Origin of the sequence: Streptomyces sp. SKN60, assembly GCF_026236535.1 — a bacterium.
In the GTDB taxonomy this organism is placed as follows: Bacteria; Actinomycetota; Actinomycetes; order Streptomycetales; family Streptomycetaceae; genus Streptomyces.
Genome location: NZ_JAHTMW010000023.1, coordinates 56290 through 113282 on the forward strand (window position 1 = coordinate 56290; position 56993 = coordinate 113282).

The following is a 56993-nucleotide window of genomic DNA, read 5'->3' on the forward strand; positions in this document are numbered from 1 at the left end:
AACGCTGGGCCAAGCAGCGCCGTCTCGCGGTGCTCAAGACCCGTCTCGCGCAGGTCGAGGCCCGTATCGAGGCTGGTCGGCCGCGCATCGTCGCGGGTGGCAGGCGGTTGGCCAAGGCGCGGCACAACCTCGCCGACGCCGGGATCACCGAGGTGCAGTGGCGGCAGCGGTGGGAGGCTGCCCGTCTGTTCCTGACCGCTGACGGCGAGTCCGGTGCACCGCACGGCAACTACACGATCACCGTCGCCCCGGACACGGGCGAGGTGTCGCTGGTGCTGCCCGAGCCGCTGCGGCATCTGGCGAACGCCCCCAGAGGCCGCTACCGGCTCACAGGCGCGGTCGGATTCTCGCACCGGCGGGACGAGTGGCTGGACCGGGTCACCGCGAACCGAGCCGTGCGCTACGACATCGTGCACGACCCGGTGCGCGACCGCTGGTACCTCGATGCCTCATGGTCCGCCGAGAAGGCCGTACTACCCGCCCCGGAGGAGATCCGGGCCTTCGGCGAACGCCTCCTCGGCGTCGACCTCAACGCCGACCACCTCGCCGCGTACGTCCTCGACCCGCACGGCAACCCCATCGGCGAACCCATCACCGTACCGATCACCGTCGAAGGACCGACGAGCCGGCGAGACGGGCGCCTTCGCGCCGCGATCAGCCGGCTCCTCGCCATCGCCCATGAACACCACTGCGCGGGCATCGCGATCGAGAACCTCGGCTTCGACGACGCCCGCGCCACCGGCCGCGAGACCATGGGACGCGGCGCGCGCGGAAGGAAGTTCCGCCGCACCGTGGCCGGTATCCCCACCGCCCGCTTCCGGGAACGTCTGCGCTCGATGACCTTCCACGCCGGGCTGGTCGTGATCGCGATCGATCCGGCGTACACGAGCGTCTGGGGCGAGCGGTACTGGAAGACCCCGCTCCAACAGCAGAATCAGCAGACCACGGTCACCCGGCACCACGGTGCCTCGGTGGCCATCGCACGACGCGCCCTGGGGCACCGAGCACGGCGTCGGCCAGGTGTGACCGCCCACGACCAGCGGATCGTGACGCGGAGAGCTACCGGCCAGGCCGTACTCATCCCCAGGGCGCGTGGGACCGCGAACCCACCCAGGACAGCGAGCACGCCAAACGGAGGCGGCAAGACTCGACCGTGCCCAGGTGACCAGCTCGCGCTGTTCCCCGACCTCGAAGACCGTTCGCGAGGTCACGGGCCATAACCGGCCCGGTATGCGACAGTTCGGCCAATGCTGGCCGACAACGCCAAGAACGGTTGTAGACGAGCCGCCACATGATGCCGACGACGACCTCGGGCATCGCCCAGGGAACGATCGCCAGCGCCCTGGCCAGCCAGCGCAGCTTCAGCTCCTGGTTCAGGAGCAGCGCGAGGCCGAGGGAGAGCAGGAACTGGGGGACGGTGACGCCCACCGCCCACAGCAGGCCGATGTGGAAGGACTCCCAGAAGAGGGTGTCGTGCAGCAGGTCCTGGAAGTTGAGGGTGCCGATCCAGCGGGTGGCCTGGGTGCGGCCGGACTGGGCGTCGGTGAAGGCGAGCCCGATGCCGTAGAGCAGCGGGCCGACGCTGAGGACCAGGATCGGCAGCAGGGCCGGCAGGACGAGGAACCAGACCCCGAAGTCACGGCCGGGACCCGGGGGCCGGGCCGGTGCCGTGCGGCGCGCCGCGGACCGCTTCGGCGCGGTCGTCACACTCACCGATCGACCCCCCTGTGCCCGGTTTGTCACTCTAAGACCTGTCTGGGACTCGGTCATCGTCGTGACGGGCCGTCGGTTCGTCAAGGTGACCTGCACGGATGCGAGACTTTGGCGAATTCACGTCTGTGCGGCGCAGCTGCTGTGGGGAGAGAACGATGGACGAGGCGCAGGCCCGGGAGATCCTGGCCGCCGCGGGACTGCGGGCGACCGGCGCGACCCTGCTCGCGCTCGGCGAGAACGCGGTCTTCGCGCTCGGCGACCTGGTGGTGAAGGTCGGCAGGGACGCCGAGCTGCTGCCGCGCGCGGAGCGCGAGCTGGCCCTGGCCGGCTGGCTGGAATCGGCCGGCGTTCCCGCCGTACGGGCCGCGGAGCCCGAGCCGCTGCTCGCCGAGGGCCACCCGGTGACCGTCTGGCACCGGCTGCCGGAGGCCGTGCGGCCCAGCGAGCCCCGCGATCTGGCGCCGCTGCTGCGGGCGGTGCACGCGCTGCCCGAGCCGGCCGGGTTCGACCTGCCGCGGCGCGAGCTGCTCGGCGGGGTGGAGCGCTGGCTGCGGCTCGCGGGCGACGCGATCGACCCGGCCGACGCCGCCTATCTGCGCGAGCGCCGGGACGCCTTCGCCCCGACCGCCGCCGCCCTCGTCCCGCACCTCACGCCCGGTCCGATCCACGGCGACGCGCTGCCCCGCAATGTGCACGTCGGCCCGGACGGTCCGGTCCTGGTGGACCTGGAGACCTTCTCCTCCGACCTGCGCGAGCACGACCTCGTGGTGCTCGCGCTCTCCCGGGACCGCTACGGCCTGGACCCGGCCGCCTACGACGCCTTCACCGCCGCCTACGGCTGGGACGTGCGCGAGTGGGAGGGCTGCGCGGTGCTGCGCGGGGCGCGGGAGACCGCGAGCTGCGCCTGGGTGGCCCAGCACGCGCCGACGAACCCGAAAGCGCTGGCCGAGTTCGAGCGGCGGGTGGCCTCGCTGCGGGACGGCGACCCCGAGGTGCGCTGGTACCCCTTCTGACGTCCCCCTTCGCCTCACCCCTTCTGACATCATGGGCCCTGTCGAACCGACCAGTAACGAACGGGGTGTTGGAATGCGCATGGAACTGTCGGACGTCACGCTCGACGTCGAGGTGAGCGGCGAGGGACCGGCCGTCCTGCTCCTGCACGGCTTCCCCGACTCGCACCACCTGTGGCGCCATCAGATCCCGGCCCTGAACGCGGCCGGGTTCCGGACGATCGCGCCCACCCTGCGCGGCTTCGGCGGCTCGGACCGGCCGGAGGGCGGCCCGGAGGCGTACCACCCGGCGAAGCACGTGGGCGACGTCCTCGAACTGCTCGCCCGGCTCGACGTCGACCGCTTCCACCTGGTCGGCCACGACTGGGGCTCGGGCATCGCCCAGGCCCTCGCCCAGGTCGCGCCGGAGCGGGTGGCGAGCCTGACGATCCTGTCGGTGGGCCACATCGGGGCCGTCCGCGGCGCGGGCTGGGAGCAGAAGCAGCGCTCCTGGTACATGCTCCTCTTCCAGCTCGCGGACGTCGCCGAGACCTGGCTGGCCCACGACGACTACGCGAACCTCCGCGAGATGCTCGCCGAACACCCGGACGCGGAGGCCGTGCTGGAGCCCCTTCGCGAGCCCGGCGGCCTGACGGCCGCGCTGAACATCTACCGCTCGGGCCTGCCGGCCGAGGTGCAGTTCGCCCCGGAACTCCCGCTGTCACCCCTCCCGGAGCAGGTCCCCGTCCTGGGCGTGTGGTCCACCGGTGACCGCTTCCTCACCGAGCGGTCGATGACGGACTCCGCCGAGCACGTCGCCGGCTCCTGGCGCTACGAGCGGATCGAGGACGCGGGCCACTGGCTCCAGCTCGACCAGCCGGAGAAGGTGAACGAACTGCTGCTCTCCTTCCTCAAGGAGAACGGCTGATCCCGGCCTAACCCGCCACCGGCGCCGGCTCCCGCAGCGGCCACACCGGGTTCACCACCGCCTCCGGGTCGCCCTTCCGCCTGAGGAAGGCCTGGAAGTCCTCGGCCCACTCCCGGTACCAGACGATCTGGCGCTCGTGGAGCCGGGCCGGGTCGAGGGCGGCGACCGAGGCGTGCCGCTCGGCTATCGCGATGGCCACCCGGACCGCGGCGAGCGCGTCGGCGGCGGCCTGGTGGGCGGCGGTGAGCTCCACCCCGTACTCCCCGCAGACCGCTTCCAGGGTGCGCTTGCCGCGCCGGTAGCGGTCGACGGCGCGGTCGATGGTGTACGGGTCGAGGACCGGCCCCATGCCCCGGCCGCCGAGCCGCTCGTCGAGCGAGGGCAGTCCGTGCCGGCGCAGCTCGGCCGAGAGCAGGGTCAGGTCGAAGGACGCGTTGTAGGCGACGACCGGGACGCCGCGCCGCCAGTAGTCGGTCAGGGTGTCGGCGATCTCGTCGGCGACCTCACGCACCGGGCGGCCCTCGGCCGCCGCGCGCTCGTTGCTGATGCCGTGGATCGCGGACGCCTGCGCCGGGATGCGGATGCCGGGGTCGGCGAGCCAGTCCTGCCGGCGCACCACCTCGCCCCCGTGGACGCCGACGACCGAGGCCGTGACGATGCGGGCCTCCAGCGGTTCCGTACCGGTCGTCTCCAGGTCGAAGCCGGCCAGCTCTTCCCCGTACCAAGCCATCGGGTCCTCCTTACGTGATCTCCCCCGTGGTGGTGAGAACCTTCGCACGCGCCACTGACAACGCGGCCGCCAGACGTCAGGAGACCGGTCGGGAGTCGAGCCACACCGACTCGAATTCCTCCCGGTATGTCGAGAAAAGTCCGTGTTCGGCGCCGGTGTCGGGGCCCTGCCCGGCCCGGACGACGGTCCGCCCGCCGCCGCGCAGCACGAAGACCGGGGCCTCCATGCCGCGCGCCTTGCGCAGATACGACTGGACGACCGCGACCCCGTCGGGACCGTCCCCGTCGACCAGGTAGGCGGTGAAGCGCGGGGTCTCGTCGAAGACGTGGATCTGGAAGGCGCCGGGGTCGCGCAGCTTGGAGCGCACCCGGCGCATGTGCAGGATGTTCATCTCGACCGAGCGGCTCAGCTCGCCCTTCTTCAGGCCGAGCTCGCGCTCGCGCCGCTTCACGGCGCTGCTCGCCGGGTTGAGGAAGAGCAGCCGTATGCGGCAGCCGGACTCGGCGAGGTGGACCATCCGCCGACCGGAGAAGTTCTGCACGAGGAGGTTCAGGCCTATGCCGGTGGCGTCGAGCCGGCGGGCCCCGCCGAACAGGTCCTCGGCGGGCAGCTGCCGCTGCAGCCGCACCCGGTCGGGGTGCACGGACACCACGTCCGCGTAGCGGTCGCCGACCAGGTCCTCGACGGCGTCGACCGGCAGCCGGTCCGCCGAGGGCACCCCCGCCCCGCTCCCCAGGATCTCCAGGAGCCGGGCGGAGGCCCGTTCGGACTGGGCGAGCACGGTCAGCGACAGGGCCCGGTTGCGGGAGACGACGTTGCGCGTCACCTCCAGCTCGTCCAGGGCGAGTTCGACCTCGCGCCGGTCGTCGAAGTACGGCTCGAAGCAGGGCCAGTGCTGCACCATCAGCTCGCGCAGCTGCGGGAGGGTGAGGAAGCTCAGCACGTTGTCGTCGGCCGGGTCGAGCAGATAGCCCTTGCGGCGGGACACCTCGCGGACGGCGACCGCCCGCTGGACCCACTCCTGGCCGGCCGGCCCGGCCGCGGCCACCACCCACTCCTCGCCGTGCACCGGCTCGTACACCGGACGGAGGACGGCCGCGACCACGGCCCGCAGCCGCTGTTCGACGAGATTCAGCCAGATGTAGGCGCGGCCGGCCCGCTGGGCCCGGGTGCGCACCTCGCTCCACGCCTCCGCGCCCCACTCCAGCTCGGCGCCGATCTCCACCGGCCGGGCGACGGAGACCGCGCCGGGCGGCACCTCGCCGGGGTCGGCCGGTCCCCCGTCGTGACCCGCCTCGCCTGGGGGCAGCTCCAGACCTCCCGAGCTCACCCGCGCACCGCCTTCTGCTCCCGACAACGATCAAGGAAGGGTACTCCGGAAGCGGAAGGCGGTGCAGCAGGATCGCCGGGCCTGTTGCTCAACTGCCCAGATTCGGGGCGCCGTTCTGACCGGCGAGATCGGCCGGAGTGAGCGGATTCATAGCGGTTACGTCCCTGGGCGCGAGCTGGAATCCCTGCCAGTGGACCGGCATCGGCTGCTGGTCCTCGTCCCGGGCGATGTGGTGGAACCCGATGTTGACCCAGACCGCCGGATTGGTGAGAGTCTCCCCATTGACCCATTTGTCCACGCTGGTGGGCGCGTTCCGGCCACAGTCCAGGATGTTGTTGCTGGCGAACTGCTCGCAGGCGCGCGCCTGGGTGAAGTAGACGTCGTGCTTCGTGAACGGGCGGCCCGCGTAGGTGTTGGTGTGGCCCGGCACGATCTCGTACGAGCGGGCGTGACCGTCCTTGTTCTTGCCGTTCTGGCTCACCACCCGCCACCAGCGCATGTTCTTCGCGTCGCCGGCGAGCTCCTTGGTGACGACGGTGCGGGTGGTCTTCACGGTCGGGCTGCCGTCGCGGGCGGGCGGGGTGACCTTGGAGTCGAACTGCTCGACGCGGCCCTTGGCGTTGCCGTCGAGGCCGAAGTCGAGCTTCCAGAAGACGTTGTGGGCGTGGCTGGTGGCGTAGTCGCGGGCGCCCTTGCCGATCGGCCAGCCGCGCCCGTCGGTGGCGTTGTAGTCGACCGGCGAGAGGCTGCCGGTGGCGCCGACGTTGGCCGAGATCATTCCGTCGGAGGAGAACCGCCACTCGCTGATGTACTCGTACCAGCCGACCTTGTTGACGGTGTAGACGAGCAGGTCCTTGCCCTGCGCCTGCCACACCTTCCCGGGGCTGTCGGCGGCCATCCGGTAGGCGTGGCCGCGGGCCCGGGTGGTGGTGCACAGGCCGTTGACCTTGCCGACGTCGGGCACCTTGATCGAGGTGATGGTGCCGCCGGGGCACTCGCCGGGCTTGAGGCCCTGCAGGCCCCAGCCGAAGCCGGCGCCGGTGAGGTCGTCGTACTCGGCGTTGCCGTCGTCGTACGGGACGTGGATCTGGGCGAGCTTGGCGCTGTTGAGGACGCGGATCGGGGCGCGCTCGCCGGGCGGCTGGTAGGTGACCTTGTCCAGGATCAGGCCGGAGTCGGTCGAATAGCGCCAGCACATGCGCCAGACGGTGCCGCCGTCGAGCTTCTGCTCGACGCGGTACGCGGCGGAGCAGTCGGCCGCCGGCGGCGGGGCGGGCGCGGCCGGGGCCGCGCTCGCCGGGGTGGCGGTGGCGGCGCCGAGCAGGGCGCCGGCGGCGAGAACGGCGCCCGTGGTGCGGGCGTGCCGGAGTCGCGAAGAGGACATGCGGACGTACTCCCTCGGTACGGTCATGCGGTGACGTGATGCCGGGCCGGTGGTCGGCCGACCCGGTCCGGGCCGGTGGTCAGCCGACGCGGGTGACGGTGCGGGCGCTGAGGTCGACGATCAGGCCGCGGGTGTCGATCCAGGCGCCGTTCAGCACCTTGGTGACGAGCCGGACGCAGCGGTGTTCGCCGCACTTCCCGAGCTGCGGCGGCACGTCCTTCTCCCGGTAGGTGCGGTAGACGTCGCCGTTGAACCACAGCTGGTCCGGCCCGGTGAGCTCCTTGCCGGTGGCGTCCTTGTAGTCGTCCTTGACGCCCTTGCCGAGCGGGCTGTCGAGGATGAGCCGCAGCGCGGCCTTCAGTTCCTCGGGGTGGGCGGAGGGCTGGACGCCGCGCTGCGCGCCGGAGGCCTCCACCTTCCCGGTGTCGAGGTTCACGGTCTTCGTGACGAGCTCGTCGCGGCCGTAGTCGTAGAGGCGGACCACGGCGCGACGCGGTCCGCCGGTCTCCTCGCCGGGCCGCGGGTCGGCCAGCTCGGTGCCGAGGCGCTGCGGCCCCCGGCCGCCACCCGCGTCACGCTGGGCATCCCGCTGGGCGGAGGCGGCCGGCGGGGTCAGCGCCAGGGCCTCGGCCCGCTTCAGCTCGTCGTCGGTGAGCGGGTCGGTGCCCACTCCCTTCGCCCCCTCGGGCGGTGCCGCGGCGAGCGCGGCGGGCCCGGGTGCCGGGCCGTCGGCGGCCGGTTCCCCCGGCGTGCCCGGGCCGCCGGCGGCGGTCGGGCCCGTGGCGGCGGCCGTGCCGCGCGGTGCCTCGTCGGCTCCCGCGCTCCCCGGCAGGGTGACGGCCACGGCGACCGCGGTGCCGGTCACCGCCATCGCGGCGCCGGCCACCACCTTCCCCAGGTGGCGGCGCACTATCTCGTACACTCTTCCCCCCACTTGCACAAGTCTTCCGCATATCCCCCGATTCGCGGTGTGGTCACCCGTTAGGACGGGCCGAAGTCCTAGGAGGTTGCGCCTCTTTCGGGCAGGATCTGGCCGAGTTGGACCCCTCTTGCCCCCGGACAGAAGTGGAAGAGTTCGTCTATGCAGGTCTGGCCGGGACAGGCGTATCCCCTGGGCGCCACCTATGACGGCGCCGGTACCAATTTCGCGGTCTTCTCGGAGGCCGCGCACCGCATCGAGCTGTGTCTGCTCGACGACGACGGCGGCGAGACGTCCGTGGAGCTGCGCGAGACCGACGCCTTCGTGCGGCACGCCTATCTGCCGGGCGTGATGCCCGGACAGCGCTACGGCTTCCGGGTGCACGGGCCGTACGCGCCGGAGCGCGGGCTCCGCTGCAACCCCGCGAAGCTGCTCCTCGATCCGTACGCGCGGGCGGTCGCGGGCGCGGTGGAGTGGCACGAGGCGGTGTACGGGTACCCCTTCGGGCGGCCCGACGCGCGCAACGACCTGGACTCCGCCCCGCACACGATGACGTCCGTGGTCGTCAACCCGTACTTCGACTGGGGCGACGACCGGCGGCCGCGCACCGAGTACCACCACACGGTGATCTACGAGGCCCATGTGAAGGGCCTGACCATGCTCCACCCGGAGCTGCCGGAGGAGCTGCGCGGGACGTACGCGGGGCTCGCGCACCCGGCGGTCATCAACCACCTCAAGGAACTGGGCGTCACGGCCCTTGAGTTGATGCCAGTGCACCAGTTCGTGAACGACCACCGGCTCGCCGACGCGGGCCTGTCGAACTACTGGGGCTACAACACCATCGGCTTCTTCGCCCCGCACAACGCCTACGCCTCGTGGGGCGACCGGGGCCAGCAGGTCCTGGAGTTCAAGTCGGCGGTGCGGGCCCTGCACCAGGCCGGCATCGAGGTGATCCTCGACGTGGTCTACAACCACACCGCCGAGGGCAACCACCTGGGCCCGACGCTCTCGTTCCGGGGCCTGGACAACCCCTCGTACTACCGGCTCGGCGACGACCCGCGCTACTACACGGACACCACCGGCACCGGGAACTCGCTGCTCATGCGGTCCCCGCACGTGCTGCAGATGATCATGGACAGTCTGCGCTACTGGGTCACCGAGATGCATGTGGACGGCTTCCGCTTCGATCTGGCGGCCACCCTGGCCCGCCAGTTCCACGAGGTGGACCGGCTGTCCTCGTTCTTCGACCTGGTGCAGCAGGACCCGGTGGTCAGCCAGGTGAAGCTGATCGCCGAGCCGTGGGACCTGGGCGAGGGCGGCTACCAGGTGGGCAACTTCCCGCCGCAGTGGGCCGAGTGGAACGGCAAGTACCGGGACTGCGTGCGCGATCTGTGGCGCGGCGAGCCGCGCACCCTCGCCGAGTTCGCCTCCCGGCTGACCGGCTCCTCCGACCTCTACCAGGACGACGGGCGCCGCCCGCTCGCCTCGGTCAACTTCGTGACCTGCCACGACGGTTTCACGCTGCGCGACCTCGTCTCGTACAACGAGAAGCACAACGAGGCCAACGGGGAGGGCAATCGGGACGGCGAGAGCCACAACCGGTCCTGGAACTGCGGCGCCGAGGGCGACACCGACGACATCGGCATCCGCGAGCTGCGCCAGCGCCAGATGCGCAACTTCCTGGCCACCCTGATGCTGTCGCAGGGCGTGCCGATGCTCGCCCACGGCGACGAGTTCGGGCGCACCCAGGGCGGCAACAACAACGCGTACTGCCAGGACAGCGAGGTCTCCTGGGTGCGCTGGCCCAAGCCGGGCACCGAACCGGAGTCCACGCTCCTGGAGTTCACCCGGGCGATGGTGCGGCTGCGCCGCGAGCACCCGGTGTTCCGGCGCCGCCGCTTCTTCCACGGGCGGCCGGTGGAGGGCACCCACGACGAGCTCACCGACATCGCCTGGTTCACGCCGGAGGGCGAGGAGATGACGGCCCGGGACTGGCAGGCCGCGCACGCGCAGGCGCTCACCGTCTTCCTCAACGGCAACGCGATCTCCGAGCCGGGGCCGCAGGGCGAGCGGATCTCCGACGACTCCTTCCTGCTGATGTTCAACGCCTCGTCGCAGGAGCTGGAGTTCGAGGTGCCGGACAGCCACGGCGAGTGCTGGAAGGTGGTCGTGGACACCTCCCACCCGGAGGGCATGCCGCCGCAGGAGGGCCCGCGGATGGCCGCCGGCGAGCGGGTGACCCTCGCCCCGCTCACGCTGACGGTGCTGCGGCGCCCGGCCTGAGCCCGTCCGGCGCGGGCTCCTCGGTCCGGCGGGCGCGCACCGTCCAGGACAGCACCGCGCACCCCACGGCCGCCCCGGCCGCCACTCCGAAGGCGGCCGGGGCGCCGTGCGTCTCGGCCAGCCGGCCGGACAGGGCGAGCGCCACGGCCTGGCCGCCGACCACCCCGCTGGTGAGGAAGGCCATGCACTCGGCGAGCCGGGCCGGCGGCGCGGTGCGCTCGGTCAGCCCGAACACGGTGATCAGGTGCGGGGCGTAGGCGACGCCGAGGACGACGACCGCCGCGTACAGCCATCCCAGGGTGTCGACGAGGACGAGCGGTACGGCGAGCACGACGAGCGCGGCGGTGGCCGCGCGCCAGCGGGTGTGCAGTCCGATCCGGGCGGGCGCGGCGGCCATGGCGAAGCCGGCGGCGGCGCTGGTGACCCCCATCGCCGCGTAGACGAGCCCGGCCTGGTCGGGCACGCCGAGCCGTTCGGTGAGGGCGGTGATCCCGGCCTGCGAGGCCCCGAACATGGCGCCCTGGAGGACCATCGCGCCGCGCAGCGCGTACGTGGACGCGGGGAGCGCGGAGGCCGGGAGGCGCGTCCGTTCGGCGGCACTCGTTCGGGTGGCGCCGGAGCCGGCCCCCGGGGCGAGGGTGGCGGCGCTCGGGTGGAGGGCGAAGGCGGTGCCGCAGCCGGCGAGGAGCGCGGCGGCGGTCAGCAGGGCGGCGGCCGGGTGGGCGACGGTGGCGGCGAGACCGACCAGAGCCGGGCCGAGGACGAAGGACACCTCGTCGAGGGTGCCCTCGAAGGAGAGCACGGTCGCCACCGTCCGGTCGTCGGCCCCGGCCCGGCGGGCCAGGGTCACCGAGCGACTCCTGGCCAGCGGGCCGATCTGCGGGACGGTGGCGCCGGCGAGCGCGCCCAGCGGCATCAGCAGGCCCGTGGCGGCGTGGCCGAGGGCGGCGAGCACCAGGGCGGTGACGGCGGCGGCGTTGGCGAGGGCGGCGGCGAGGACGACGGGCCGCTGCCCGTGCCGGTCGGCGAGCCGTCCGATCAGCGGCCCGGCGACGGTCTGGCCGGCCGCGAGCGCCCCGCCGACCAGGCCGGCGGTGGCGAGCGAGCCGCTGGTCTCGGCGACCAGGAGGAGGCTGCCGAGCTGACACATGGCGGTCGGCAGCCGGCCCAGGAAGGAGACGGCGGGCAGGACCGGACCGAGCAGACGGAGGGTGTCGCGATACATCCGGAGCATCACGCGAACGTAACGCGGCTCACCCGAACGGACGCATGGGGCGATGACACGGAACCCTCCGCGCGGGGTACGTACGTTCGCATGACGTCCTTCTCGCTGCCCTCAGCCCTGGAACGGGCGCTGCCCACCGCGACCTACCGGATCCAGTTGCAGCCGGAGTTCCCGTTCGCCGCCGCCGAGGCGGCCGTGCCACGGCTCGCCGCGCTCGGGGTCTCGCATCTGCATCTGTCGCCGGTCCTGGAGGCGGTGCCCGGTTCCACCCATGGGTACGACGTGACCGATCCGGGCCGGGTACGGGGCGAGCTGGGCGGCGAGGAGGGGCTGCGGGCGCTCGCGGCGACGGCCCGCGCGCACGGCCTGGGCCTGGTCCTCGATCTGGTGCCCAACCACATGGCGGCCTCGCCCCGGCACAACCACGCGCTGCGGGAGGTGCTGCGGGAGGGCCCGGAGTCGCCGTACGCGCGCTGGTTCGACATCGACTGGGCGGCGGGCGACGGCCGGATGCTGTTGCCGGTGCTTCCGGCCCGGCTGTCCGAGGTGCGCGACCGGCTGCGGGTGGCCGACGGGGTGCTCACGCTCGACGGACAGGAGTTCCCGCTGCGGGCGGGCACCGAGGAGCTGCCGCTCGACGAGCTGCTCGACGCCCAGTGGTACCGGCTCGCCTGGTGGCGGCTCGCCCGCACCGAGCTCAACTACCGCCGCTTCTTCACCATTTCGGATCTGATCGGGGTGCGGGTCGAGGACCCGGAGGTGTTCGCCGCGACCCATGCCAAGGTCCTGGAGCTGGTCGCGGACGGCGTCGTCGACGGGCTGCGGATCGACCACCCGGACGGGCTCGCCGACCCGGAGGGCTATCTGGAACGGCTCGCCGAGGCGACCGGCGGACGCTGCTGGACGGTGGTGGAGAAGATCCTCACCGGCACCGAACCGCTGCCCGCCTCCTGGCCGGTGGCCGGCACCACCGGCTACGACGCCCTGCGGTATGTGGACGGGCTCTTCACCGATCCGGTGGGCGCCGACGAACTCGCCGACGTGTACCGGGAGTTCGCCGGTCGGGCCGGGGACCGGGGCGGCTACTGGGCGGCGACCGCGCGCCGTGCCGCGTACAAGGTCGTCACCCATGAACTGGCCTCGGAGACCGCAGCCCTGACCCGGCTCGCCGACCGGATCTGCGCCGCCGACCCCGCGCTGCGCGACCACGCGCCGTGGGCGCTGCACACCGCGATCCGCGAACTCCTCGTCCGCGTCCCGGTGTACCGCACCTACCGCACCGGCGGCGAGCACGTCCTCACCCCGGAGGCGGCGCGCGGCGCCAAGGCGGCGTTCGCGGTGCCGGAGGAGGCGACGGCGGTGGACGTGGTGCGCGACCTCGCGCTCGGCACCGCCCACGGCGACGGGCCCGAACACCGGGCGTTCCGGGCCCGGTTCGCGCAGACCTCGTCCGCGCTGCGTGCCAAGTCCGTGGAGGACACCGCCTTCTACCGCTACACCCCGCTGCTCTCGGCGAACGAGGTGGGCGGCGACCCGGGCCGCCCGGCGGTCACCCCCGACGAGTTCCACGCCTTCTGCGCCCGGCTCGCCCGCGACTGGCCGGGCACCGGCACGGTGCTCACCACCCATGACACCAAGCGCAGCGCGGACGTACGGGCGGGGATCGCGGTCCTGTCGCAGTGCCCGCAGCGCTGGGCGGAGCTCCTGGAGGAGGTCGCCGGGGTGCCCGCGCCCGATCCGCACCTGGCGTGGACGGCCTGGCAGACCGCCTTCGGCCTCGGCGCCCCCGACGCGGCGCGGCTCGGGCCCGCCGTCCTCAAGTCGGTGCGCGAGGCGGGCCTGCACACCAGCTGGACGGAGCCGGATCCGGCGTACGAGCGGGCGGTGACCGATTTCGTGGCGGCCGGCCCGGGCCGGATCCCGCTCCGTACCGCCTCCGAGGCGGCCTTCGGGCTCGAACCCCACATCCGCGCCCAGGTCCTGGGCGCGGCACTGGTGCAGCTGACCATGCCGGGCGTGCCCGAGCTCTACCAGAACACCGAGCGGGAGTACCGGGCGCTCGTCGACCCGGACAACCGGGCGCCGTACGCGCCGGGCCCGGACGACGACAAGACGGCCCTTGTCCGGGCGGCCCTCGGCCTGCGCCGCACCCACCCCGAGTACTTCGGCCCGGCCGGCCACTACACGGCGCTGCCGGCGGCGGGGCCGACGGCCCCGCACTGTCTGGCCTTCACCCGCGCGGACCGGGTCCTGACGGCGGTGACGAGGCTGTCGCTCCGCCTCGCGGAGGCGGGCGGCTGGCAGGACACGGCGCTCGCGCTGCCGGACGGCCGGTGGCTCGATGTCCTCGACGGCGTACGGGAGTTCAGCGGCGGCGCGCAGACCCCGGTGAAGCTGGCGGAGCTGTTCGAGGCGCGGCCGGTGGCGCTGCTGGTGCGCCCGTAGAAAGGCCCCGTGGAAGAGCCCCGTAGAAAAGAAGAGGGGCGAGGAAAGCGAAGGGACTACTGCGTCGATATGGATTCGAGTGAGAAGGAAGCCCCTTCATGGCCTCGCCTTGGAAAGAACTTAACACTCAGGCCGGGATCAGGTCGCGCAGATTTTCCGGCGTGATCACCCGTGAGCCCGGGGCGAGCCCCTCGGGACGCTCCAGACCGATGTAGGTGACCGGCTCCTCGGGCGCCGGGGTGCGGCCGTCCCACAGTTCGGTGCGGGCACCCGCCGCCGTCATCAGGTCGGTGAGGTGCCGGACGGTGAGCGGGGTCCGCTCGACCAGGCCGCGGACGAGGACGGCGAAGGTCACCTTGTTCTCCTCGACCCGGTTCCCGTGCGGCTCGCCCTTGAGGTAGAGGTGCAGCCAGCGGGCGTGCCAGCCGCCCTCGGCGTCGCGCTGGAAGGCGAGCGGCAGGGCGATCCGGCCGGGGCCGCGCAGGTCCGACTTCATGCGCACGGTGCGCGGTTCGAAGGGCCGGCCGCCCTGGTCGGCCTCGCGCAGCATGAAGCCGAAGAACGACTCCTCGACACGGTCGAAGCCCTCGCCGCTGTAGACGTGCACCTGCGGGACGATGAAGTCGCCGCGCACCGCGCCGAGCCGCAGGTCGATGAACTCCGAGGCGCCGTCGGGCGCGTTGGTGACATCGCCGGAGTGGGTGCCTTCGACGGAGGTGAGGGCGGTGTACGAGAGCCAGGTGACGGCGTCGTAGCCGGCGTCCAGGACCAGCGCGGACAGATCGTGGTCGGTGATGGCCTGGGTCTGCTTCCAGTACGTGAAGAAGCGCAGCAACTCGCCCTCGATCCGCGACACGGAGCCGCGCGGCAGCGTGCCGAGGCCGGCCGCGGCGGCCCGGCCGCTCAACGGCAGTGCCACGGACAGGACTTCGGGGTCGACGAGGAGCCGCTCGGGGGCCGTGAGCCGGCGCCGGGTCTCGGCGTCGAGCAGCGCGGTGAGCCGGTCCCGTACGGCCTCGGGCAGCGGCCCGCGGTTGTCCTCGGTGACCCAGGCGCCACCGGACCGGTTCACGAACACCCGGCGCGGGTCGCCCTTTCCGGTCCGGCCCTCCCCCGCGCGGTTCTGCACGTGCTCGCGCAGGGACAGCACGACACGCCCTGACACCCGGGCCGCGGCGCGCTCGGCGGCGGAGAGGACCGCGTCGAGTTCCGGGCCTTCCTGCGCGGTGCGGACGAGCCGGTCGAGCGCGCGGAACAGCGCGCCGGGCGCGGTGGTCGCGAGCAGGTCGGCGGCGCCGGCGACGTCGCCGTCGGCGAGCAGCGCCTCGGCCCGGCCGGCGAGCGAGGGCGCCTTGCGCTCGCCGCGCGCGACGGCGAACACCTCGGCCGCGTGCGGCCACTGCGGGTACTCGTGCGGGTGCAGCCGCTCCCCGAGCCGCTTCCACGCCTCGCGGTGCCGGGGGACGTCGGCGAGCTTGGCGGGCTGCGCGGCGACGACCGCGTCGAGGGCGGCGAGCATCGCGCGGCGGTACGGGCGGGACGGCGCACGGAACCGGGTGGGCTCGCGCAGCCCGACGTCGCCGTCCGACAGGGCGCAGGCGAGCCGCAGCACATCGGTGACGGTGTCGACGAGCAGGGCCGCCCCGGCCTTCAGACGGGCCCGGTTGACCACGGCCCGGACCTCCCGGACCGGGATCTTCTCGGGCTGCGGCCCGTGCGCCTGGTTCCCGGCGAGCACGGCCAGGTCGGCGAGGTGCTCCTCGCCGAGCGGGGTGCGGCTGCCGGCGAGGGCGAGGTAGAGCGCGCTCGCCTCGTCGGGGAGGGTGCCGCCGGGGTGCAGCAGCGTGACCCGGTCGCCGGCCGCCGCGACCAGTTCGCCGTGGGCGGCGAGCAGTTCCTCGTACGCGTGCTGGTACCGCCCGTAGGTGGGCAGGGTCAGCAGGTCGAGCGTCCCGGTGCTGAGCTGTCCGAGCACCAGGGGCCGTGCCGTCTCGTCGCCGAGCGCCTTGACCAGGCACTCGGCCCAGAAGGCGGCGGTGTCGGGGACGCCGGCCGGGAAGCGGAGGAAGTACGGGTTGTGCCGGACGTGGTCCCCGACGAGTTCCCGGACGGTGTCCAGGGTGCGGGCGGCGAGGGCGACGACCGTCTTCTCCTCGCACCCGGACAGGGCGGTGAACAGCTCGCCCGACAGCTTGAATCCGACGGACATCAGCGCGATGTCGAACTGCCGGGCGGCGGCGCCCCCTTGGCCGGTCCCGGAGGGGACGGGGACGCGGAGGGTGTGCCGTACGACCAGGCGTTCGAAGGTGTGGACCATGCGGGCATGGTTCCAGGGCGGGGCGGGCGGGCGCACACGGATTTCGTACGGGAGGCATGGGCGCGCCGCCAGCGGTAAGGCGACTGTCGGGAACAGGTGAAGAAGCGGAGGAGAGCGACATGTCCGAAGCACGGCGACCCGACGACCGGGCGGCGGCCCTCGTGGAACCCTGGCGGACGCGCGGCCGGCGGCAGGTGCACGCGGATCTGGAGATCCCGATCGACGTCACCTTCTCCTACGATCCGGGCGACCCCTGGGCGGTCCGGGTGTCGTTCGCGCATCTCGGCCGGGCGACCGACTGGACCCTCTCCCGCGAACTGCTCCGCACTGGCGTCCGCACCTCGTGCGGCGTCGGCGACGTCCGGCTCTGGCCGGTCCGGCTCGGCGGCCGCGGCGGCCGGCTCCGGATCCGCCTCGGCGGCATCGGTCCCCCGGTCCTCGTGGACGTCGACCGCCGCGAGCTCCGCACCTGGCTGGCCACCACCTTCGAGGCGGTCCCGCCGGGCACGGAGCCGGACCATGTCGACTGGGCGGCGGAGGCACGGAATCTGGGCGCGGGGTCCTGACGCCACGGCTCGGACCACGGCTAGGACCACGGCTACGGCTACGGCGACCAGGGCGCGGAGAGGAGGTCGGCGGCGCTGCGCCGGTCCCGGCCCTCCGGCGGCTCCTCGGCCGCCCTGCCCAGAGCGATCATGGAGATGATCTCCCACCCCGGCAGCGGGCGCAGCTCCTCGGTGAGCCCCTCCAGGTCGAAGGCCCGGAACTGGTGCGAGGCCAGCCCCAACGCCTCGGCCTGCAGCGTCATATGGGCGACGGCCTGACCGAGGTCGTAGTCCGCGAACTCGGAGTACAGCAGCGGCGTGTCGTCCACGTAGCGGCGCGCCGAGGTGACGACGAGCAGCCCCGCGTCCGTCGCCCACCGCGCCGAACTCGCCGCCAGATGCCGCACCAGCCGACCGTGCGCCGGCTCCCCGCGTCGGCTCACGAAGAACCCCCACGGCTGCGAGTTCCCCGCGGACGGCGTCCACCGCGCGGCCTCCAGGAGCAGCCCGAGCGCGCCATCGTCCACGACGGCCTCCGGATCGAACCGCGAGGGACTGAACCGCCCCGCCAGGAGCGGGTGTATGCCCCCGCCGGTCTGCACGGCCGCTTCCGACCCGCCTTGATCACGTCGCATGTCCGGCTGCAACCGGCGGCCGGGGCGGCGTATTCCGCCGGGGCCCGGGCGGGGGCTTCCCGCCGGAGGCGCTAGCCGCCCGGGCGGACGATCAGGGTACGCGGGGCGCGGGTGATGACTCCGGTGCGTTCGGGGCGGCGGAAGCCGTCGGCGAGGCGGAGCCGGGGCATGGCCTGGAAGAGGGCGCGGAGGGCGTATTCGGCCTCCAGGGCGGCGAGGGTGACGGCGGGGCACGGCCCGGGACCGTAGGTGAGCTGGCCGGGGTCGTCGCGGAACAGGTCGAAGCGGTCCGGGTCGCGGAAGCGTTCGGGGTCGCGGCCCGCGGCGCCGAGGAGCAGGGCGACCGGGGCGCCGGCCGGGAGGGTGCCGCCGCTGACCGTGATCTCGCCGCGGGTGCGGCGCATCATGATCTGCACCGGCGGCTCGCGCCGCAGCGACTCGGTCCAGGCGCGGGCGACGAGCCCGGCGGGCGCGTCGCGCAGCGCCTCGACGCGGTCGGCGTCGCTGAGCACGTCCGCGAGGAACCCGGCAAGGGCCTTCTCCCGTACGGCGATCTGCCCGGTGCACTGCCCGGCGAGCGCGGACGCGGCCCGGCCGCGCACGAGCCGCATCATGTCGCGGTACGGCACCCCCACCGCGGCGGCCACGGTCCCGGCGGGCAGCCAGTGGCAGAAGTCCGCCACCAGATCGGCCCGCGGCCGGTCGGCGATCCGGCGGGCGAGCACGAAGGCGGTGCGTTCGGCGACGGCCCGCAGTTCGCCCTCGTCGACGTCCGTGTGCGTCTCGGCGCACGGCGGGTCGCCGGGCCGGTGCCCGTGGGTGAACCGCGGGTCGGTGAGCGCCCCGGCCACGTCCGCGTACCGGCTGAGCACCCAGGCCCGCAGCAGCGGATCGTGGGTGAGCGGGAACTCCTCGCGCAGCACCCGGTACGTCCGGTACGGATCCCGTCCGGCCCCCGGCTCCAGGGGGCTCGGCGCGACCCGGCGCGGGCGGTCCGCCGCCGCTGCGGCGGCCGGCGAACCGGCGGGCGCCATCGGGGGCAGCACGGCCCAGTGCTCGCGCCACCCACCCTGCCTCCGGTGCGGCTCGTGGCTCATCTGACCCCCTCGGTGGTCGGCCGGCCCGCCTGGTGCGGTCCCCTCAGCACACCACCGATCGAGTGACATTGCAGCACGTACACCGCCGAACGGGTGGAATCAGGGAATTTCGGGATTCGGCATGAGTCGGGCGGAGGCGCTCGGTGCCGTGCCCGGTCAGTTCAGCGACAGCCGGAACGACATCTGCCCGAACCCCACCGCGTCCCCCGCCCGCACCACCACCGCGCCGGTGACCCGCCGCCCGTTGACCGTCGTGCCGTTCGTCGAGCCGAGGTCGCGCAGGATCCAGGTGCCGGCCTGGGAGGAGAGCTCCGCGTGGAGCCGGGAGACCGTCTCGTGGCTGAGCCGGAGGCCGTTCACCGGGTCGCGGCCGATGCGCAGCGGATACGGGCCGGGCACGGGCAGCAGGAGCTTCGGGAGGCGCTCGGTGTGCCAGGCGCGGCCGAGGCGGGCCGTGAAGGCGGACATCTTGCCGACGGCGCCCACCACCCGGCGGGTCCAGGTCGACTCGGTGGCCAGGTCCGCCGTCAGCAGGGCGAGTTCGTCGGAGCGGCGGGCGACGAGCGCCCGCTCCATCCGGAAGAGGAACGTGTCGTGCGACAGACGTCCCTGTGCCGCACCCTCGCGGAGCACCGCGAGCGCGCGTTCCCGCTCGGCGTCGGTCAGCCGAGGGGCGTCCGGCGGTCCGGCCGGCAGCTCGTAAGGGGTCGTCACATCGTGATTGTCCGACGCGAGGCACCGGGGTGTCCAGAAGGGCCGTCGGCGGCCCTCGGGCGGGGCGATAACTCACGTGCCGCGCCGCCCGATCGTTGCTACGGTCGGCCGCCGATCGCACGCCGGCCGCACACCGGTCGCCCGCCGATCGGATCACCTCACACCATCTGGGAGAACCCTTATATGCAGCTTGACCCTGCGCTCGTCATCCGTCCGCTCGCCGGACCGCAGGAGCTCGACCTGTTCGACCGCCTCGACTACGTCCTCGACCACGAACTCCCCGACGACCTCGCCACCGGCCGCCGCCTCCCCGAGTGGCTGTGGGTGGCGCTGCGCGGCGACCGGCTCGTCGGCCGGATCGGCTGGTGGACCGGGCGGCCCGGCGCCGCCCCGCAGGCGCTCGACTTCTTCGACCTGGACCCGGAGCTGTCCGCCGAGGACGCCGCGGACATCGGTCTGCGGCTCCTGGAGACGGCGACCGCCGCCGTCGTCCCGGCGGGCGCGCCCCGCCCCGAGTACGGCCGGTTCATGCCGGCGGACTGGCGCGAGGACGACGCGACCCGTACACGGCTGGAACGTCTCTTCGGCGTCCTGGAGGCGTCCGGCGCCCGCCCGCTCGTGGAGCGGCTGCGCCTGGAGTGGCGGGCCGGGACCGCCGTGCCCGCGCCCGCCGGGCGGCTCGCCTTCCGCCCCGTACGGGACCGCGAGGACCTGCTCGCGCTGATGACGCCGGTCATGGAGGGCACCCTCGACGCCCACGGCCAGGCGGACCTCGCCACCGGGCTCTCCCCGCGCGAGGCCGCCGAGCTGCACTACGACGAGGAGCTGGCGCACTACACCACGCCCCGCGACTGGTGGCGGATCGCCGAGCTGCCGGAGACCGGCGAGCCGGTCGGCTTCGTCGTGCCCGCGCGCAACAACTACCACCCGATCATCGCGTACATCGGCGTGCTGCCCGCCCACCGCGGCCGCGGCCACGTCGACGAGATCCTCGCCGAGGGCACCCGGGTGCTCGCCGCCGAGGACGTGCCGAACATCCGGGCGGCGACCGACGTCGGGAACGTGCCGATGGCGAAGTCCTTCGCGCGGGCCGGTTACGTGAACTTCGAGCGCTCGATCAACTTCGTGTGGGACGCGCCGGGCGCGGCGGGCTCCTGACTGCCAGGATGGTCCCCGTAACCGTTGATCACTCGACGGTCGACCAGTCGACGAGGGGACCTTCGCGTGCTGTTCGAGGTGTGGGCGCCGCACGCCCGTGACCGGGTGACGCTGGAGCTGAACGGCGTCCGGCATCCGCTGGAGCGGGACGCCGAGCGGGCCGGCTGGTGGAGCGGCGTCTTCCCGGCCGCCGACGGCGACCGCTACGGCTACGCCCTCGACGCCGGGCCCGTGGTCCCCGACCCGCGTTCCCGCCGCCTCCCGGACGGCCCGGACGGGCTCACGGCGGTCGTCGACCACGACACGTACGCCTGGCGGCACGAGACCCCAAGGCTTCGGCTGCGCAGCGGCGTCGTGTACGAGCTGCACATCGGCACGTACACCCCCGAGGGCACCCTCGACGCGGCGGCCGGCCGGCTCGGGGAGCTCGCGGGGCTCGGCGTCACCCATGTGGAGCTGATGCCGCTGTGCCCGTTCCCGGGGGTGCGCGGCTGGGGGTACGACGGGGTGGCGCCGTGGGCGGTGCACGAGCCGTACGGCGGGCCGGCGGCGCTGAAGCGGTTCGTGGACGCGGCGCACGGGCTCGGGCTCGGCGTGATCCTGGACGTGGTGCACAACCACCTGGGCCCGGACGGCAACCATCTGCCGTCCTTCGGGCCGTACTTCACCGAGACCCACCACACGCCGTGGGGCGCGGCGGTGAACCTGGACGCGCCGGGCTCGGACGAGGTCCGCGCGTACTTCCTGGGCAGCGCCCTCGCCTGGCTGCGGGACTACCGGATCGACGGGCTCCGGCTCGACGCGGTGCACGCGCTGGCCGACACCCGGGCGCTGACCTTCCTGGAGGAGCTGTCGGCGGCCGTCGACGAACTGGCCAGGGAGCAGGGCCGGCAGCACTTCCTGATCGCCGAGTCCGACCTCGCCGACCCGCGCACCACCACGCCCCGCACGGTCGGCGGGCTCGGCGTCCACGCGCAGTGGAACGACGACTTCCACCACGCCCTGCACACGGCGCTGACCGGCGAGTCCCAGGGCTACTACGCGGACTTCGCGCGGGCCCCGATGGCCGCGCTCGCCAAGACCCTCACCCGGGTCTTCTTCCACGACGGCACCTGGTCGTCCTTCCGCGGCCGCCACCACGGGCGCCCGGTCGACCGCGAACGCACCCCCGCGCACCGCTTCCTCGGCTACGCCCAGACCCACGACCAGATCGGCAACCGCGCCACCGGCGACCGCCTCTCGGCCACCTGCTCCCCCGGCCTGCTCGCCTGCGCGGCGGCCCTCGTCCTGACCGGCCCGTCGGTGCCGATGCTCTTCATGGGCGAGGAGTGGGGGGCCACGACCCCCTGGATGTACTTCACCGACCACACCGACCCGGAGCTCGCGGAGGCCGTACGGCGCGGCCGGCGCCGCGAGTTCGCCGCCCACGGCTGGGCCGAGGAGGACGTCCCCGACCCCCAGGAACCGGCCACCCGGGACCGCTCGGTCCTCGACCGCGCCGAACGCGACCGCGACCCCCACAAACGCCTCCTCGCCTGGCACCGCGAACTCATCGCCCTCCGCCGCACCCTCCCCGACCTCACCGACCCGGACCTGGCGGGCGTCAAGGTCGCCTACGACGAGGAGGCCCGCTGGCTCGTCTTCCGCCGCGGCGACATCCGCGTCGCCGTCAACCTCGGCAAGGCCCCCGCCTCGATCGCCCTCGGCTCCAACGGCCGCGACCGCGTCCTCGCCACCTGGGACCCCACCGACGCCCCCGGCCGTGACGGCCTCCTGACCCTGCCGGCGGAGTCGGCGGTCGTCCTGACGGACGGCTGAGCTCCGCCCTTACAAGGCGGAGCTCACTCCACGATCGCCATCTCGTGCGGGGTGTTGTTGAAGCGGCGGCCCGTGCCGTCCTCCGTCAGCGTGACGATGTCCTCGATGCGGACGCCGAAGCGGCCCGGGAGGTAGACGCCGGGCTCGATGGAGAAGCACATGCCGGGGACGATGGGGCGTTCCTCGCCCTCGATCATGTAGGGGGGTTCGTGGGTGGTGACCCCGATGCCGTGGCCGGTGCGGTGGATGAAGTACTCGCCGTAGCCGGCGTCGGTGATGACCTTGCGGGCGGCGCGGTCCACGTCCTGGCAGGCCGCTCCGGTCCGTACGGCCTCGAAGCCGGCCTGCTGGGCCTCGCGGACGAGGTCGTGGACGCGGCGTTCCTCGTCGGTGGGGGCGCCGACGTGGACGGTGCGGGTGGTGTCGGAGCCGTAGCCGTGTTTGAGGCCGCCGAAGTCGAGGACGACCATGTCGCCGGGCTCGATGGTGCGGTCGCCGGCCTCGTGGTGGGGGTTGGCGCCGTTGGGGCCGGAGCCGACGACGGTGAAGTCGACCTGGGAGTGGCCGAAGCGCATGAGGAGCGCGGCGAGGTCGGCGGCGACGTCGGTCTCCTTGCGGCCGGCGAAGCGCACCTTGAGGATCTCGCCGTACGCCCGGTCGGCGGCGGCCCCGGCGGCCTCGACCCGGGCCAGTTCGTGGGCGTCCTTCACGGCGCGGAGCATCGGCAGGGCCTCGGTGAGGGAGACGTACGAGGTGCCGGGCAGGGCCTGTTGGAGGCCGAGCAGGTGCATGGCCCAGGCGTTGTCGCTCACGCCGAAGCGGCCGCTTGCGTCGAGCAGCGGCGCGGTGACGGCGTACGGGTCCTTGCCGTCGGTCCAGTCCCGCAGGGACAGCGCGGCGGCGCCCGCGGCCTTCTCGGCGTCCGGCGCCTCCAGGGTGGGCACCACGAGCACCGGGTCCTGGCCGGGGGCGATGACGAGCACGGTGAGCCGCTCGGTGATCGCGGTGGGCTGGTACCCGGTCAGATAGACCAGATCGGGCCCGGGCGCGACCAGCACCCCGGCGAGCCCCGCCGCGGCGGCGGACTCGGCGGCCCGGGCCATCCGGGCCCGGTAGTCGTCGGCGGTGAAGGGTGCGGGGGCGGTGCCGCCGTCGGACGCGGATTCGGACGCGGATGCGGTGCTCTCGGGCATGGGTGTTCTCCTCCTCGACGTACCCCGACGTACAGCATCCTGCCGGGAGCCGCCGGGTCCGGCTACCCGGCCACTCCGGCCACTCCGGCTACTCCGGCTCGCGGACGATGAGGCGTTCGAGGAGGGCCTGGAAGTCGTCGCCGACGACGATGCGGAGCTGGCCGTCGTCCTCGGCGTGTTCGCTGAGCTGGGTGAGGGTGCCGGCGCGCCACCAGAAGACGTACGGGCTGATGGCGCCCGGCGTGTCCTCGTAGCCGGAGGCGGCGAAGGAGGCCATCGCGCCGAGGGCGGGGACGATGGTGGTGTCGCGGATGGGGTGGAAGGCCAGCTGGTGGCGGAAGGGCATGGCGACCAGCGCACCGTCCTCCGTGAGCGGGCGGCCGGTGACGCGGCGGACGACCGCGTCGAGGTCGAGGACCCGGCTCGCCGTGTAGAAGGAGTCGCCGAGGATGACCTCGAAGCGCATGCCGTCCGCGTCCTTGACGGTCTCGTGGCCCTCGACCGGCAGCCCCCGCAGGTTGTCGATGGCCCGCTCGCGCAGCCGGACGGGGTCGCCGAGGCGTTCCAGGGCTTCGTCCGTGAGGGTCATGACGCTCTCCGGCAGGTCGAGCGCGAGCACCTCGTACAGCCCCGGGGCGACCGTACGGGCGTAGCCGAACGCACCGGGGTCGATGCCCTCGCCGCTGACGACCCGCGGATAGAGCTGGGCGCGGATCTGCTCGGGCGGCAGGGTCTCCAGGGCGGAGGGCCCTTCCAGCGCGCGGACGACGAGCCGGACGTGGCGCTCGATGAGCCGCGGCCAGATGCGGGTGCCGCGCGGGTCCTGGTGGCAGACGGCGGCGAGGTTGCCGAGGCCGAAGCGGCGGCCGGAGTCGTCGGTGACGGAGTCGGCGTACACGGTCACTTCGAGGCCGAGTTCGGCGAAGACCGCCCGCACCTCCCTGCGGAAGAGCGCGGCCTCGCGCTCGGAGAAGTACGTGAACTCCGGGTCCCGCGGCGCGTCGTCGCCGTCCCGCCTGGGCCCCCGCCGGAACCACCCCACGCCGTCCCGCCTTTCGTCGCCTGTTCCCGCCGTCCGTGCACGGCGTTCGTTGCCGCCGTACCCGCCAGATTAGCGAGCGGTCGTCTCCCGGTGGCCGAGACGGCGGAGCAACTCCGCAGCCGGCCCGTCCGGTTCGCCGCCGTGCGGGAGTCCGTGCGGGAGTCCGTGCAGAAGCTCGGTGCGGTGTACGAGGCGGGGTACGGCGAGCGGCACGAGCACCCCACCGGGGGCGGAGGCGGCCGCGGACCGGGGCAGCAGGGCGAGCCCGTGCCCGGCGGCGGCGAGCGCGGCGACCGTACGGACGTCGGTGCCCTCGTACCGCAGCGACGGCCGGAAGCCGTGGCCGCCCGGCGCCCCGTGCGCGGCGCGCAGCCGGTCGAGCGGCAGCCCCGCGTCGGGGGCGTCGAGCCAGCGCGCGTCGACGAGGTCGCCGAGGTCGAGCCCGTCACGCCGCCCGGCGAGCGGATGGCCGGCGGGCAGGACGACGACCAGGGGATCCTCGGCGACCACGAGCGCGGTGAGCGGGGCGACGTCGGGGAGCCGCAGCGGATCGCTGGGCGCGGCGAGGCCGTCGACGAGACCGAGGTCGGCGCCGCCGGTGGCGACGGCCGCGGGCACCTCGTCGCGGGGCAGGGTGCGCAGGGTGACGCCGGTGGCGGGCAGCGCGGCGAGGACCCGCGGGTGCAGGGCGAGCGGGCCGGCGGCCAGCGTGAGGGTGCGGCGGGGCGGGGCCGCGTACCGGGCGAGGTCGGCGCGTGCCGCGTCGAGCCGGAGCAGCAGCGAACCGGCGTGTTCGAGGAGCCGTTCGCCGGCCGGGGTGGGCGCGACCGGCCGCCGGCCGAGCAGCGCCAGGCCGAGGTCGGCCTCCAGGGCGGCGATGTGCTGGGAGACGGCGGACTGGGTGTAGCCGAGTTCCCGGGCCGCCGCCGAGAAGGAGCCGAGCCGGGCGACGGTCACGTACGTACGGAGGAGGTGCGGGTCCATCGGCGGTGCTGCCTGTCCGTGTCTCAGGACGGCCCGGCGGTCTTGAGCAGATCGCGGGCGTAGTACGCGAGGGAGCGGTTGTAGCGCGGCAGCAGCGGGGCCAGCGCGCCGAGCGCGAGCGAGGCGGCTTCGCGCTCGCGGCCGGTGTCGGCGAGCGCGAGGGCGAGGAAGCCGTCGACGGCGGCGGACAGCGCGGTCTCGTCGGCGTCGAGCCGGTCGGCGGGGATCGCGCGCTCCTCGGTGAGGAGTTCGACGCTGAGGTCGGGGCGGCCGAGGTTGCGCAGGCTGCTGGCGAGCTGGATGACGGCACGGCGGCGGCGCAGCCCGGTGAGCCCGCCGGCGAGGGCCCGCCGGTAGAACCGGACGGCCTGCTCGGGCTCGCCCGTCGAGTCGTGGGCGGCGCCCTGCTCGAACAGGGCGACCGGGTCGTCCTCGGGGAGCTCGGCGGCGAGTTCGGCGATCCGGGCGCGGAAACCGGCCGGGTCCTGGTCCTTCTCGTACGCGTCGAGTTCGGCCCAGCGGTCGGCGAGGCGCTGCTCCCAGTCGTTGTTCATGGCGGCACCCTATCCGGCGGGCCGGGCGGAAGGCCCATAAGCATCCGTGATGGAGGGTGCAGGAATCATCGTTGGACGTGAACGGCGGGACGCGGCCAGCATGACGTCCATGAACGCCATGAAGTCCATGAAGTCCATGAACGGCACGAACACCATGAACGCCACGAACGCCACGAACGACCCGTTCGACCTGAGCTCCATGAACGGCATCAACGCCCCGTACGGCGCCGCCCCCGCCCGCACGCCCCGGATCGCCCTGGTCGGCGACCGCTCCCCGCACGTCAAGTCCCATGTCCGCATCCCGCTCCTCCTCGACGCGCTCGCCGAGCAGGACGGCCTCGTCCTCGACGCGTACTGGATCCGCAGCGGCGACGCGGCCGAGCCCGGCGCGGTGGCGGGCTTCGACGCGGTGTGGCTGCTGCCGGGCAGCCCGTACGAGAGCGAGGAGGGCGCGCTGGCCGCGATCCGCACGGCGCGCGAGGAGGGCGTTCCGTTCCTCGGGACCTGCGCGGGCTTCCAGCACGCGCTGATCGAGTACGCGCGGGACGTCTGCGGTCTGACCCGCGCCGCGCACGCCGAGAACGACCCGGAGGCCGACGCCGGCGACCTGCTGATCGCGCCGCTCGCCTGCTCGCTCGTCGGGCACGAGGGCGCGGTACGGGTGACGCCGGGTTCGCTCGCGGAGTCGGTGCTCGGCGCCGAGCGGTCGACCGAGCGCTACCACTGCAACTACGGGCCCGACAGCCGCCATCTGGACACCCTGGAGGCGCACGGGATGCGCTTCACGGGCGTGGACGACGACGGCCAGGTCCGGATCGCGGAACTCCCCGGCCACCCCTTCTTCCTGGCCACCCTGTTCCAGCCGGAGCTGGCCGGCGACGGCTCGCGCCCGCACCCGATCGTCCGTGCCCTGGCGCGGGCGGCCGTCAGTAGGTCTGCGTCTCTTTCGCGGGTGGCGGGCTGAAGTCCACGTCGGCGGCGGCCAGGACGCGTACGGACCGGCCGGGGAAGTCCAGGTGGCGGAAGCTCTCGTTGTGGTGGGCGACGGACGCGTCGGGCGCGGCGTACGGCCCGGAGCCCGGCTCCCGCACCGAGGTGGTGTGGCCGTCGGCGACGAGCACGAGGTCGTAGCGGCGGCTGAGGGCCTGGCCGGCGATGACGGCGACGGTCTCGTCCGCGCGGTGGGCGATCGCGGCGAGGGCGTTCTGCATGTCGATGACGAGGAGCGCCGGGGCGTGGGTCACCCGCCGAGGATAACCAGCTGCGGGGGTAAGGGAGTTCACTCCATCCGTACGACGAGATGGGCGCGGTCCCGGCCACGCGCGACGAGCCGGGCGTTGGCCTCGTCGGACTCGGCGACCCAGCGTTCGGCGTGGGCCGGCTCCTTGCCGAAGCGCACGTGCCGGGCGACCAGGCGCGGCACCCTGCGCCGGTCGTCCAGGTCCAGGTACCAGGCCTCGTCGAGCAGCGGGCGGACCGCGGCCCACGGGCCCTCGTCGTGCAGCAGGTAGTTGCCCTCGGTGATGACGAGGGGGACCTCGGGCGGTACGGGTATCGCTCCCGCGACCGGCTCCTCCAGGCCCCGGTCGAAGGCGGGCGCGTACACGGTGACACCGGGTTCGGCCGCCCGGATCCGGGCGAGCAGCGCCACGTACCCGGCGGCATCGAACGTGTCGGGCGCCCCCTTCCGCCCGGCCCGCCCGAGCCGCTCCAGCTCGGCCTGCGCCAGATGGAACCCGTCCATGGGCACCAGAACGGCCAGCCCGTCGAGCAAGGTGATCAGCCGCCCGGCGAGCGTCGACTTCCCGACCCCCGGCGGCCCGACAATCCCGAGCACCCGCCGCCGCCCGTCCCGGCCCCCGCCCTCGACGAGCCGCCGGGCCCGCCCGGCGAGCCGTTCGAGTTCCCGCGCGTCCATGCGGGGCATTCTCGCACCGGGGGGCGGGGTGGAGGCGGCGAGGCCACCAGGCCGGGCCAGGACCGCCGGAGCGGGCGCCGGGCCGAGGCGAGCGTCACCGCGGGCCGGCTCGACCTGGTCACGTCGCCGCTGATCTCCGCCTGGGGCCGGAAGGCCGCCTGACGCGCGGGCGCGTCCGTTGGCGGAGGCGACGTCATACGTATTACCTTCGCTCACATGGACACCACGCTGCCCGCCCTCGCCCTCGTCACCCTCGTCGTCCGCGACTACGACGAGGCCGTCGACTTCTACACCCGCGCCCTCGGCTTCGAGCTCGCCGAGGACACCGACCGCGGCGACGGCACGCGCTGGGTCGTCGTACGGCCCCGGGGCGCGGGCGCGCACGGCACCGGGCTGCTGCTCGCCCGTGCCAAGGGCGAGGCGCAGGCCGCGGCGGTCGGTGCGCAGACGGGTGGCCGGGTCGGGTTCTTCCTGCACACGGACGACTTCGCCCGCGACCACGCGCGGATGACCGCCGCCGGGGTGCGCTTCCTGGAGGAGCCGCGCCACGAGCCGTACGGCTCGGTCGCCGTCTTCGAGGACCTGTACGGGAACCGCTGGGACCTCCTCCAGCCGGCCGCCTGACACTCCCGGTAGCGCTCGAAACCCGGTGGCCTCCACCGCGCCCGCCCCGATACGGTCACGGCTCCCCCTCCCGTATCGAACCGAGAGCGACACCATGACCAGCCGCCGCGCGACCACCACCCTCTGGCGCCCCACCGGCCCCGAGGAGCTGGATCTCGTGCGCGCCCTCGACTGGAAGGCGTGGCCGCCCCGGCTCCCGGAGCAGCCGATCTTCTACCCCGTCCTCAACGAGGACTACGCGATCCGGATCGCCCGCGACTGGAACGTGAAGCACAGCGGCGTCGGTCACGTGACCCGCTTCGAGGTCGACACCGCCTTCCTGGCCCGCTACCCGGTGCAGCAGGCCGGCGGGCGGACGATCCTGGAGCTGTGGGTGCCGGCGGAGGAGCTGGACGAGTTCAACGCGCACATCGTCGGCGCGATCGAGCTCGTCCACACCTTCCGCTGAGCTGCTGAGGGAAACCCCTGGCTACGCCTTCCTCCGCGCGGCCGCCGCCAGGAAGTCCTCGAACGTCCCCTTCCCCACCGCCCGTTCCGGCGTCAGATGCCAGCCCGCGGCGAACGCCCGGTACGTCTTCCCCGGCAGCCGTACGGGCAGCAGCGCACGCCGCCGCCCGCTCGCCGCCAGGTAGGCGCGGGCCAGGTCGGCGAAGGTGCGCACCTCGGGTCCGCCCATCTCCGGCACCTGGCCGGCAGGCGGGCCGGCGGCCAGTTCGGCGAGGCGGTCGGCGACCTCGGCCACCTCGATCGGCTGGTCGGAGATCCCGGAGAAGTACGGCATGACCGGCGACTTGGCGAAGGCGGCGAGCACCCGGTGGACCAGGTCGTGGAACTGGGTGGTGCGCAGGACCGTCCAGCCGAGCCCGGACTGCTCGATGATCCTCTCGACCGCGAGCTTGGTGCGGTAGTAGGGGAACGGCACGCGGTCGACGCCGACGATCGAGATGTAGACCAGATGGCGGACCCCGGCCCGGCCGGCCGCCGCCACCAGGTTGCGGGCCGCGTCCTCGTCGCCGCCGCGCGGGCTGCTGGCACAGTGCACGACGGTGTCGACGCCGTCCAGGGCGGCGTCAAGACCGGGCCCGCCCTCGCGCAGGTCGACGGCGAAGGGCCGGGAGTGCCGGCTGAGCACCCGTACCTGGTGTCCGGCCGTCCGCAGCCGCTCGGTGACGATCCGGCCCAGGGTGCCGGTACCGCCGGTGACCAGGATGGTGTGCGGCACGTTCCGCGAAACGTTCTGCGACACGTTCTCCGTGCTCATCGCGATGAACCTCTCTGTCTCTCTCTGCATCGTCCGACAGAAAGGGGACGGATCGCGACCGCAGAGATGTGACATCGGGCGCCCTCGTGTCTCTCCGCAGTTCGTAGAGGACGCCTGCCGAACGTCCGGATCTTCGTACTTTCCGCCCGTACGGGCACGGGCCGCGCCTTGGAGAGACTGCCGGACGCGTCACAGTCCATCACCGAGCACGAACGAGCACGGGGAGGCGGCACGATGAGCGTGCGGCAGCAGTACGACGAGATCGGCGAGGCGTTCGAGGGGTTCAAGTCCCTGCCCCTGACACGGTACGGGGAGGTGCCGAGCTTCCTCGCCCTGGTCGGGGACGTCCGGGGGAAGTCGGTCCTCGATCTCGCCTCCGGTACCGGCTTCTACAGCCGGGAGCTGAAGCGGCGCGGGGCGGCGGAGGTGTTCGGCGTCGACATCTCGACCGAAATGGTCGCGGCAGCACGGGCGTTCGAGGACGCCGAGCCGCTAGGGGTGCACTATGCGGTGGGTGATGTCGCCGAACTCGGTGACCTGGACCGGAAGTTCGACATCGCGCTGGGGGTCCAGCTGCTCAACTACGCCCCGGACGTGGCCGCGATGGAGCGCATGTGCCGGAGCGTGCGCCGGAACCTCACCCCGGGCGGGGAGTTCTTCGTCCTCTCCCAGTCGCCGGACTTCCGCTTCGACGGCCCCTCCCTCGCCAAGTACGGCTTCCTGTGCGAGCCGACCGGCGAGGAGATCGAGACGGGACCGCGGGTGCGGATCACGGCGCTGCTCGACCCGCCGATCTCCTTCGTCGGTGCCGCCCCGCGCCGCGAGGTGTACGAGCAGTCGCTGCGGGCGGCGGGCTTCGGCGACCTGGAGTGGGTGCCGTTGGAGGTGTCGGAGGCCGGCCGCCGCGCGTACGACGCGGAGTTCTGGGCCGACCTCACCGGCAACCCGCCGCTGGAGATGCTGCGCTGCCGGGCGTAGGAGCGCGGGGAGCGCTCTAGTAACGCCCCCAGGCCACGAAGACGAACAGCGCCAGAAAGAACAGGTCGAGGCCCGTCATCGCGAACTCGCGGCGGCGCAGGCGCAGCGCCGCCGCCCCGGCCATGATCAGTGCGAGCCCGGTGGCCGCGACCGGCACGAGGCCCGGCGCGATGTCGAGCACGGCCGGCAGGACGAGGCCGAGGGCGCCGAGCACTTCCAGGGCCCCGATGCCCTTGATGCCGACCGGCGGGAAGCCCTCCGCCCAGGCCCAATTGGGCCCGCCAGCCAGTATCTTCTCCTTCGGCGTGATCAGCTTGTAGCCGCCGCCGAGGAAGTAGGCGGTGGCGAGCAGTCCGGTCACGATCCACAGCGCGATGTTCATGGGGTTCACTCTCTTCCGGTGAGTCGGTGGATTCGGTGTCGCCCTCTTGGACAGAGGACGGCCCCGCGCTGTGACACGGAGGGGAAAAGAAGTTGGCGGAGACGATGGACCGGACCCCGGACCGGAACCCGGACCGGACCCCGGCGGGGGCCGCGGCGGCGAGCTACCGGCCGCTGCTCTTCTCGATCGCGTACGGCATGACGGGCTCCGTCGGCGACGCCGAGGACCTGGTGCAGGACGCGTTCCTCGGCATGACCAAGGCGCAGCGGGCGGGCACGGTGATCGACGCGCCCAAGGCGTATCTGACGACGGCCGTCACTCGCCTCGGCATCAACCACCTCGGCTCGGCCCGGGTGCGCCGCGAGACCTACGTCGGGGACTGGCTCCCCGAACCCCTCGTCACCCATGAGGACGCCCCCGCCGAGCACGCCGAGCTCACCGACGCGCTCTCGATGGCCCTCCTCGTCCTCCTCGAAGCGCTCTCGCCCATGGAGCGGGCGGTGTTCGTGCTCCGCGAGGTCTTCGGCCACGACTACCCCGACATCGCCCGGAGCACCGGCAAGAGCGAGGCGAACTGCCGCCAGATCTTCGCCCGCGCCCGCCGCCGCATCCCCGCCGACGCCACCGCCCGGCTCCCCCGCGAGCGCCGCGCCGAGGGCGCCGAACTCGCCCGCCGCTTCTTCACGGCCGCCGACGGCGGCGACCTCGACGCCCTGCTCGGCATGCTCGCGCCGGACGTCGTCTTCCACGGCGACGGCGGCGGCAAGGCCCAGGCCATCAGCCGTACGGTCCACGACCCGCACCAGACCGCCGCCCTGCTCGTCGCGGGCTTCCGCCGCCTCCGCACCCTCGGCGCGACCCTCCGCCCCGCCCAGGTCAACGGCGCCCCGGGGATCGTCCTGTACGACGCGGAGGGCCGCGTCCTCAGCGTCGTCGAACTCCACCTCCAGGACGGCACGGTCGGCGCGATCCACTCCCTCACCAACCCCGACAAGCTCACCCACCTGGGCCCGGTCTCCGACCAGGGCCTGCTGCCCAGGTTCCGCTGAGTCTCACCCGAATGACTTGATGGTGTTCCAGTTCACGCTCAGGACGACCTTGGCGGGAGCGTTGGTGTTGGTGGTCGAGGGATAGTAGACGCTCATGTGGCCGTCAGAGGTGAACCGGGCCCAGATGTCGGGGACTCCGTCATTGTTGGCGTCCGGGATGCCGATAGCCGAGGAGATGGCCGCCTCCGTCCAACCGGTCCCGTACGAGACATCTCCGTTCAGCGAGTTGGCGGCGAGCATGAGCGAGTTGAGGTCCACGCTGCCGGCACCGGCCGCGCCGGGCTTGCCGTGGCGGACGTTGATGGCGCCGTTGTCGAGGTCTCGCCACAGCAGGTCGGGGGTGCCGTCCCTGTTGATGTCGGCGACGTTGACGATGTCCCGGCGTCCCCAGGCTCCGCCGTTCATCAGGGTCGCGCCCTCGAAGGTGCCGCCGCTGTATCCGGACAGGAACCAGAAGGCGCTGCCGGCGCGCAGGAAGAGGTCAGGAAGCTTGTCGCCGGTGACGTCGCCGACGGCTTTGATCTGGGTCCAGGTCGAAGGCGCGGGCGCGTTGGCGGGGAGTTCGATTTCCAGGCGGTCGTCCACGTTGAAGGTGCCATAGCCGTCGCCGGGGTAGAGCCAGAAGCCGCCGTCTGGGGTGCGGGCGAACAGGTCGGTGGAGCCGTCGCCGGGGTAGGCGTCCTGGTAGTGGGAGATCAGAGCCGCCTTGCCGGTGGCAGGGTCGTACCAGTGACCGGCTGGGTTGACTTGCTTGTTCTTGCCGCCGTAGGAGCCGGGCATGCCTGCGTAGAGCTCGCCGCCGAAGGTTCCCGACATGGTCTGCAGGTTGCCGTCGGCATCGATGATCAGCAGGTCGACGAGGCCGTCGCCGCCGACGTCGCCGGGGCCGTCGGCCCTGTCCCGGGGCTGGACGTAGAAGGTGTAGTCCCTGCGCATGCTCTGGTTGCCGACGCTGTCGAGGGCGTAGACCTGGAGCCCGTTCGGGCCGGCGTGCGGCGGGCTGAGATTCGTCACGGTGGCAGATCCGCCACTCGCAGCGATCTCCTGGTATCCAAGGCCTTCGAAGCCGTACTTGAACTTGGTGGCCTCGGGCGAGGTGAAGGTGATGGAACCGGTGCCACCGAACTTCACTGTGGCCCACGTCGCGCCGTCGGACGTCGCAGCCGGGAAGACGTCGCTTTCGACCTCGGGCCGAGAAGGCGCGGAGGCATCGATCGTGATGCGGCAGGGGTCGGTGCCTGCGGGGAACCAGGTGGACATGCTGCCGGAGGTGTCCTCGGCGCGCACGTCCCACGAGTACGTGGCCTTGTCCTCCAGCGAGGTCGAGGCGACGACAAAGGATGCCTTGCCGCCGGACAGGTTCGTTACGAGCGTGCCGGCGGGAACCGTGCCACCGGTCTTCCAGAACCGGAAGCGCAGGCCCTTGAGGTTGCCGTCAGGGTCGGTCGCCGTGGCGGAAAGAGTGATGTTGGTCTTGCCGATCTGCACGCCGGTGCCGCCGGGGACACAGGCGCCACCGGGCGACGAGGAGCCGCCGGTCGGTTCCTTGGGCGGCCTGTTGTAGTCGACCTCCAGCGTCGCAGAGGTCGCCTGGAACTTGCGCCAGGTCTGCACGTCCGACTCGCTGGTGGCCCTGATGCCGAAGGTGAGCGACGCCCAGCCGCTGTCCGCGCCCTTCTGCGCGGCGGCCTTCACATCAAAGGCCTCATATGCGTCCGCGCAGGAGGTCGGCGACCAGCCGTGTGCGAACGACTTCTTCTGGAGCAGGGTGGACCAGCTCGGTTGCGCGTTCCAGGTGGTACCTGAGGAAATCGCGCCGGTCATGTAGAACTGGAACTCGCGCGCCGTGCAGGACCAAGAGTGGTTGTTGAGGACCTTGAACGTCGCCCGGCTGATAGTGGCGCCCTTCAGGCTGCTGGAGTAGCCCATACGCCAGAACGAGCGGGCCGTACCGCCCGTTTCGCTCTCGTATCCGACGCGGGCGTCGGACGTGCCAGTGCTGAAGTTGGTTCCATTGTAGAAACTCGTGTTCGGGTACGGCTTGTAGGCCGTCGTCCAGGCCTGCCAACCGCTGATGAGGGTCGGGTCGACGAAGACGGGGAACTTGGTGTCCTCGTCGGCGAAGAGTCCGGCGCCGGCCACGTCCATGCTCAGGCGCGCGCTGCCGGTGCCGGCGCCCTCCAATTGGAGATTCATGGGCGCCTGACGGGCCCCCGGCTCCATCCCGGACAGGCCGTGCAGCTTCAGCACATCCTCAGGGGTGGCCACGGAGTCGGCAGACTCGGGCGCGCCGCCTTCCGGGTCCTGGCCACTGGAGTCCCAGGTGAAGGGCGTGGGAACCGACCCGATCTGGCGGCCTTCCTTGTCCTGCACGATGACACGATCGATCTCGCCATCTCGCCGGAAGAGCGCCGTGTCGGAGCGCAGCCCGTACGACACCCTGGCCAGTGCGCTGTTCTTGGCCGCCTCGGGCGTCTTGACGATGAGCAACTGGGCGAATCCGCCCTCCTGGCGGGCCACAACAAGCAGGTCGACGCCGGAAAGCACTTCGGAGTAAAGGGCACGAGGGCCGTCGAGCACGGGCTCGGGCAGCGGGCCGGGCCATGTGTAGGTGATGATGTGCCCGTTGAGTTCGGCCTCGGCAAGAACGCTGCTGGCCGGGGTGTCTTCGGCCCGGGGAGCCAGGGGCGTACGGGCGTAGGCGCGGGTGACGCGGGTGCCGCCCGGGGTGCCGTTTGAGAAGCGCACGGGGAAGGCGGGGTTTACTGGTGCGATGCCGAGTCCGTGCGGGTTCTTGGCGGCTCGCTTGAGCGTGGTGTCGATCGGTGCCCAGTGTCCGTCAGCGTTCTTTGCCCGCTGAGGCAGGGCGGCGATCTGGGTGCGGAGTTGGCCGTCGGGGAGGGCCCACGTCAGCTGCGTCGCGGTAGTTGCAGCGTCGACCAGGACCTTCTTGCCGCTGCGCTTCGCTGCCGCCATGGCCGCGGCTTCGTCGCGGGGGGCCGTGGAAGCCTGCTTCGCCTCGGCTGGCAGCTTCTTCGCGGCTTCCGGCGGGACATCGGGTTGCCACCATGGCAGGAGAGCCGCGGTGACCGCGGCCACGAGGAGGCCAATGGTCACGGACAGCCGTATGCGTGTGCGCACGAGGGGGCTGAGAAGACGAGGCACGGACACGCGGTCTACTCCCATGGGAATCATTCGAATTGACGGCAGCACAGACAGCCCCGTCGGAGCAGCCACACGGGGGTGCGGGCGCCCACACGATCACATGTCTTACACAGGGCGTCCACAGGTGAAGAGGTTGTGAAGTCGTTACTTTCGAGGGGTTCGCCTGAAATCCTGAAGGTTCAGATCCCGTATTCAGGTGGTTTAACGCCCCCACTTTGCAGCCATTCATGGCCCTTTGCGTTATTCGCACCTAAAGATCACCGGTGACGAGATCTTGATCAGGTTGGTTCCGTGATCATCATCACCTTCTCCTCACTCTGTCACCTCGCGCGAGCTTGATCCAAGCACCGTCGGGGACGGAGAGTTCACGCGCCTGCGCCCGCGGTAGGGCGCGCGCTTCAGCGGTACCTCCGTGCCGCTTTCGAGCTTTCCTTTTTCGCTGTTGGGGTGGGAGTCGCCGCGTATGCGTGCTTCAGATCCGCTGTCATGGCTCGGGCGTGGAAGCCTGGCCATGACGGAATCAGTTCGACGGCGCCGGCGGCGAAGCCGCACGGCGACCGTCCTTTTGTTGTCGTCAGCACTGACCGTGTCGACTCTCACCGGGCAGGCGTGGTCTGTCCCCGGCGACGGAATGAGCCGGACGGAGTCGACGGCCCAGATCGACCTGCCCGACCTGCCCAAGACGGATCCAGTTCCCGCTGACCCGGCAGGTGAGACGAATCTCGTCACTCCTCGCGATGAAACCGTCACCACCTACACGCCGGACGCGATCACCCCGTGGCCTTCGGGTGCCGGCACCGTGACCCTGACCCCGGACATGGAGCCGGGGGTGTCGACTGCGCCGGCAACCAACAACCTGCCGGTCAAGCTGGGGGTCCCCGCTGGTGGCGACCCGGCGGGCCTTGCGGGCAGTTGGACGATCGACGTCAAACCGCCAGAGGCATCCCAGGATGCGAACCTCGCGGGTCTGGTCATGAAGTTGACCCCGCCGGCCACGGTGGACCCGACGGCCGAGGTGGCCCTGACCGTCATCACCGACGACTTCGCCGACCGCTACGGTCCGCAGGCGGCCGAGCGCTTCGGTCTGATGCTGTTGCCCGAGTGCGTCTATTCCTCCCCGACCACGGGCGACTGCGCCGACGGCGGTGGCACCGCGCCGATGTCCATGTCCCCGGAGGACAAGGACGTCAGGAACGGCAAGGCGCACTTCCAGCGGCTCTCTTCCACGGTCAAGACCGTCCCCGCGAAGGATGCGCCCGCCAAGTCGGTCGCCGCAAAGAAGTCCGCCACCCGCACTGTCGTCACCGGCACCGTCCCGGTGTCCAGCCTGCTCGGTGAGGGCTTCGTCCCGACCGGGGCAACGAAGGCGTCCTACCAGGGAGATGTCCAGCCAGTCGCCAACACCACCGGCGGCGCCGCGGTCGGCATGCTCGACACCGGCTCCTCTGTGTCCGGCGACTTCACGGCCTCGCCGCTGCTCTCCTCGGGCTCCTGGTCAGCAGGAGCGTCTTCCGGCGCCTTCACCTACTCCTATCCGGTGCAGGTCCCGGAGACGGCCGGCGGTCTGATACCGAAGGTCAACCTGGCGTACTCCTCGCAGTCCGTCGACGGACGCACCTCGTCGACCAACAACCAGGCCTCCTGGATCGGCGACGGCTGGGACTACAACGCGGGTTCCATCACCCGTACGTACACCAGCTGCCGCGAGGACTCCAAGAAGGCCGGCTCCAACAACTCCACGCATCGCACCGCGGACCTGTGCTGGGGCTCCAACAACGCCACCCTCTCGCTCGGCGGCATGACCACCGAGCTGGTCTGGGACAACACCAGGAACGCGTGGTTCACGGCCAACGGCGACGGCTCCAAGATCGAGCAGATCACAGGCGAGAACACGGGCAACGGCGCCAAGGACGGTGAGTACTGGGTCGTCACCACCAAGGACGGCACCAAGTACCACTTCGGCAAGAACAAGCTCCCGGGCTGGTCCGACCACGGCACCGCCGACGACGACCCGACCACCGACTCGGTGCTCACCGTCCCGGTCTACGGCAACCACGCCGGCGAGGACTGCTACCAGGGTCCGACGACCGACGACTGGAAGAACTCCTACTGCACGCAGGGCTGGCGCTGGGGCCTCGACTACGTCGAGGACGTCCACGGCAACGCCATGTCGTTCTGGTGGAAGAAGGACCAGAACTACTACGCGCGCAACTTCAACTTCCAGTCCCCTGTCGCCTACGACCGGGACGGCTGGCTCGACCACATCGACTACGGCCAGCGCAAGAACTCCCTCTTCTCCACTTCGGCGCCCGCCAGGATCAAGTTCGACGTCGACAAGCGCTGCTTCGGCACCCTCACCTGCAGTGACGAGAACTTCGCCTCCAAGGACCCGGATCTGTACCGGCCATGGTTCGACACCCCGGCCGACCTGCGCTGCGAAGCGAAGAAGAAGTGCTGGAACGCCGGTCCGACCTTCTGGTCCGCCATCCGCCTGGACAAGATCACCACCTCTGCTCAGCGAATCGTTGGCAACACCGCCCGACAGGCCGTCGATGCCTACCAGCTCCAGCAGTCCTTCGCCGAGCTGAAGACCGGCCCGAACACCGCCCTGTGGCTGGAGTCCATCCAGCGCACCGGCTACGGCCGCAACGGGACATCAGAACTAGGGATTGATCTCAACCCCGTGCGGTTCGAGCCGAACATCGACAACATGCCGAACCGCGTACTGCGGCAGGCTGAGAACGAGACCGACCCCGCCAAGCTCGACCCGCGCCCTGGCTTCTCCCGGCTGCGAATCCACCGTGTCATCAACGAGTACGGCGGCGAGACCGTCGTCACGTACAACAAGCCGACGGCGGGCTGCGAGAACGGCACGCTGCTGCCCCGTAAGGGAACGCCCGATCTCACTGACCTGCTGAAGTCCAATAGTCGCCTCTGCTACCCGTCGTTCTGGAATCCGGACCCCGAGGTCGAGGACATCGACTGGTTCCACAAGTACGTGGTGACCAAGGTCGAAGAACTTCCCAACATCGACAGCTCCTTCGGCACGACGACCAACTACGCCTACAAGAACCCTGGCTGGAAGCTGGCGGAGCAGGAGTTCACGAAGAGGTCGCAGCGCACCTACTCGCAGTTCGCCGGCTTCGAGCAGACCACCGTCCTCACGGGCGAGGACAACCCCGACTTCAGCGCCAAGCAGACCAAGGCCGTCACCCGCTACTTCCGCGGCATGGGTGACACAGTGCCCGTCACGGACATCACCGGCGCCGAGATCGCCAAGGACAAGGAACCATTCGCCGGCCGAGTCGCTGAGGAACTCACCTACAGCAACGCCACCAAGGCGGACACAGACTGGCTCACCCGGAGTGTCACCGTCCCGGCAGCCACCGAGCTGGCCAAGCGTGACCGCGACGACGGCCTGCCACCGCTGAAGGCCTGGCGCGTGACGGACGTACGGACGATCGCGTACAGCAAGTCCTCGGGCGCGAACGCGGCTGACCCGCGCACTGAGCGATCCGTCGAGACGACGACGAAGTACGACGACGCTTATGGATTGCCCACCGAGGTGGAGTCCTTCGGCGACACCGGCAGGTCCGGGGACGAGTCCTGCACAAAGCTCGAGTACCTGCACCACATTCCCAAACACTTGATCGGGCTGACCAAGCAGGTGCTGGTCTCGCCGACCCTGTGTGCGGCGGCGAACTGGGCTGATCTCACATCCCTGACATCGGCCGGCCGCACCGCGTACGACGGCGGGACGTACGGCTCGCTCGCCATGGAAGCGCGTGGGCTTGCCACCCAGACCTTCTCTCTCAACGGCGAGGGAAACGACTTCCAGCCCGGAGGCACGACCGAGTTCGATGAGATCGGTCGCGTCATCCGTGTGACGGACCCGGACAACAACGCCTCGACGATCACCTACGACCCGCCTACGGGGCAGGTGTTCAAGGTGACCCAGGCCAACGCCCTCGGTCACACCCAGGTCCAGGAGCTCGAGCCCGGGCGCGCCGTGGCTCTGCGGACGACTGATGCCAACGGCCAGGTCAGCCAGGCCATGTTCGACCAGCTGGGCCGCCTCGTCGAGGCGTGGGCCCCCGGCCGCACGCCATCAAGCTCCTCGGTGCCGGATTTCCGGGCCGTCTACACCTTCGCCGGAAAAACGTTCCAGCCCGACCCGGAGGATGCCACCAAGCAGGTTCCCGTTCGTGTCCCCGCCTACATCACCACGTACGCGCGCAAGGACAAGACCCGCCTCGAGCAGTCGGTCACCATCTATGACGGCCTCGGGCGTGAACGGCAGACCCAGGAGGAAGCGGCCGGCGACGGCTGGCTGATCACCGACACGCTCTACAACGGCTCCGGCGAGATCTACCAGACCAACAACGCGTACTACGCCGAGGAGGTCAAGGCCGGCGAGCTGTACCCGCCGCAGCCGGACACGGTCATTCCGAACATCACACGCTACGCGTACGACGGTCTCGGCCGCGTGGTGGAGGAGACGCCGTACCTGAAGAAGGTCGTGAACGCCGCGACCGGCGAGTCACAGTCGGTGGCATACCCGGAGCGGGCGACCCGCTACGAATACGGCGAGGACTGGTCGAAGGTCATCAACCCGCAGGGCGCTTCGTCCTCCCGAGTCTGGACCGACGCCACCGGCCGAACCTCCCGCGTCGAAACGCTCGCTGGCCAGACAGACACTGTCCACACGTCGACCTCATACGAGTACGACGCCCGCGGGCAGATGGTGAAGGCCACCAGCTCCGCAGACCCTGCTCACCCGTGGACCTGGACGTTCGACCACCGCGGCCGAATGGCATCCGCCACCGACCCCGACTCGGGCACCACCCGCACCGCCTACGACCAGTACGACCGCCCCGTGACGGTCACCAACGCCCGTGGCGTCACCGTCTGGAACGCCTACGACGCCGTGTCACGCCCCACACAGCAGCGCCTGGGCGACGACCAGGGCAAGGTGCTTGCGGACCTCACGTACGACACGGCGCCAGGCGGCAAGGGCATGCCCGCCACCGCCACGCGCTACACCGACGACCTGGCCTACGTGCAGAAGGTCGACGGCTACACGTCCGACTACCAGCCGACGTCCACCACGCTGTCCCTTCCGCAGTCGATCGCCGACGAGTGGGGCTTCGCCAAGGACTACACCTACACCTACAAGTACTCCGACACCGGTCAGCTCAAGGAAATGGGACTGCCCGCAGCGGGCAAGTTCCCGGCCGAGCGGCTGATCGTCCGCTACAACAAGGACGGTCTGCCGCTCTCCGTCTCCGGTAAGGACTGGTACGGCTCCGAAACCCGCTACGACCATCACGGCCAGATCCTGCGCTCCACCCTGGGCGCCCAGCCCTACCGCGTCTGGACGCAGGACACCATCGACGAGGGCTCCGGTGAGCTGAAGGAGCAGTCGGTCTACCGCGAGCAGACCGGCGACAAGAGCCTCGTCGGCGGCAACCTCGTCTCTAACCGGGCCTACACCTACGACCCGGCCGGCAACGTCACCTCGATCCAGGAGAAGTCCACGGGGATCGCGGAGCGCCAGTGCTTCGACTACGACCCGATCGGCCAGTTGAAGTCGGCCTGGACCTCCAAGGACCAGACGAGCTGCGTCAACCCGAGGAACCCGGACGGCACGTTCAACAGGAACGCAGACGGCACGCTCCGCGTCGCCGCAGGCGCGGACAACTCCGGCTACTGGCAGGAGTACACCTACGATCTCCTCGGCAACCGGGAGCAGCTGACCGAGAACGACCTCACCGGCGACACCACCAAGAACGCGGTCACCACATACGAGTACGGCGTGGGCACGGCCAAGAGCCAGCCGCACACGCTGACCAAGGTCTCGAAGACGTACAAGACCCCGGCGGGCGCCGAGGTCAAGGCCGAGGCCACCCGGCTCTACGAGCTGACCGGTGACACGAAGTCGATCACCTCGATCGACAACGGTGACAAGCAGGAACTGACCTGGACCTACGACGGCCAGGTCGAGCGGATCACCGGGGCGGGCACCGGCGGGAAGACCCCGTACGTGGGTCTCGGCCAGAAGTGTCTTGATCTCAAGTCCGGTCTCCCTGCGGCGGGCCAACCGATCCAGCTCTATGCCTGTAACACCTCCGTGGCGCAGAACTTCAAGTTCACACCCACCCCTGGCACCGCGTCGGTGCCGCAGATCGACCCCAACAGGGGCTCGCTGACCACGTACGACACGTGGTGCCTCCAGCCGACCGCCAACGCTGCGGGGTCGGCCGTCCAATTGCAGAAGTGCAACGGCAGTGCCACTCAGGAACTGAGGCGCAACGCGGCCGGCCAGCTCACTCACATCGCCTCCGGCCTGTGCCTCGCTGTCCAGGGCGGAATCGACGCGAACAGCACCCCGATCGTCCTCGCCACCTGCGACGGCGCGGCCAAGGCCCAGCAGTGGCTGCCGCAGAACGACACCCGGCACATCTACGGCCCCAACAACGAACGCTTGCTGACGATCCAGGGCAGCCAGGCCACGCTCCACCTCGGTGATGCCGAGGTCACCGTCCAGAGGGGCGGCGTCCTCGTCAACACCCAGCGCACCTACGCCGCACCCGGCGGCGCTGTCATGCGCTACGCCAACGGCACCGGGGCGGACACCCTCGTCGCGCAGACCGCCGATCACCAGGGAAGCGCCTACACCGAGATCACACTCGACAGCTCCGCCGCAGTACGGATCCGCAAGCAGGACCCATTCGGCAACGAGCGCGGTGCGGACACCACAGCGAAGAACCTGCAGTCCCACAAGGGCTTCCTGGGCAAGGACCGGGACGACGCCTCCGGCTTCACGCCGCTCGGCGCCCGTCTCTACGACCCGGCCGTCGGACGCTTCCTGTCCGCCGACCCCGTCCTTGACCTGAACGACCCGCTCCAGTCCAACGGATACGCATACGCCCACAACAACCCCGTCACCTTCTCCGACCCGACCGGCCTCGCAATCAGCCTCACCGCTTCCGAGCGGGCTGCCGCCCTCGCCGGCGCCGGTCTGTCGGCGGCGGAGGTCGCCCAGGCGCAGGCGATGCAGGGCAAGTCCCTGTCGTCAGTGATCCTCTCGATCGCGTGGGAGACGCTGAAGGACTTCATCGGTATCAACGACGCCATGGCCTGCTTCGGCGGCGACATGTGGTCCTGCGGCGGACTGATCATGGACGCGATCCCGTGGGGCAAGATCGGCAAGATCCCGGCGGTCCTGAGGGCCATCGACCGCACGATTAACGCCATCCAGGCCTTCAAGGCCGCCAAGCGTGCCGCGGAAGTCGTCCTCAAGGCAGCCAAGGCTGCCGAAGCAGCCGCTCTCAAGGCCAAGCAGCTAGCAATCGAACGGGCGAAGAAGGCAGCACAAGCAGCAGCGAAGAAGGCAGCCGCAGCAGCCAAGAGAACTGCCGACAAGGCGGTCGAGAAAACCAAGAAGACCGGCAACCCGGTCCAAAAGGCAGCCCAGGGCAAGGCAGCCCCGAAGGTCTCCTCCGCCGGCGGAGGCAAGGGCGGCGGAAAGGGGTCCGGAGGCGGTAAGTCCGGCGGCAGCGCCGGCGGCTCCTCCCGTAGCAACGGCGGATCGAGTGGCGGCTCCTGCCAGAGCCCGAGCAACAGCTTCGTGCCCGGCACTAAGGTCCTGATGGCCGACGGTTCCGCCAAGCCGATCGAGAAGGTCAAGGCAGGCGACAGCGTCGTCGCGACCGACCCGAAGACCGGGGAGACCCGCGTCGAGACCGTCACCGCCGAGATCAAGGGCCAGGGCCTCAAGCACCTGGTCAAGATCACGATCGACACCGACGGCAAGGCCGGCTCGAAGACCGCCCAGGTCACCGCGACTGACGGACACCCCTTCTGGGTACCCGAACTCGGCAAGTGGATCGACGCCACCAATCTCAAGTCCGGCGAGTGGCTGCAGACCAGCTCCGGCACGTACGTCCAGATCGCCGCAATCCAGCGCTGGATAGCCCAGGACGCCACAGTCCACAACCTCACCGTCAGCAACACCCACACGTACTATGTGCTGGCAGGCGCCACTCCGGTCCTCGTTCACAATTGCGGTGGTGCCCGGTTCGAAGTGGATTCCAGCGGGGTTGCGAGTGACCTAGAAAACCCGGTCACTGCCACAGTTCCGTACAATCGGGCTACGCACTACGGTGGCTCTCAGACAAATGGCCCTGGCGGCCAGGCGGCGCGAGCGGCGGGCGAGGGCCAGCCGTGCCCGGAGTGCGGCGCTACGATGACATCAGGAACGGCTCATGCCCCCGTTCCCGAGCATGACCCGCCACTTGTTCTCCACTACTATCGCGGCGGCGGGTCGGAAATGACGAACGCAGAGCGAAGAGCCTACGCAAGGAATGACGGCATCAATGGGGCCGCATGTCAGGCCTGCCAGCGATCACAGGGGGCCGAGATGGCGAAGGTCTCCAAGGCGATAAAGAGGAATCTGAGACTGTGACCGAAGAAGGCGAACGATTGTCGGCCCTTGAGCGGCATGTTCGGAGATTCTGGGATGGTCATATCGTGGAATCTGCCTCCTGGGATCGCGGGCCGATCCTGGAGCGAGTTCCGCACTTCGCCATCTACCAGGTCTACCCTCAGCGTGCTGGTGAGGCATGGGTTTACGTGACAGTCGGGTCCTCTGTGCATGGATCTACAGTCGACGGAATCGAGTTCTTCGTAATGTCTCCCGTGGCTGCCGAAATTCACTCGGAAACGTTGGCAATGGTGAGTCACTTTCACTCGTTCGAGGCTCATCAGTTGGGTGTGGGATCGGTCATCAATATTGGCCGCCCGTGGATGCCAGATTCACGCATGGATCACCTCTTGGTGAGCCTTCCCTATCCCTACGGGCCTGAACTTGAATGGGCTCCTACTGAAGCGGGGGGTGCGCGATTCTTGTGGCTGCTTCCGATCCACAAGAGCGAGGCTGATTTCATCAAGCATGAGACTCTTGATGAGTTCGAATCCATGCTGGACGCGGAAGGCGTAAACGTATTGGATCCCAACAGGAATCCGATTATCTGAGGATATCCTGTCGCTTTACGGATCGCATTTGGAGCCGTAAAGTGATTGGTTCCTTCCGGGATGCCGATAACCGCTACCCGTGGGACTCAGGAAATCACTGTAGGGCCCCGCCAGAAATATGGTCTGGCGGGGCCCTACAGCGGTTTTGACGGCAACGCTGACGGCAACGTCAGCGGACAGCGGTGGCGACAGACGGGTTGCTTGTTCTCCGCCGGTGGGACTGAGGGCGTCGTTCAGGGTGTCGATGGCTTGACTTTGGAGGCGGAGTCATACGTGGACGTAGAAGCTGATGTGGGCGTGGCCGAGGAGTTCCTTGATTACGATGAGGTCGACACCCTGTTCCAGGAGCAGGGTGGCGGTCGAGTGCCGGAGATCGTGGTAGCGGATGCGTCGGAGGTCGGCCCGGTCGAGGAAGCTGCGGAAGCGGCAGGGGATGTTGGCACGTGCTGCGACGTGCCCGAATCTGTGAGGGGTGACGTTCTGCACAGTGTCCTCTCATTCTGTTACGGAGGGTCTCTTGGCCGCGAAGGCGTTCCGGTTTGGAGCGTTGATGCGGAGCGAGAGAACCAACGACGCCTCGGCGTAATCACCTACCAAAAGGACCCAATCAACAGATTCACAGGGTGAGCCCCGGTCGCTCCATGGCTGGAGACCGCACAGGAGGGAATTGAACGCGCGAGGACCAAGCCACTGATCCGGGACGCCCGCGGCATGCACACGATCACTCCCTCGTTGTTGAGATTGGAGGGCTGGAGCGCAACTCCCCCTGGTGGGGCTTCGTCGTGTCACCCACAGAAACCAAGAAGACCGGTCGTTCAGCGGTGCTAAAGCTCCTGAGAGTCCACGCGTCCGCCAGGAGCTCGCCGCCCCAAGACCATGACATAATCTCGCGGTGATCAATCCCTCAGACATCGACCTGGTTGAATTCCTGACTCACTGGCACGGCGCGCCGCAATCTGTCGGTCGACCCTTGCCGGCCGAGGCTCTCCGGATTCCTCGGCCACTTCAGGAGTGGCATGAACTCGCCTCCCGCTGGACGAAGTTGAAGCGCGGCGGAAACCGAATGATCGAACCTTCCGAGATCCAAGCGGATCAGGGGAAGTTCGTCTTCATGAAAGATGCAACCGGTGACTGGATCTGGGCTTTTGGCGTACATGACCGAGATGCAGTGTTTGAGGGAATTCCGGGTGAAAATCTGGATCACGTGCCTGAACCCCTCCCCGAGTTCCTTAAGCATGTGACCGCCACCGAAACGCTCATGACGGCGGATTGCGCACGGTTGGGTGATCAGGTGCCGGACGAAGCGTTTCCTTCGATTCTCACTCTCCCATGCAGGAGGTCAGTTTCGGCGGCTGGAAGTGGCCGGACCCCGGTTATCGCACCTTCATGAGCGATTCCCTGATGGCTTCCGTGGGGCCAGCGGTGGATCCTGCTTCACCCTGGTTGAACAGGTCCGGTTCTTCGGCCGTGCGCATCGCGGGGATCGACCTGGCGTCCCTTGATTATCTGGACGCTGATGCCACCGTCCGCTGGATCGAACGTGAACCCGACGACGAGTACTGAGCCCGATCGTCAGCGGGTTCGACCCTCGGGCGGCTTCTCGGTCCGGATGACGGCACACGCCGTCTCCCTCGTCGACAGTTAGTGCTGTGACCGGGACGGTTCACTGGGATGGGGAGTGATGAGTTTGTCCCGTCCCGTTCGGGTCGGTGGTCGCCGTCAGTTCAACGTTGGGTGCCAGCGATGAGTGCGTCGACCTCTTTGGCGAGGGCGGTGATGTCGACCGTCTGGGCGGTGTCGACGGTTAGGGCATGCCCGCCCAGCCCGAGCGGTCCTGGGTGGGCGGCCCAGACCGTGACGCGGTCGCTGATCTCCTCGCGGGTGAGGTTCTGATCGAGGTGGCCCGGATGGCGTTTGCGTGTCCGGAACCGTTCAGCGACAAGTCCGGTGTCGCAGTCGCAGCACACCTCGACCAGCTGGGCGTCGAGTTGCTGGAGTCGGGCGGGGGCGGTGTCGCGGTGCCACCAGTTGACGAGGATGGCTCGCCCGGCGTCGGCGGCGAGTGCGAACAGGATGTCGTCGCTGGCCCGGCTCAGTCGGTAGCGCCATGCCTGATCGCCGATGCCGAGGGAGCCGTAGAGCGATTCCAGGATCACGTCTTTGTCGATGACCGGCAGCCCGAGTTCCGCGGCAAGTCCGCGGGCCAGGGTGCTCTTGCCGCTGGCCGGCAGACCGGAGACGATCACGAATGCGTTGTCGATCACCAGGTCAGTGTGTCGCAGCCCGATTTCCGGGCTGTCCACAGGGCGAGGCCGACGCTGCTCCCGTGCCGGTCAGGCCACTGTTCGCGGTGGTCTGCCGCCCCAGCGGATGGCCTTCTCGCTGCGAATGCGAGCGCGTTCACGGCGCAGGGCGGCCAGGATGTCGGGGTGCCGGGCGTTCTTGTTGCGCCAGCGCAGGTAGGCGTGCAGGGCCCGGGTCTGGACGGTGTGGTTGGGGTGGTGGGAGTTGGCGAGGGTGAACTGCCGCAGTGGTCCGAAGTGGGCTTCGATGGGGTTGGCCCAGGAGGCGTAGGTCGGGGTGAAGCACAGCTCGACCTTGTTCTTGGCCGCCCACCGTTTCATTCGCCAGTTCGTGTGGGCGGAGAGGTTGTCGAGGATCACGTAGATCGGGGCGCCGTCCGGACGGGCTGCCCGGATCGTTCGCATGGCCGCCCAGGTGTGGTCGATGCCCTTGCGTCTGTGGTTGACACCCCACATCTGGTCGTCCCCGACGGAGTAGCAGCCGTGGAAGTAGGTGATCCCGTGGGTGCGGGCGGAACGTCGCCAGCAGCCGGTCGGGGCGGCCTCGCTCGGCCCAGCAGGAGCCGGCGGTCGGGCGGATGCCCAGTGGCCCGAACTCGTCGAAGGCGAACGTGCGGTCGGGCCGCTCGTTGATCGCGGACTCGATGCGGGCGAGCTTGGCGTCGAAGTCCGGGTCCGGTGACTCCTTCCAGGTCTTCGTGCGCTGGAAGGAGATCCCGCGGCGGGCCAGTAAGCAGCGCAGGGCCTCCCGGCCGATCCGGACGGGCCGGGCTATGTTCCTGCGCAGGTGATCGGCGAGCTTGCGGATCGACCAGCGGGTGAAGGGCTTGCCGAGCTTGGTCGGGCGGGTGGTGGCCGTCTGGATGACGAAGTCCTCGTCGTCACGGTTGAGCAGGCGGAGACGGCCTCCCGCCCAGCGAGGGTCCAGGCATGCGAGCCCGATCTCGTTGAACTTGTGGATCACATCGCGGACGGTGTCCTCGTCCGCCTGGACCAGACGGGCGATCACCGGGACCGTGCTGCCGCCGGCCGAGGCCAGCAGCATCATCGCCCGCCGGAACCGCACCGAGCTGATACTTCCCCGCCGCACGACCTGCTGCAGCTTCTGCCCCTCCTGCTCGGTCAGCCCACGGACCCTGACCCGATGCGCCACCCTGCCTCCCCACGATGGTTGGAAGCGTCCTCACTTCCGACCACCACAACGAGCGACCCGGTGAACATTCACGGTCACAGCACTAGGTCGACGGCATCGTGCTCCAGGGACTCAGCCTGCCGCTCCACAACGACACCGAATCGGCTGAGGTGGCGGGCGCCGGCGCGCGCCACTGCCCGCCGACGCCTACCCCCACGTCGCCGAACTCGCCGCGGAACACGTCCTCAAGCCGGGGTTCGACTACGCCAACGAGTTCGCCCACGGACCCACCCCGGCAAAGAAGTAGGGCCTGCGTCAGGCCACGGCGGTGCCCTCCAGTTCGACCAGCAGGCCCGGGACCGCGAGTCGCGTGACGCCGAGCATCGTGGTGGCCGGTGCGACGCCCGCGGCGGACAGGCGGGCCGCGAGCAGGCCGTGGTGCGGGAAGAGGGCGTCGACGTCGGTCGTGTAGACGTTGAGGCGGACGAGGTTCGCGAGGGTCATGCCGGCGGCGGTGAGGACGGACTCCAGGTTGTCGAGGCTCAGGGTCAGCTGGCCGGCCATGTCGGCCTCGTGCTCGGGCTTGCCGTCCGGGCTCATCGCGGTCTGGCCCGAGATGTACAGGGTGCGGGTGTGGCCGGAGACGAGTTCGGCCTGGTTGAAGCCCAGTTCCACCGACCAGTTCACCGGGTTGATCGCCGTGCGTTCGACTGTCACGTCAGCTCCGTTCCGTTCGATTCGGATGTCGTGGGCAGGAGCCTCGCAAGGAATCACGACACCCTTCGTCAGGTATTCGGTTACGGTTCCGGGATGCGCGCCGACCGGTTGGTCTCCCTGGTACTCCTGCTGCGGCAGCGCGGGCGGATGACCGCCGACGCGCTCGCCCGGGAGCTGGAGGTGTCGACCCGTACCGTGCTCCGGGACATCGAGGCGCTGTCCGCGGCCGGCGTCCCGGTGTACGCCGAGCGCGGCCGGCACGGTGGCTTCGGGCTGCTTCCCGGCTTCCGGACCGAGCTCACCGGCCTGAACCATGACGAGGCGCTGGCCCTGCTGACCGCCGGATCGGGGCGCGGGGAGCGGGCGTTCGGGCTCGGGGCGGCGCTCGCGTCGGCGATGCGGAAGGTGGTGGACGCGCTGCCGGAGGGTCCTCGGGGGACGGCGAGCGACGCGGTGCAGCGCATCCTCATCGAGCCGGAGACGGACCTCCTCTCCCGTCGGACGGCCCCGGACGACGACGAGATCCCCGGCCCCGCGATGGCCGAGGTCCGGCGGGCGGTGCTCGCCGGGCACAAGCTGCGCATCCTTTACGCGGCCACGGACCAGGACCCCCGGTGGCGCACGGTCGACCCGATCGGGCTGGTCACCGTACGGGACAAGGCCTATCTCCTGGCTACGCGGTCCGGCGAGGACCGCACGTACCGCCTGTCGCGGGTGCGGGCGGCGGAGGAGCTGCCCGAGGCGGCGGAGCGGCCGGGCGAGGTCGATCTGGACCGGATCTGGCGGGAGCGCTCGGCCCGCTTCCTCGCCGACGGGGACCACGTCACCGTACGGATGCGGGTGGACCCGGCGCGCCGGGAGGAGCTGCTGAACACCGCGCTCGCCGTACGGATGGAGGAGTCCGGCACCGACGACTGGCTGCGGCTCGAAGTGACCTTCCAGGACGCGCGGCACGCCGAGTGGGCGCTGTGGCAGCTCGGAACGGACGCGGAAGCAATGAGCCCGGAGTCGCTGCGGGCCGCGCTGCGCGCCCGGGCCGTCGGGCTGGCCGCGCATTACGATGCCGGGCATGGCGTGCCGTATCAGTGAACTGATCCTTGACTGTGCCGATCCCGAGCGGCTCGCCGCGTTCTGGAGCGAGGTGCTCGGGTACGCGGAGATCGAGCGGGAGGAGGACGGCAGCATCGCGATCGGGCCGCCCGATGCCGGGTTCGGCGGCCCGCAGCCGACGCTGATCCTCAGCCCGAGCGACACCCCGAAGGCCGGGAAGCTGCCACTGCACCTGGACGTGAACCCCACGGACCGCGACCAGGACGCCGAGTTGGAGCGGCTGCTCGGCCTTGGTGCCCGGCATGCGGATGTCGGGCAGACAGGTGAGGAGAGCTGGTACGTGCTCGCGGATCCCGAGGGGAATGAATTCTGTCTGCTGCGGGCCCGGCTCGAACCGGTGTCATAGATCGAGCTCGGCGCGGACCGTCTTGCCCACGGGCAGGCGATCCAGGACGTCCCAGCGGGTCGCGAGCGCGTCGACGAGGAGCAGGCCGCGGCCCGAGTCGGAGAGCGGAAGCGGGGAGACGAGGCCGGGCCGGCGTTCGGTGCGGGTGTCGGAGACCTCGACGGCGAGGAGTCGTTCCGGGGTGTACGAGAGCGTCACCTCGAAGTCCCGGCCGGGGACGCGGCCGTGGGTGACCGCGTTCGCGGCGAGCTCGGCGACGATCTGGGCGACGGTGTCGGAGAGTGGCGTTCCGTAGGCGTGGCCCCAGCGGTCGAGCTGGTGGAGGGCGAGCCGGCGGGCGAGGCGGGCGCCGCGCGGGGTCGAGCTGAAGCGCTGGGTGAACACACGTACGGTGACCGGCACTTCGCGGGTCTGAGGGGGAGTCATGAGGCCACTGTGGCGACTTCCAGGCCGGTTCCCCAGGTCAGAAACTCGTACGCTCCGCAAGCGTACGACCTCGGAGTGTAGACAGTACTCATCACGGCCCGTGACGATGTGCGCACGAAGCACAAAGGAGGTGCGTGATGACAGACAGCGACGCGGAACCGGAGACCTCGGACAGCCTGAAGGCCTTCGGAGAGGTGATCAAGGCATTCCGCAAGCGGGCGGGGCTTACCCAGGAGCAGTACGCCCCGCGGGTGGGGTACTCGGTGGAGACGGTCTCGTCCGTCGAACAGGGACGACGGTTCCCGTCGCCGAAGTTCGTGGACCGGTCGGAGGAGTTCTTCGACGCCTTCGGGGCGATCAAGGGTGCGGCGAAGCACCTGTCGCGGGAGCCGGGCCTCGCCAACTGGTTCCGGCGGTGGGCGGAGAAGGAGGCGAAGGCGCTGTGCCTCTACACGTACGAGAACCGACTGATCCCCGGTCTGCTCCAGATCGAGGCGTACCAACGCATCCTCTTCGAGGGACAGTTGCCGCCGATGGGCGACGCGGAGATCGAGGAGAACCTCGTCGCTCGTATGAAGCGGCAGAAGTTGCTCACCGAGCGGGTCAACACCGCTTACAGCTTCATCATCGAGGAGCACGTACTGCGGAGGGAGACCGGCGGACCTGAGGTTCACAAGGCGCAGATCGAGCACATCCTGCGCATGTCGGAGCGGCGCAATATCGAGGTCCAGGTGATGGAGCAGAGTCGGGGTCATCACGCAGGTCTCGATGGAGCCATGCGGTTACTGGAGACTCCCGAGAACCGCTGGTACGCGTACTCCGAGGGGCAGGAGAGCGGGGTGCTCATCTCCGATGCCAAAGTCGTCGGCATCCTCCAGATGCGGTATGCCAGGATGCGGTCACAGGCTCTTACCCTGGAAGACTCCCAGAGCCTGTTGCGGCAGATGCGAGGAGCGACATGAGCACCACTGACCTGGCCTGGTTCAAGAGCAGTTACAGCAGCAGCGGCGACGGCGACTGCGTGGAAGTCGCCCTCGCCTGGCACAAGTCCAGCTACAGCGGCGGATCCGGCGACGACTGCGTCGAGGTCGCCACCTGCCCCACCACCGTCCACGTCCGCGACTCCAAGCGTCCGGACGACGCCCAACTGGCCCTCGCGCCCGGCGCCTGGAGCGCGTTCGTCGGCGGCTGCGAGCAGCTGTAGTGGCGTACCTGGACGAGCTGTTCTCCCTATCCGGGCGCAACGCCCTCGTCACCGGCGGCAGTTCGGGCATCGGCAAGGGCATCGCCCGCGCCCTTGCCCGGGCCGGGGCGTCGGTGGTGATCGTGGCCCGGCGCGAGGCCGAGCTGAAGGCGGCCGTCGACGAGATCGCCGCGCTCGGCGGCACCGCCGCCTGGGTGAGCGGGGATCTCGGGACCCGCGACGGCGTACGGGCGGCGGCCGAGGCCGCCGTGGAGGCGTTCGGCGGTGAGCCGGACATCGTCGTCAACTCGGCCGGGATCAACCTGCGGCCACCGCTGTCCGACCTCACCGACGAGGTGTGGGACCGGACGATGGCGGTGAACCTGGAGGGGCCGTTCCTGCTGGGGCAGCGCTTCGGGCCCGGGATGGCCGAGCGGGGGTTCGGGCGGATCATCCATGTGACGTCCCAGCAGGCGCACCGCGCGTTCGTCCAGTCCGGGGCGTACGGGGTGTCGAAGGGCGCCCTGGAGTCGCTGGCGCGGTCGCAGGCCGAGGCCTGGTCGCCGTACGGCGTCACCGTGAACACCCTCGTGCCCGGGTTCGTGATGACCCCGCTGAACGAGCGCCTGTCCGCCGACCCCGTGAAGGTCGCCGAACTGGCGGCCCGCACGATGATCGGACGGAACGGCCTCGCCGAGGACTTCGAGGGCGCCGCCGTCTTCCTTGCGAGCCGTGCCTCCGCTTACGTCACGGGGCAGGCGGTCTTCGTCGACGGCGGGCTCTCCGTCCACTGAGTCCGCCGCGCGGCGCCCCGAGGAGGGCCGGTGGCGTTACTGCCCCGGCTCTCCCGGCGTCGGCCCGCCCGCGAACCACTGCTCGCCGGCCGGGTCGGCCTCCTGCGCCAGAGCCGCCTCACCGGGCAGCTCCTGCGCCTGGGGCGGAACGGTCGGCGCCGCGAGCCGCGCCTTCAGGTCGGCGTTCTCGGCCTCCAGGTTCGCTATGCGCTTGCGCGCGAAGTAGAGCTCGACGACTGCGTCCTGGAACTCGGTGACCAGCTGGTCCGGGGTGAGCTGCACCATCGGTGGGTTTCCTCTCCTGTGTTCTATACGGGGGCGATACGGGTGGGGGATCCGCCGGAGCCGCGCCACCACAGCTCGCCGTTCTGGGCGTACAGGGTGCCGCCGCCGTGGGCGGACACGGTTCCGGTGGGCGGGGTCGTGACGTTGCCGATCTCCACGGTGCCGTCGACGAGCAGGCCGGGCTTCTCCGTGCGCTGGACGATGTGGACCTGGGCGCGCGGGGTGGCCCCCCGGTCGATGCCGATGCCGATGAGGCCGGTGCCCTTGACCGTGACGTCGTCCAGGCCCGCGTTGTTGCGCAACACGAGCAGGGCGCCCGTGGTGGGGCCGTGGGTGGCGGTGACGTAGATGCCCTGGGCGGCCGTGCCGGGCTTCGTGGGGTCGGTGGCGCCGGGCGTCTGGAGGTCGATGGAGAGCGCGGCGGCGTTGGCGTCGGAGGCGTCGGTGTAGCCGCGGTGCGCGATCTTCAGGGTGCCGCGGCCCGTCTCCGTACCGGACAGGTACATCGCGGACGTGCCGGGGTTGTCGGAGACGACGTTGAGCGCGACGCCGCTGCCGCTGGTGGCGGCCTGGTAGAGGGTCGCGGTGTGCTCGGTGGTGGACGTCGTCTTGAGGAAGGCCGAGTTGATGCCGCTGTCGGTCGTGAAACGGTCCGCGTGCACCTCGCCCGCGAACGTCTGCACCGGACCGGCCGCCTCGGCCGCGCCCGCTTCGGCCGCGCCCGCCTCCCCCGCCGTCGCTCCGACGGCCACGGTCACGGCTCCGGCCGTGAATCCGCCCATGAACAGTCTGCGTGTGACAGTCATGCCCCCTCCTTCGATCGATTCGGGTGATCGATTCGGGCGCCATTCTGTCAGGGCGACGCGACCGGGCCCCGGGCGGAGGAACCGCCCGGGGCCCGGTCAGCGATCACGTGCCGATCAGGTGCCGATCACGTGCCGATCAGCGCAGGTCGAACCGGTCCAGGTCCATGACCTTGGCCCAGGCCGCGACGAAGTCCGTCACGAACTTGTCCTTGGCGTCGTCCGAGGCGTACACCTCGGCGACGGCGCGGAGTTCGGCGTTGGCGCCGAAGACCAGGTCGGCGCGGGTGCCGGTCCACTTGACGTTGCCGTCGGCGTCGCGGGCCTCGAAGGTGGACTGGTCGTCGCTGGTGGACTTCCACTCGGTGTCCAGGTCGAGCAGGTTGACGAAGAAGTCGTTCGTCAGCTTGCCGGGGGTCTCGGTGAGGACACCGAGGGAGGTCTGCGGCTGGGTGACCCCGAGCGCGCGCAGACCGCCGACCAGGACGGTCATCTCCGGGGCGGAGAGGGTGAGCAGGTTCGCCTTGTCGACGAGCAGGTACTCGGCGGGGAGGCGCTGGCCCTTGCCCAGGTAGTTGCGGAAGCCGTCCGCGGCGGGCTCCAGGTTGGCGAAGGAGTGGACGTCCGTCTGCTCCTGCGAGGCGTCGACGCGGCCCGGGGAGAACGGCACCTCCACCGTCACGCCGGCGTCCTTGGCGGCCTTCTCGACGCCCGCGGTGCCCGCGAGGACGACGAGGTCGGCGAGGGAGACCTGCGTGCCCCCCTTGGCGTTGAAGGACTCCTGGACGCCTTCGAGGACGCGCAGGACCTGGGCGAGCTCGTCGGGGTTGTTGGCCTCCCAGTTGCGCTGCGGCTCCAGACGGATACGGCCGCCGTTGGCGCCACCGCGCTTGTCGCTGCCGCGGAAGGAGGAGGCGGCGGCCCAGGCGGCGGAGACCAGCTGGGTCACCGTGAGCTCCGAGCCGAGGATCTGCTCCTTGAGGGCGGCGATGTCCGCGGCGCCGAGGGTCTCACCGGTGGCCTGCGGCAGCGGGTCCTGCCACAGCAGCTCCTCGCTCGGGACCTCGGGGCCGAGGTAGCGGACGACCGGGCCCATGTCGCGGTGGGTGAGCTTGTACCAGGCGCGGGCGAAGGCGTCCGCGAACTGGTCGGGGTTCTCGTAGAAGCGGCGCGAGATCGGCCCGTAGATCGGGTCGAGCTTCAGCGAGAGGTCGGTGGTGAGCATCGTCGGGCGGTGCTTCTTCTCCGGGTCGAAGGCGTCCGGGATGGTCTCCGGGGCGCCCTTGGCCACCCACTGCTTGGCGCCGGCCGGGCTCTCGGTGAGCTCGTACTCGTAACCGAACAGGTTCCAGAAGAAGTTGTTCGACCAGCGGGTCGGCGTGCTGGTCCAGGTGACCTCAAGACCCGAGGTGATCGCGTCCTTGCCGACACCCGTGTTGAACGAGCTCTTCCAGCCGAGGCCCATCTGCTCCATCGGCGCGGCCTCCGGGTCGGCGCCCACGTGGTCGGCCGGGCCGGCGCCGTGGGTCTTGCCGAAGGTGTGGCCGCCGGCGATGAGGGCGACGGTCTCCTCGTCGTTCATCGCCATGCGGGCGAAGGTCTCGCGGATGTCGCGGGCCGCGGCGATCGGGTCCGGGTTGCCGTTGGGGCCCTCGGGGTTGACGTAGATGAGGCCCATCTGGACGGCGGCGAGCGGGTTCTCCAGGTCGCGGTCGCCGGTGTAGCGGGCGTCGCCCAGCCACTCGGTCTCCGGGCCCCAGTAGACGTCCTCGTCCGGCTCCCAGGCGTCGACGCGGCCGCCGCCGAAGCCGAAGGTCTCGAAGCCCATGGTCTCCAGGGCCACGTTTCCGGTGAGGACCATCAGGTCGGCCCAGGAGATCGACTTGCCGTACTTCTTCTTCACCGGCCACAGCAGACGGCGGGCCTTGTCCAGGCTCGCGTTGTCGGGCCAGCTGCTCAGCGGGGCGAAGCGCTGCTGGCCGGTGCCGGCGCCGCCGCGGCCGTCGCTGACGCGGTAGGTGCCGGCGGCGTGCCAGGCCATGCGGATCATCAGCGGGCCGTAGTTGCCGAAGTCGGCCGGCCACCAGTCCTGCGAGGTGGTGAGGACCTCGGCGATGTCCCGCTTGACGGCCGGGAGGTCGAGGGCCTCGAAGGCCTCGGCGTAGTCGAACTCCTCGCCGAGGGGGTTCGCCACCGCCGGGTTCTTGGCGAGGATCTTCAGGTTCAGCCGGTCCGGCCACCACTGCCGGTTTCCGCCGCCCTGGGTGGGGTGCGGGGCACGGGCGCCGTGCGCGACCGGGCAGCCGCCGGTGCCCTCCGACGCCGCCGCGTCCTCGCTGACAAGGGGTTCGTGCTTCTGCTCAGACATCGGTCTTTCCTTCCGAACCATTCCGGCTGTTCCGGCTGTACACCCTCTTGGCTACTACTGGAGTCGATCCTATGCTGGACGCAGTCCAAGTCAATACGACAGCCGGACTCCTACGAATGACGCGCGCCGCCATCACTCGCGCAGCAAGGCTGGTGACCATGAGCAACCTGCTGGAACGGCTTCGCCGACGCGGCTGGCGGATGACCGCCCAGCGGCGCGTGGTCGCCGAGGTCCTCGACGGCGAGCACATCCACCTCACCGCGGACGAGGTGCTCGCGCGCGCCACCGCGAGACTGCCCGAGATCTCGCGTGCGACCGTGTACAACACGCTGGGCGAGCTGGTCTCGCTCGGCGAGGTGATCGAGGTGTCCGGCGTCGGCCGCGCCAAGCGTTACGACCCGAACGCGCACCGGGACCACCAGCACCTGGTCTGCGCGGGCTGCGGCACGGTCCGCGACGTGCATCCGGAGGGCGACCTCCTGGAGGGGCTGCCGGCGGCGGAGCGCTTCGGCTTCACGGTGACGGGGGTGGAGATCACGTACCGCGGGCTCTGCCCGGTGTGCGGGGCGGCGGAGGCGGTGGAGTCCGCGGAACAGGTCCCCGAAAGCAGCTGAGCCGACCGGCGCGGGTCGCGCCGATCGGCTCAGGTGCTGGTGGTGCTGGAGCATCTCGCTCAGCTCTCGTGCTCAGCTCTCGCTCTCGTCCTCCGCCGGCTCCAGGCGGAGCGAGATCGAGTTGATGCAGTACCGCTGGTCGGTCGGGGTGGGATAGCCCTCCCCCTCGAAGACATGTCCGAGGTGGGAACCGCAGCGTGCGCAGCGGACCTCGGTGCGGATCATGCCGTGCGAGGTGTCGGCGACCAGCTCGACCGCCTCGCTGTCCTTCGGGTCGTAGAAGGACGGCCAGCCGCAGTGCGACTCGAACTTCTCGGTGGACGTGAAGAGCTCGGCGCCGCACGCCCGGCAGGAGTAGACGCCCTTGGTCTTGGTGTCCGTGTACTCACCGCGGAAGGCCGGCTCGGTGCCGGCAAGCCGCAGCACCTGGTACTCGGACGGCGTCAGCTCGGCCTGCCATTCCTCGTCGGTCTTCTCGACCTCGTACGCCATGAGT

Annotated in this window: 49 protein-coding genes and 2 pseudogenes (1 of these 51 running past the window's edge); 23 read left to right on the forward strand and 28 right to left on the reverse strand. The window is 70.8% G+C overall.

Annotation, left to right across the window (positions count from 1 at the left end; all coding sequences use genetic code 11):
* Window positions 1–1220, forward strand: partial view of a hypothetical protein gene (locus tag KV205_RS30315; RefSeq protein WP_265867953.1) — the 3' portion only. Its footprint begins 310 nt before the window's first position; the window shows 1220 of its 1530 coding nt (coding positions 311–1530); its start codon lies beyond the left edge, outside the window; the stop codon is at window positions 1218–1220.
* Between the two features lie 52 nt (window positions 1221–1272).
* On the opposite strand, the pseudogene KV205_RS30320 reads toward KV205_RS30315, so the two are convergent.
* Window positions 1273–1770: pseudogene (locus tag KV205_RS30320) on the reverse strand (carbohydrate ABC transporter permease); the annotation flags it as partial.
* 98 nt (window positions 1771–1868) lie between these two features.
* Here KV205_RS30320 and KV205_RS30325 point away from each other — a divergent pair.
* Together KV205_RS30325 and KV205_RS30330 are read left to right on the forward strand one after the other, a co-directional pair.
* Window positions 1869–2726: a phosphotransferase enzyme family protein gene (locus KV205_RS30325; protein WP_265867954.1), complete on the forward strand. Its 858-nt coding sequence runs from the start codon at window positions 1869–1871 to the stop codon at window positions 2724–2726.
* Between the two features lie 79 nt (window positions 2727–2805).
* A complete protein-coding gene (locus tag KV205_RS30330; RefSeq protein WP_265867955.1) occupies window positions 2806–3630 on the forward strand; it encodes an alpha/beta fold hydrolase in 825 nt (274 codons plus the stop codon).
* 7 nt (window positions 3631–3637) lie between these two features.
* Here the strand turns inward: KV205_RS30330 and KV205_RS30335 are convergent, their stop codons facing one another.
* The 4 genes from KV205_RS30335 to KV205_RS30350 form a co-directional block, all read right to left on the reverse strand.
* Complete coding sequence (locus tag KV205_RS30335; RefSeq protein ID WP_265867956.1) at window positions 3638–4360, reverse strand: exonuclease domain-containing protein; 723 nt, start codon at window positions 4358–4360, stop codon at window positions 3638–3640.
* Between the two features lie 76 nt (window positions 4361–4436).
* Entirely contained in the window at window positions 4437–5690 is a 1254-nt protein-coding gene (locus KV205_RS30340) for an SAV2148 family HEPN domain-containing protein (RefSeq protein WP_265867957.1), read from the reverse strand.
* 88 nt (window positions 5691–5778) lie between these two features.
* Entirely contained in the window at window positions 5779–7074 is a 1296-nt protein-coding gene (locus KV205_RS30345) for a copper amine oxidase (RefSeq protein WP_265867958.1), read from the reverse strand.
* 79 nt (window positions 7075–7153) lie between these two features.
* A complete protein-coding gene (locus KV205_RS30350) occupies window positions 7154–7945 on the reverse strand; it encodes a Tat pathway signal sequence domain protein (RefSeq protein ID WP_265868005.1) in 792 nt (263 codons plus the stop codon).
* Between the two features lie 210 nt (window positions 7946–8155).
* On the opposite strand from KV205_RS30350, the gene glgX reads away from it, so the two are divergent.
* Window positions 8156–10276: a glycogen debranching protein GlgX gene (glgX, locus tag KV205_RS30355; RefSeq protein ID WP_265867960.1), complete on the forward strand. Its 2121-nt coding sequence runs from the start codon at window positions 8156–8158 to the stop codon at window positions 10274–10276.
* Here glgX and KV205_RS30360 read toward each other — a convergent pair.
* Window positions 10245–11501, reverse strand: a complete 1257-nt coding sequence (locus KV205_RS30360; RefSeq protein WP_265868007.1) for an MFS transporter — start codon at window positions 11499–11501, stop codon at window positions 10245–10247. The two genes, glgX and KV205_RS30360, sit on opposite strands and share 32 nt — an antisense overlap.
* A gap of 90 nt (window positions 11502–11591) precedes the next feature.
* Here KV205_RS30360 and treY point away from each other — a divergent pair, with 90 nt between their 5' ends.
* Window positions 11592–13946 (forward strand): malto-oligosyltrehalose synthase, encoded by a 2355-nt coding sequence (treY, locus tag KV205_RS30365; protein ID WP_265867961.1) that lies wholly within the window; start codon window positions 11592–11594, stop codon window positions 13944–13946.
* A gap of 127 nt (window positions 13947–14073) precedes the next feature.
* Here the strand turns inward: treY and KV205_RS30370 are convergent, their stop codons facing one another.
* Complete coding sequence (locus tag KV205_RS30370) at window positions 14074–16263, reverse strand: hypothetical protein (protein ID WP_265867962.1); 2190 nt, start codon at window positions 16261–16263, stop codon at window positions 14074–14076.
* A 119-nt stretch (window positions 16264–16382) separates the two neighbouring features.
* On the opposite strand from KV205_RS30370, the gene KV205_RS30375 reads away from it, so the two are divergent.
* Window positions 16383–16829, forward strand: coding sequence for an SsgA family sporulation/cell division regulator (locus KV205_RS30375; protein WP_265867963.1), 447 nt, complete (start codon window positions 16383–16385; stop codon window positions 16827–16829).
* Window positions 16830–16867: 38 nt separating this feature from the next.
* On the opposite strand, the gene KV205_RS30380 is transcribed toward KV205_RS30375, so the two are convergent.
* From KV205_RS30380 to KV205_RS30390, 3 genes are all read right to left on the reverse strand, one after another.
* Window positions 16868–17335: a nitroreductase family protein gene (locus tag KV205_RS30380; RefSeq protein ID WP_374214744.1), complete on the reverse strand. Its 468-nt coding sequence runs from the start codon at window positions 17333–17335 to the stop codon at window positions 16868–16870.
* A gap of 179 nt (window positions 17336–17514) precedes the next feature.
* Complete coding sequence (locus KV205_RS30385) at window positions 17515–18540, reverse strand: cytochrome P450 (RefSeq protein WP_374214745.1); 1026 nt, start codon at window positions 18538–18540, stop codon at window positions 17515–17517.
* A 156-nt stretch (window positions 18541–18696) separates the two neighbouring features.
* On the reverse strand, window positions 18697–19254 hold the full coding sequence (locus tag KV205_RS30390; RefSeq protein WP_265867965.1) for a DUF1707 and FHA domain-containing protein: 558 nt from the start codon (window positions 19252–19254) through the stop codon (window positions 18697–18699).
* A 183-nt stretch (window positions 19255–19437) separates the two neighbouring features.
* Between KV205_RS30390 and KV205_RS30395 the strand changes: the two genes are divergently transcribed.
* Complete coding sequence (locus KV205_RS30395; RefSeq protein WP_265867966.1) at window positions 19438–20412, forward strand: GNAT family N-acetyltransferase; 975 nt, start codon at window positions 19438–19440, stop codon at window positions 20410–20412.
* A gap of 66 nt (window positions 20413–20478) precedes the next feature.
* Complete coding sequence (gene treZ, locus KV205_RS30400) at window positions 20479–22230, forward strand: malto-oligosyltrehalose trehalohydrolase (protein WP_265867967.1); 1752 nt, start codon at window positions 20479–20481, stop codon at window positions 22228–22230.
* 23 nt (window positions 22231–22253) lie between these two features.
* On the opposite strand, the gene KV205_RS30405 is transcribed toward treZ, so the two are convergent.
* From KV205_RS30405 to KV205_RS30420, 4 genes are all read right to left on the reverse strand, one after another.
* Entirely contained in the window at window positions 22254–23423 is a 1170-nt protein-coding gene (locus tag KV205_RS30405) for an aminopeptidase P family protein (RefSeq protein WP_265867968.1), read from the reverse strand.
* Window positions 23424–23511: 88 nt separating this feature from the next.
* On the reverse strand, window positions 23512–24465 hold the full coding sequence (locus KV205_RS30410) for a hypothetical protein (protein WP_265867969.1): 954 nt from the start codon (window positions 24463–24465) through the stop codon (window positions 23512–23514).
* Window positions 24466–24534: 69 nt separating this feature from the next.
* Window positions 24535–25449 carry a LysR family transcriptional regulator gene (locus KV205_RS30415; protein ID WP_265867970.1) on the reverse strand — a complete coding sequence of 305 codons (915 nt, stop codon included), beginning with the start codon at window positions 25447–25449 and terminating at the stop codon, window positions 24535–24537.
* Window positions 25450–25472: 23 nt separating this feature from the next.
* Window positions 25473–26003, reverse strand: a complete 531-nt coding sequence (locus tag KV205_RS30420; protein WP_265867972.1) for a tetratricopeptide repeat protein — start codon at window positions 26001–26003, stop codon at window positions 25473–25475.
* A 199-nt stretch (window positions 26004–26202) separates the two neighbouring features.
* Here KV205_RS30420 and KV205_RS30425 point away from each other — a divergent pair, with 199 nt between their 5' ends.
* Complete coding sequence (locus KV205_RS30425) at window positions 26203–26967, forward strand: hypothetical protein (protein WP_265868009.1); 765 nt, start codon at window positions 26203–26205, stop codon at window positions 26965–26967.
* Here KV205_RS30425 and KV205_RS30430 read toward each other — a convergent pair.
* Together KV205_RS30430 and KV205_RS30435 are read right to left on the reverse strand one after the other, a co-directional pair.
* Complete coding sequence (locus tag KV205_RS30430; protein ID WP_374214746.1) at window positions 26930–27247, reverse strand: hypothetical protein; 318 nt, start codon at window positions 27245–27247, stop codon at window positions 26930–26932. The two genes, KV205_RS30425 and KV205_RS30430, sit on opposite strands and share 38 nt — an antisense overlap.
* A 35-nt stretch (window positions 27248–27282) precedes the next feature.
* Window positions 27283–27930: a nucleoside/nucleotide kinase family protein gene (locus tag KV205_RS30435; protein ID WP_374214747.1), complete on the reverse strand. Its 648-nt coding sequence runs from the start codon at window positions 27928–27930 to the stop codon at window positions 27283–27285.
* 219 nt (window positions 27931–28149) lie between these two features.
* Between KV205_RS30435 and KV205_RS30440 the strand changes: the two genes are divergently transcribed.
* Together KV205_RS30440 and KV205_RS30445 are read left to right on the forward strand one after the other, a co-directional pair.
* On the forward strand, window positions 28150–28545 hold the full coding sequence (locus KV205_RS30440; protein WP_265868011.1) for a VOC family protein: 396 nt from the start codon (window positions 28150–28152) through the stop codon (window positions 28543–28545).
* Between the two features lie 94 nt (window positions 28546–28639).
* On the forward strand, window positions 28640–28993 hold the full coding sequence (locus KV205_RS30445; RefSeq protein ID WP_265867974.1) for a hypothetical protein: 354 nt from the start codon (window positions 28640–28642) through the stop codon (window positions 28991–28993).
* Between the two features lie 21 nt (window positions 28994–29014).
* On the opposite strand, the gene KV205_RS30450 is transcribed toward KV205_RS30445, so the two are convergent.
* A complete protein-coding gene (locus tag KV205_RS30450) occupies window positions 29015–29806 on the reverse strand; it encodes an SDR family oxidoreductase (protein WP_265867975.1) in 792 nt (263 codons plus the stop codon).
* 234 nt (window positions 29807–30040) lie between these two features.
* Between KV205_RS30450 and KV205_RS30455 the strand changes: the two genes are divergently transcribed.
* Complete coding sequence (locus KV205_RS30455) at window positions 30041–30784, forward strand: class I SAM-dependent methyltransferase (RefSeq protein ID WP_265867976.1); 744 nt, start codon at window positions 30041–30043, stop codon at window positions 30782–30784.
* A 16-nt stretch (window positions 30785–30800) separates the two neighbouring features.
* Here KV205_RS30455 and KV205_RS30460 read toward each other — a convergent pair whose 3' ends face one another.
* Entirely contained in the window at window positions 30801–31166 is a 366-nt protein-coding gene (locus KV205_RS30460) for a DoxX family protein (protein ID WP_265867977.1), read from the reverse strand.
* Window positions 31167–31258: 92 nt separating this feature from the next.
* Here KV205_RS30460 and sigJ point away from each other — a divergent pair, with 92 nt between their 5' ends.
* Window positions 31259–32215, forward strand: a complete 957-nt coding sequence (sigJ, locus tag KV205_RS30465; RefSeq protein WP_374214748.1) for an RNA polymerase sigma factor SigJ — start codon at window positions 31259–31261, stop codon at window positions 32213–32215.
* A gap of 3 nt (window positions 32216–32218) precedes the next feature.
* Here sigJ and KV205_RS30470 read toward each other — a convergent pair whose 3' ends face one another.
* A complete protein-coding gene (locus KV205_RS30470) occupies window positions 32219–35401 on the reverse strand; it encodes an FG-GAP-like repeat-containing protein (RefSeq protein WP_265867978.1) in 3183 nt (1060 codons plus the stop codon).
* 610 nt (window positions 35402–36011) lie between these two features.
* On the opposite strand from KV205_RS30470, the gene KV205_RS30475 reads away from it, so the two are divergent.
* On the forward strand, window positions 36012–43847 hold the full coding sequence (locus tag KV205_RS30475; RefSeq protein WP_265868013.1) for a ricin-type beta-trefoil lectin domain protein: 7836 nt from the start codon (window positions 36012–36014) through the stop codon (window positions 43845–43847).
* Window positions 43844–44416, forward strand: a complete 573-nt coding sequence (locus tag KV205_RS30480; protein ID WP_265867980.1) for a suppressor of fused domain protein — start codon at window positions 43844–43846, stop codon at window positions 44414–44416. Before KV205_RS30475 ends, KV205_RS30480 begins: the two co-directional genes overlap by 4 nt.
* A gap of 267 nt (window positions 44417–44683) precedes the next feature.
* On the opposite strand, the gene KV205_RS30485 is transcribed toward KV205_RS30480, so the two are convergent.
* Window positions 44684–44902 (reverse strand): tyrosine-type recombinase/integrase, encoded by a 219-nt coding sequence (locus KV205_RS30485; protein ID WP_374214749.1) that lies wholly within the window; start codon window positions 44900–44902, stop codon window positions 44684–44686.
* Between the two features lie 406 nt (window positions 44903–45308).
* Between KV205_RS30485 and KV205_RS30490 the strand changes: the two genes are divergently transcribed.
* Entirely contained in the window at window positions 45309–45806 is a 498-nt protein-coding gene (locus KV205_RS30490) for a hypothetical protein (protein WP_265867981.1), read from the forward strand.
* Window positions 45803–45979: a hypothetical protein gene (locus tag KV205_RS30495; RefSeq protein ID WP_265867982.1), complete on the forward strand. Its 177-nt coding sequence runs from the start codon at window positions 45803–45805 to the stop codon at window positions 45977–45979. The genes KV205_RS30490 and KV205_RS30495 overlap by 4 nt, the downstream gene beginning before the upstream one ends.
* A 161-nt stretch (window positions 45980–46140) precedes the next feature.
* Here KV205_RS30495 and KV205_RS30500 read toward each other — a convergent pair whose 3' ends face one another.
* From KV205_RS30500 to KV205_RS30510, 3 genes and pseudogenes are all read right to left on the reverse strand, one after another.
* Window positions 46141–46680: an AAA family ATPase gene (locus tag KV205_RS30500; RefSeq protein WP_265867984.1), complete on the reverse strand. Its 540-nt coding sequence runs from the start codon at window positions 46678–46680 to the stop codon at window positions 46141–46143.
* A 69-nt stretch (window positions 46681–46749) separates the two neighbouring features.
* Window positions 46750–47872, reverse strand: a pseudogene (locus KV205_RS30505) (IS630 family transposase).
* A gap of 294 nt (window positions 47873–48166) precedes the next feature.
* Window positions 48167–48568, reverse strand: coding sequence for a RidA family protein (locus tag KV205_RS30510; protein ID WP_265867986.1), 402 nt, complete (start codon window positions 48566–48568; stop codon window positions 48167–48169).
* Between the two features lie 93 nt (window positions 48569–48661).
* On the opposite strand from KV205_RS30510, the gene KV205_RS30515 reads away from it, so the two are divergent.
* A complete protein-coding gene (locus tag KV205_RS30515) occupies window positions 48662–49657 on the forward strand; it encodes a YafY family protein (RefSeq protein WP_265867988.1) in 996 nt (331 codons plus the stop codon).
* Window positions 49638–50024, forward strand: coding sequence for a VOC family protein (locus KV205_RS30520; RefSeq protein ID WP_265867989.1), 387 nt, complete (start codon window positions 49638–49640; stop codon window positions 50022–50024). Before KV205_RS30515 ends, KV205_RS30520 begins: the two co-directional genes overlap by 20 nt.
* Here KV205_RS30520 and KV205_RS30525 read toward each other — a convergent pair.
* Complete coding sequence (locus tag KV205_RS30525; RefSeq protein WP_265867991.1) at window positions 50019–50450, reverse strand: ATP-binding protein; 432 nt, start codon at window positions 50448–50450, stop codon at window positions 50019–50021. The genes KV205_RS30520 and KV205_RS30525 overlap by 6 nt on opposite strands.
* A 137-nt stretch (window positions 50451–50587) precedes the next feature.
* On the opposite strand from KV205_RS30525, the gene KV205_RS30530 reads away from it, so the two are divergent.
* The 3 genes from KV205_RS30530 to KV205_RS30540 are packed head-to-tail and all read left to right on the forward strand — an operon-like array spanning window position 50588 to window position 52427.
* Window positions 50588–51412 carry a helix-turn-helix transcriptional regulator gene (locus KV205_RS30530; RefSeq protein ID WP_265867992.1) on the forward strand — a complete coding sequence of 275 codons (825 nt, stop codon included), beginning with the start codon at window positions 50588–50590 and terminating at the stop codon, window positions 51410–51412.
* Window positions 51409–51654, forward strand: coding sequence for a DUF397 domain-containing protein (locus tag KV205_RS30535; protein ID WP_265867993.1), 246 nt, complete (start codon window positions 51409–51411; stop codon window positions 51652–51654). The genes KV205_RS30530 and KV205_RS30535 overlap by 4 nt, the downstream gene beginning before the upstream one ends.
* Window positions 51654–52427, forward strand: coding sequence for an SDR family NAD(P)-dependent oxidoreductase (locus tag KV205_RS30540; protein ID WP_265867994.1), 774 nt, complete (start codon window positions 51654–51656; stop codon window positions 52425–52427). The genes KV205_RS30535 and KV205_RS30540 overlap by 1 nt, the downstream gene beginning before the upstream one ends.
* A 36-nt stretch (window positions 52428–52463) precedes the next feature.
* Here KV205_RS30540 and KV205_RS30545 read toward each other — a convergent pair whose 3' ends face one another.
* From KV205_RS30545 to katG, 3 genes are all read right to left on the reverse strand, one after another.
* The gene (locus KV205_RS30545; RefSeq protein WP_265867995.1) at window positions 52464–52712 is read right to left on the reverse strand and encodes a hypothetical protein; all 249 of its coding nucleotides are present in this window, start codon (window positions 52710–52712) and stop codon (window positions 52464–52466) included.
* 23 nt (window positions 52713–52735) lie between these two features.
* The gene (locus tag KV205_RS30550) at window positions 52736–53518 is read right to left on the reverse strand and encodes a hyaluronoglucosaminidase (protein WP_265867996.1); all 783 of its coding nucleotides are present in this window, start codon (window positions 53516–53518) and stop codon (window positions 52736–52738) included.
* A gap of 136 nt (window positions 53519–53654) precedes the next feature.
* Window positions 53655–55883, reverse strand: a complete 2229-nt coding sequence (gene katG, locus KV205_RS30555) for a catalase/peroxidase HPI (RefSeq protein ID WP_265867997.1) — start codon at window positions 55881–55883, stop codon at window positions 53655–53657.
* A 158-nt stretch (window positions 55884–56041) separates the two neighbouring features.
* Here katG and KV205_RS30560 point away from each other — a divergent pair, with 158 nt between their 5' ends.
* Window positions 56042–56497 (forward strand): Fur family transcriptional regulator, encoded by a 456-nt coding sequence (locus tag KV205_RS30560; RefSeq protein WP_265867998.1) that lies wholly within the window; start codon window positions 56042–56044, stop codon window positions 56495–56497.
* A gap of 72 nt (window positions 56498–56569) precedes the next feature.
* Here the strand turns inward: KV205_RS30560 and msrB are convergent, their stop codons facing one another.
* The gene (msrB, locus tag KV205_RS30565) at window positions 56570–56989 is read right to left on the reverse strand and encodes a peptide-methionine (R)-S-oxide reductase MsrB (RefSeq protein ID WP_265867999.1); all 420 of its coding nucleotides are present in this window, start codon (window positions 56987–56989) and stop codon (window positions 56570–56572) included.
* Between the last annotated feature and the right edge of the window lie 4 nt (window positions 56990–56993).

Excerpts from the sequence above, each read along its gene's own strand:
- KV205_RS30550 (WP_265867996.1), bottom strand. The coding sequence starts at position 53,518 with ATGACTGTCACACGCAGACTGTTCATGGGCGGATTCACGGCCGGAGCC.
- KV205_RS30345 (WP_265867958.1), bottom strand. The coding sequence starts at position 7,074 with ATGTCCTCTTCGCGACTCCGGCACGCCCGCACCACGGGCGCCGTTCTC.
- KV205_RS30385 (WP_374214745.1), bottom strand. The coding sequence starts at position 18,540 with ATGAGCCACGAGCCGCACCGGAGGCAGGGTGGGTGGCGCGAGCACTGG.
- KV205_RS30425 (WP_265868009.1), top strand. The coding sequence starts at position 26,203 with ATGAACGGCATCAACGCCCCGTACGGCGCCGCCCCCGCCCGCACGCCC.
- KV205_RS30515 (WP_265867988.1), top strand. The coding sequence starts at position 48,662 with ATGCGCGCCGACCGGTTGGTCTCCCTGGTACTCCTGCTGCGGCAGCGC.
- KV205_RS30420 (WP_265867972.1), bottom strand. The coding sequence starts at position 26,003 with ATGAACAACGACTGGGAGCAGCGCCTCGCCGACCGCTGGGCCGAACTC.
- KV205_RS30350 (WP_265868005.1), bottom strand. The coding sequence starts at position 7,945 with ATGGCGGTGACCGGCACCGCGGTCGCCGTGGCCGTCACCCTGCCGGGG.
- KV205_RS30325 (WP_265867954.1), top strand. The coding sequence starts at position 1,869 with ATGGACGAGGCGCAGGCCCGGGAGATCCTGGCCGCCGCGGGACTGCGG.
- KV205_RS30455 (WP_265867976.1), top strand. The coding sequence starts at position 30,041 with ATGAGCGTGCGGCAGCAGTACGACGAGATCGGCGAGGCGTTCGAGGGG.
- KV205_RS30395 (WP_265867966.1), top strand. The coding sequence starts at position 19,438 with ATGCAGCTTGACCCTGCGCTCGTCATCCGTCCGCTCGCCGGACCGCAG.
- KV205_RS30545 (WP_265867995.1), bottom strand. The coding sequence starts at position 52,712 with ATGGTGCAGCTCACCCCGGACCAGCTGGTCACCGAGTTCCAGGACGCA.
- KV205_RS30405 (WP_265867968.1), bottom strand. The coding sequence starts at position 23,423 with ATGCCCGAGAGCACCGCATCCGCGTCCGAATCCGCGTCCGACGGCGGC.
- KV205_RS30415 (WP_265867970.1), bottom strand. The coding sequence starts at position 25,449 with ATGGACCCGCACCTCCTCCGTACGTACGTGACCGTCGCCCGGCTCGGC.
- KV205_RS30535 (WP_265867993.1), top strand. The coding sequence starts at position 51,409 with ATGAGCACCACTGACCTGGCCTGGTTCAAGAGCAGTTACAGCAGCAGC.
- KV205_RS30450 (WP_265867975.1), bottom strand. The coding sequence starts at position 29,806 with ATGAGCACGGAGAACGTGTCGCAGAACGTTTCGCGGAACGTGCCGCAC.
- KV205_RS30360 (WP_265868007.1), bottom strand. The coding sequence starts at position 11,501 with ATGTATCGCGACACCCTCCGTCTGCTCGGTCCGGTCCTGCCCGCCGTC.
- KV205_RS30435 (WP_374214747.1), bottom strand. The coding sequence starts at position 27,930 with ATGCCCCGCATGGACGCGCGGGAACTCGAACGGCTCGCCGGGCGGGCC.
- treY (WP_265867961.1), top strand. The coding sequence starts at position 11,592 with ATGACGTCCTTCTCGCTGCCCTCAGCCCTGGAACGGGCGCTGCCCACC.
- glgX (WP_265867960.1), top strand. The coding sequence starts at position 8,156 with ATGCAGGTCTGGCCGGGACAGGCGTATCCCCTGGGCGCCACCTATGAC.
- KV205_RS30470 (WP_265867978.1), bottom strand. The coding sequence starts at position 35,401 with ATGGGAGTAGACCGCGTGTCCGTGCCTCGTCTTCTCAGCCCCCTCGTG.
- KV205_RS30330 (WP_265867955.1), top strand. The coding sequence starts at position 2,806 with ATGGAACTGTCGGACGTCACGCTCGACGTCGAGGTGAGCGGCGAGGGA.
- KV205_RS30370 (WP_265867962.1), bottom strand. The coding sequence starts at position 16,263 with ATGGTCCACACCTTCGAACGCCTGGTCGTACGGCACACCCTCCGCGTC.
- KV205_RS30495 (WP_265867982.1), top strand. The coding sequence starts at position 45,803 with ATGAGCGATTCCCTGATGGCTTCCGTGGGGCCAGCGGTGGATCCTGCT.
- KV205_RS30525 (WP_265867991.1), bottom strand. The coding sequence starts at position 50,450 with ATGACTCCCCCTCAGACCCGCGAAGTGCCGGTCACCGTACGTGTGTTC.
- msrB (WP_265867999.1), bottom strand. The coding sequence starts at position 56,989 with ATGGCGTACGAGGTCGAGAAGACCGACGAGGAATGGCAGGCCGAGCTG.
- katG (WP_265867997.1), bottom strand. The coding sequence starts at position 55,883 with ATGTCTGAGCAGAAGCACGAACCCCTTGTCAGCGAGGACGCGGCGGCG.
- KV205_RS30335 (WP_265867956.1), bottom strand. The coding sequence starts at position 4,360 with ATGGCTTGGTACGGGGAAGAGCTGGCCGGCTTCGACCTGGAGACGACC.
- KV205_RS30475 (WP_265868013.1), top strand. The coding sequence starts at position 36,012 with ATGAGCCGGACGGAGTCGACGGCCCAGATCGACCTGCCCGACCTGCCC.
- KV205_RS30530 (WP_265867992.1), top strand. The coding sequence starts at position 50,588 with ATGACAGACAGCGACGCGGAACCGGAGACCTCGGACAGCCTGAAGGCC.
- KV205_RS30520 (WP_265867989.1), top strand. The coding sequence starts at position 49,638 with ATGGCGTGCCGTATCAGTGAACTGATCCTTGACTGTGCCGATCCCGAG.
- KV205_RS30460 (WP_265867977.1), bottom strand. The coding sequence starts at position 31,166 with ATGAACATCGCGCTGTGGATCGTGACCGGACTGCTCGCCACCGCCTAC.
- KV205_RS30445 (WP_265867974.1), top strand. The coding sequence starts at position 28,640 with ATGACCAGCCGCCGCGCGACCACCACCCTCTGGCGCCCCACCGGCCCC.
- KV205_RS30560 (WP_265867998.1), top strand. The coding sequence starts at position 56,042 with ATGAGCAACCTGCTGGAACGGCTTCGCCGACGCGGCTGGCGGATGACC.
- KV205_RS30375 (WP_265867963.1), top strand. The coding sequence starts at position 16,383 with ATGTCCGAAGCACGGCGACCCGACGACCGGGCGGCGGCCCTCGTGGAA.